Origin of the sequence: Planosporangium thailandense (assembly GCF_011947195.1) — a bacterium.
In the GTDB taxonomy this organism is placed as follows: Bacteria; Actinomycetota; Actinomycetes; order Mycobacteriales; family Micromonosporaceae; genus Planosporangium; species Planosporangium thailandense.
Genome location: NZ_JAATVY010000008.1, coordinates 1 through 57,671, shown reverse-complemented (window position 1 = coordinate 57,671; position 57,671 = coordinate 1). Strand labels below are relative to the sequence as shown.

Genomic DNA, 57,671 nt, shown 5'->3' with positions numbered 1-57,671 from the left:
GGTGAGCACGAGAACCGAGATGACCAGGCCCTCGATCACCACCAGACCCATCGCGTCGGCCCAGGTCATCTGTGGTGCGATCTCGTACGCCACGATCGCGTTGATGCCCAGGCCGGGCGCGAGTGCCAGGGGGAAGCGGCCCAGCACGCCCATGAGGATCGTCGTGGCCCCTGCCACGAGCGCGGTCGCGGCCGCCAGCGCCCGCACCGCGAGCCTGCTGCCGCCGGCGTCTGCGGCCGAGCCCAGGATCAGCGGGTTGAGGACCACGATGTACGCCATCGTGAAGAACGTGGCGAGGCCGCCCCGCACCTCCCGCCCGATCGTCGAACCGCGCGCGCTGATCTCGAAGAACCGGTCGAAGCGGTTGGGAGGCGGGCTGGCCGGCCAGGGGCCGGGCTGCGAAACCCGCAGCATCGTTCCAGGCTAGCTGGCCGGTAACCACCATGATCCTGAAGGATTCTCCGGGTACCGGCACGGAAAATCCTTCAGGATCATGCAGGAGGCGTCAGAGCACCCCGGCGGCGGCGCGCAGCGCCAGCCCGAGACCGACGATCGTCACCAGACCCGCGGTCAGGGTGGATGTCGCCGCGGGCACCCGGGCCAGGAACGGCGACAGCCGCCGGACCAGTCGCGGCCAGCGGGCCGTGGCCGTGACGCGGCGCGAGACGAACAGCAGGAGCAGGCCGGCTCCGGTCAGCGCGGCGGCCATGCCCAGCCCGTACCCGACGACGAGCAGGATCCCGAAACCGGCGCGGCCCAGGCCGATCGCGCCGAGGAGGACGACGAGGGCCGACGGGCTCGGTACGAGGCCGCCGGCGAGCCCGATGCCCGCCAGCCCGAGCTTCCCCACGCGGGTCGAGCCGCCGTGGTCGTGGTCGTGATGCGAGTGGTCGCCATGCGAGTGGGGGTGGCCGTGAGGCGAGTGGTCGCCATGCGAGTGGGAGTGGCCGTGACCGTGATGCGAGTGGGAGTGGCCGTGATGGGAGTGGCCGTGACCACCCCGGCGGCGGAGCGCGCCCACCAGCATGCCGACGCCGACCGCGGTCACCAGGATGCCGCTGGCCAGGCCGAGGTAGCCGAGTAGGCGGTCGCCGGCCAGCGCGCTCGACGCGCTCAACAGCGCGCCGATCACCAGGACCGCGCCCGTGTGGGTCAGCGTGACGGTGGCGCCGACGACCATCGCGTCGCGTACGCGGCCGCGCTCTCCCGCCAGGTAGGCGGCCATCACCGTCTTGCCGTGCCCGGGCAGCGCCGCGTGGCCGGCCCCCAGCAGCACCGCCGCGAGGACCGCCAGGATCCCCACCACCGGCGTGATCCGCCGCCCGGCGGCCACCTGCTGCAGCCGCCGGTCCGCGGCGTTCATCCACCGGGTCACCGGGTCGGACCCGGCGACGGCGGCGGCCGGTCGGACCCCCGAGCCGCGGGCGTCCGCGCCGCTGCCCGCCGGCTGGGTCCGCAGCGAGGCGGTACGTACGTCCAGCCGCGAGGAGAGCAGATCGGCCGGGTACGACCGGAGCTGGTCGCTGACGCTGCGCGCCGGCAGCGGGGAGTCGACCAGTCGTACCCCGTCGCCGACGGCGGTCATCTCCCGCCAGCCGACCCGGTCGGTGCGCCACCGGTTGGTGACCGTGACGCCCGCCCCCGCGCCGAGCTTCGCCGGGCCGGTGAGCGTACAGGTCAGCCGGCTCGTCTGCAGACCGCCCGCGCCCGGCGCGTACTCGAACGCCGGCCCGGTCACCGTCCACTCCAGACGCTTGCCCGCCGCCTGGACCTCGAAGCCGCCGGCCAGCTCGCGGCAGGTCTTCGCCGCGTACGCGGCCCGTTCGGCCTCGTCGGCCTGGCCGTCGTGGTTGGCGTCGACGTCCGCGCGCTCCTGCAGCGTGGGGATCTCGGCGGTGTCGACGACCGCGGTGACCTCGATCCGGTCCGGTCGCAGGGTCAGCCCCTCGTACTGGTTGACCGAGAAGTTGCCGAGCGGGTGGGCGTCGGCACGGCCCGACGGGAAGGCGAGAACGCCGAACACACCTGCCAGCAGGACGAGCACGAGGCGCTTCACGGCGTCGCCCCCAGGTCGGCGAGTGCCTTGCGCGCCGCGGGCGCGTCGACCGGCGAGAAGTTCGGGTTGGTCCGCAGCGCCCGGGTCAGGTCGGCGCGGGCCGCGTCCCGCTGGCCGAGGGCCAGCTCGATCATGCCGAGGTGGTAGGCGTACCCGGCGGCGCGCGCCCCCGTCGCGGCGACCCGCTGCGCGTACACCGACGCTTCGGCGTCCTTGCCCGCGATGTGCAGCGCCCAGGCGAGGGTGTCGGCGACGTCCACGTGCTGGCGGCGCGCCCACTCGTCGCGGGCGGCGGCGACCGCGTCGGTCGGCCGGCCGGTCGCCAGGGCGATCGCTGCCGTGGCCAGCCCGTCGACGCCCCCGTTGGCGGTGAACAGGCTCTGCGCGGCGTCGGCGAGGCGTACCTGCTCGTCGGCCTGGGAGCCACGGCCGTTGGCGCGCAGCAGGTCCGCGTACTCGAGCAGGTCCGCCGGTGTCGGGGTGCGCCGGGTGAGTTCGGCGTAGTCGGCGAGCGCGCCGTCGGTACGGCCGGTCGCCGCCTCGGTCCGGGCCCGGCCCCGCCGCGCGGTGACCGACTCCGGGTCGGCGGCCAGCGCCGCCGCGTACTCGCGCGCGGCCCGGGCCACGTCGCCGACCTGCCAGGCGAGGTCGCCGAGTTGGCTGTGGCAGAACGCCAGGTCGTACGGGTCGACCGCGTCGTCGGCGGCCCGCTGCATCAGGTCGGCCGCGTCGTCGGTGCGGCCCCGCAGCTCCAGGTCGTACGAGGCGCGCGTGTAGGCCGCGAGGCCGGGGCGCAGGTCGAGCATGTGCTGTACCGCGTCGGTGGCTCCGGTCGCGTCGCCGAGCTGGGTGAGCGCGTCGGTGAGCACCCCGTACGCGTCGGAGCTGGCGGGGTTGACCGCGAGGGCGGCACGCGCCTGGTCGCGGGCCGTTGCGAAGTCGTGGCGGGCGTTGGCGAGCGCGCCGAGCGCGATGAGGGCGTCGGCGTTGTCGTCCGGGTGGCGGGCCAGCGACTCGCGGGCCGCCCCTTCGGCCTTGGGGTAGTACGTGGGGTCGGCGCTCACCCGGGCCTTCTCCAGGTACGCGGCGCTGAGCGCGGCCCAGGCGTGCCAGTCGCCGGGGACGGCGCGCAGCCGCTGCTGCTGTCGGGTGATGGTCGTGGCGAGGAGGTCGGCCGGCCGGGCCACGGTCGCGTCGTGCCCGGTCTGGGCGGCGCCGTGACCGGACCCGGCTTTCGGGCCGAAGACGACGCCCCCGGCGAGGATCAGCGCCAGCGCCATCAGTCCGACCAGTGCGACGGAGCCCGCCAGCGGCATGGACCGGGCCAGGGCGAGAGACGCCGCCAGCGGCCGGCGGGCCAGGGTGAGGGACACCGCCAGCCGCCGGCGGGCCAGGGCCGCCAGCGGCCGGCGGGTCAGGGCGAGAGACGCCGCCAGCCGCTGGCGGATCAGCGGTCGTCGCATGTCACCGGGTGTCGGACCGTGGGATGTCCGGGGGTGGCGCACCCGTGGGTGGAGCGCCGGTGGCGGTGACCGCGACGGCCGCGGGCTCGTTGCGGCGGCGCCGGACCGACACGCGGTACCGGTTGGCCATGAAGCCGGCGAGCGCCACGAAGGCCGCCAGCGCGCCGACGGTCAGCGGAGCGGCGCCGCCGTACCCGCTGGTGAGGCTGCTGAAGAAGCTCTTCTTCTCCGGGTTGACCGAGGCGCCGTGGCTGTTGACCGAGACGGTGTTCGGCTGGGCGATGTACGGGAACGCGTGCTCGAAGCCGCGGTCGTTGGCGTTGACCTTGTCGCCGTCCTTGAGCGCGTCGACGAGCTTGCCGCTCTGCGCCGCGCCCTCCATCGCCTGGAGGGCGATGTCGATGACGTCGTCGGTCAGCCGGCGGCCGTTGGGGAAGCCCTGGAGGTCACCGCCGAGCACGCCGAGCCGGTTGGGGCTCTTGGCCGGTGCGACCGACATGTTGAGCCGCAGCTCCTCCGAGGCGACGAACTTGTTGGCGTTGACGTCGGTGTTGTTGAGCTGGGAGTTGAGGTCGGCCTTGATCGGGCCGCCGGCCTTGGTGGTGATGCCGGTCAGGAAGATCTCGGCCAGGTCCTGGCGCGGCCCCGGCGGCGCCGGGATCTTGTAGATGCCCTGGATGAGCTTGGGGATCTCGGGGTAGAGGACGCGGTCGATGACCTCCTTGATCTTCGCGTCCTTGTCCGGGGACAGCGAGTTGAAGGCGTCCTTCAGGCCGGCCGGCATGACGACCTCGTTGACCAGCGGGTTGCCCAGCCGCGAGACCTGGACCTGGTCGTTGTCGCGGTTGGCGCGGTAGCCGTCGGCGCCCTTGTCGCGGTTGGCGTTCTTGTCCTGGTAGCGGCTGCCGGCGTCGTACCGGTTCGGGTTGTTGTTGTCCTTGCCGCCGGGCTGCCAGCCCCGGTCGGCCGCGCCGTTGCCGGCGGCCGGGCTGTTGTTACCGGCGAAGCCGTTGATGCTCACCCGGGAGCGCTCGGCGGTCGCCCACGCCCCGATGATCGGGTTGCGGGCGGCGTCGCCCTTGAGCGCGAGGCTGCTGCGGGGTACCTGCAGCGCGATCGTGTTCACGTTGTAGCCGGCGAGGGTGTCCTGCCCGACCTCGCTGAGGTTTCCGCCGTAGAGCAGGTCGAACACCCGCAGGTCGGCGAAGAACGGGTCGTCGGCCTGGCCGGCGAAGGCCTTCACACCGGCGCTGAGCGAGATCGCCGCCTGGTCACGCAGCTTCTTGTAGTCGGGCATGGACGCCTGTCCCACCCGCGACGGGGCGACCGGCGCGTCCTTGACCAGGGTCTTCCAGGAGCCGCCGTAGCTCCACTTCTCGAGCGTGTACACCTGCCGGAACAGCAGGTTCTTGTCGTCGATCGAGCTGACCACGCCGTCGTTGTAGAGGAACGTGTTGTTGCCGCGCTTGTCGATGTTCTTGAAGGTCCAGCGGAACTTCACGTCCGCGACCGCGTCGCCGTCGTTGTCGACGTTCACGATGTACGACGCGTCCGTGGCGAAGGGGTAGAAGTTCGGGCCGCCGTTGGGCTCCTGGAACGGTATCCAGTTCGAGATGAACGTCACGGTGTCCGGCTTGTCCGGGCTGACGAAGGCGTAGAAGTCCGTGTTGTCGATCGCGGGGTCCGCGGCCGTCAGGGGCGCCTCCCGGTGGCTGGACGCGGCGGCGGACCCTGGTCCGAGTCCGTACAAGGATGCCGCGCAGAGCAGGCCGACAACCGCCGCGGCGGCACGTCGTCGTCGGGTCCACCGGCCGCGTTCGGCGGCTGCCGGGGTGGCTGGGATGGGTTTCATCGCTGTCCCTTCCGATCAAGCTGTCGATATCCGCGAGACCACCCACTGGTACGGCGGATCCGCGCGTGCGGTTCGATCGATGGCTGTCGCGATGTGGCGGGACGGCTCCGGCGGTGAGGTTTGCCGGTTGTCACGAACGGCCCCTGCCGAGTCGAGCCGCGTGACAAAGGGTGCGAGCATGAGCGATGTGTCAGTATCGGATCGTCTGCGGGTGTCCCGCTATCTCGGGCTGTTCGGCGCGGTGGTGCTGGCGGTCGCCGCCTATCTCGGGGGCGCGCTGCCCGACAGCGATCTGCGCACCAACATCCCGCGGATACTGGCTCGGCCACTCGGCCCGTACAGCCTGGCGGCGTGGCTGGTCGGCACCGCGCTGATGGTCGCCGCCTGGCTGCTGGCCGGCCGGGCCGGCCACCTCACCCCCCGCTGGGTGTTCACCACCGCCGCGATCTGGGCGCTGCCGTTCGCGCTGGCGCCCCCGATGGGCAGCCGTGACGTGTACGCGTACGCCTGCCAGGGCGCGGTGTACGACGGTGGGCTCGACCCGTACCAGTTCGGCGCGTCGGCGCTGCCCTGCCCCTGGCTCAACACGATGTCGTACGTCTGGCGCAGCACACCCGCGCCGTACGGCCCGGCGTCGCTGGCGATCACCGGCGGGGCGGTACGGGTGGCGGCCGGCAACCTCTGGGTTGCGATCCTGCTGCTGCGGCTCGCCGCTATCGCCGGGGTATGTCTGACCGCCGTGTTCGTGCGCCGCCTGGCCGCGGCGTGCGGCGTGGACGAGGGCCGGGCGACCTGGCTCGCGCTGGCCAGCCCGATCATCGGGGTCAACCTGGTCTCGGCCGCCCACAACGACGGCCTGATGGTCGGGCTCTGCCTGGCCGGGCTGTTCTTCGCGGTCCGCCGGCGGCCGCTGGCCAGCGGCGTGCTGCTCGGCCTCGCGGTGGCGGTCAAGGCCACCGCCGGCGTCGCACTGCCGTTCGCCGTGCTCGCGGTGGTGCGCCCGGACCGGTCGCTGCGCCGGCTGCTCCCCGCGACGGCGTGGGTCGTGGCCGGTGGCGCCGTCGCCTACGGCGCCGCCTCGCTCGCCACCGGCCTGGGCTTCGGCTGGATCTCGGCGCTCAAGTACAGCAGCCAGACCGTGCAGTGGACCTCGCTGCCCACCGGGGTCGGCATGGCGGTCGGGTACATCGGTCAACTGTTCGGCGCCACCGCGCACCTCACGCACCAGACGGTCGGCGCCGCCCGCAACGTCGGCATGGCCGTCCTGGCGGTGGCGCTCGTCGCGATCTGGTGGCGGGCGCGTGGCCACGACGCCCGGCGGACCGTCGGGTACGCGGGCGTGGCGCTGGTCGCCGTCACGGCGCTGTCGCCCGTCTTCTTCCCCTGGTACTGGATGCTTCCCATCGCGGTGCTCGCGGCGGCCGGGTTCCCGGGGCGCTGGCCGATCGCCGTCACCGCCGTGGCGGCGTTCCTGGTGCTGCCCGACGGCTACAGCATCGCGCGGCCCACGGCTGCGCCCGGCTCGCTGGCCGTGCTCGCGGCCACGATCGGCGCGCTCGGGTGGGCGGCGTGGCGGTACCTGCCCCACCGGGCGCCCGTACCGGCCGGCGCGCCGACCTCCGGCGCCCCGTTCGGCGCGGACCTGCCCCAGGGTGATCTGGAGCCCACGGACGGCCGGTAGGGGCGGGCGTCGCCGGCCTCGGGGTCGTCGCCGGCCCGGCGGGCGTCAGTCGCGCCCGCCGGGCCGGTGTCCGGTTGTCCCGCACCCACCTCCGCTGCGTCAGTCCTGTCGCAGTAGGTCCTCCCGCAGCCGGTCGAGGGTCCGGCTGAGCAGGCGCGACACGTGCATCTGGGAGATACCCAGATCACGGGCGATCTCAGCCTGGGTCATGTTGCCGTAGAAACGCAGGCTGAGGATCTTCTGCTCGCGGTGCGGCAGCTTGGCCAGCAGCGGGTGCAGCGCTTCGCGGAACTCGACCGCGTCCAGCCCGTCGTCCTCCTGCCCCAGCCAGTCGGCCGGGGTCATCGCGTCCTCGCCGGGGTGCGTCGGCGCGTACAGCGAACTGGCCCGGTACCCACTGGCCGCGACCATCGCCTCCACCACCGGCTCCTCGTCGATGTCGAGGTGGTCGGCGACGTCCCGGACGGTGGGCGAGCGGCCCAGCCGCTGGGTCAGCGACTCGCGCGCCTGGTTGATCTCCAGCCGCAGCTCCTGCAGCCGGCGCGGCACCCGTACGCTCCAGCCACGGTCGCGGAAGTGCCGCTTGAGCTCACCCACGATCGTCGGGGTCGCGTAGCTGGCGAAATCCGTCGTGTGGCTCGGGTCGAACCGGTCGACCGCCTTGAGTAGCCCGACCGCCGCGACCTGGTTGAGGTCGGCGGCCGACTCGCCCAGGCCGTGGAAGCGCCGGGCGAGCCGCTCGGCATAGGGCAGGCAGGCCTCCACCACGCGCTGTCGCAGCTCGCGGCGGTGCGGGTCGTCAGCCGGAAGTTGGCTGATCGTCCACAGCAGGGTGTTGATCTCGTCACCCCACAGGCCCTGCCACTGGTGCCGGTCGGTCCCCAGATGCTCGACGTTGTCGGCGCGCTCGGCCGACAGCGGCAGTTCGAGCGGGGGATCGTACGCGGCCAGCGCCTTGGCTGAGCCGGTGATCTCCAGTACCTCGAGCGCGAGCCCCTGCGCGCCCTGTACGCGCAGCGTGCCGCCGCGCTCCTGGAGCTGTTCCTGTACACGCAGCATCACACCGACTGCGCTGGCGTCGATCAACCGAACTCCAGCAAGGTCGACGACGACCTGGTCGGCGCCGGCATCAAGCTGCTCGAACAACACCAGCCTCAGGCGCACCGAGGCGGCGAAGTCGAGCACGCCGGTGATCTTGACTAGATGTATCGAGTCGAAACGCCAGACTTCGACGTGTGCGGTTTCGGCCATGAGCGGCCCCCATCGTCGCGGAGAGACCCCACGTCCTTTCCAAGTCTATGGCGGCTGAAACCTAACTTGGTCCACAACATTTTCCCTGGTTGTGGCCCGTTACCGTCGGTTGCTGCCCGGTAACTGTAGGGTGGCCCAGACCACCTTGCCATTTTCGGTCGGCGTGCTTCCCCAGCCCGCCGCGAGCGCCTCCACGATCTTCAGACCGCGCCCGTCCGTCCCCAGATCGTCGTCGGAGCCGCCCAGCCGGGGCGCCGCACGGCAGTCGTCGCGTACCGACAGATGCAGGTAGCGCTGGCGCAGCGAGACCGTGAGCTCCATCTGCGTGCCGGCGTGCCGCAGGGCGTTGGCCACGAGCTCGGTCGTCACGATCTGGGCCCGGTCCGTGACGGTGTCCACCTTCCAACCCGCGCACGCGCGCCTGACCAGGGTGCGCGCCTTGCCCAGCGACCGCGGCACCGGCTTGAGGACCTGGCTGGCCCGCCGGCGCGGCAGACCGCCGGCCCGGCTGGCGAGCGCCTGCTCGACCGTGGGGTAGATCGGAACCGAGCGGCAGACGGCCATCCGCTCCAGCGCGGCCGACAACTGCGGCCCCGGAGCGCCGAGTACGAGCGACGCGCCGGGCCACGCCGCGGCGTGGCTCGCCATGGACGGCAGAACAGAAAGTACGATGTCGTCATCGGTGTCCAGCGTCGACACGTCAACCACGATCAGCTCGGGCTGGCTGGCCAGGCACTGGAGCAGCGTCGCGCGGACGGCGGGGGCGGTCTCGACCGTCAGCGTTCCGGCGAGGCGCACCAGTGCGACGGGAGACTGCCGCTCGACGCGGCAGGACAGGTCCGGGCCGGGCCCGCCGGCCTCCTTCCGCCTCGTCCGAAACGTTCGCGGTAGCACGGTCTCTCCTTATGGCCGCGGATCTTTCGCGAGCTCTATCGGCAGCGCGACTACCCCGTCCGCGCTTCGGTAACCATCGTCGTTGCGTGTGTGCGCATATCCGGGTCGACGCCGGGTAGCGGGACCAGCCGTAAGTGCACGGAAGGCAGCCCGATGGGACACATCACGAGGCGCGGCGTGCTGGTCGGTGGCGTCACGCTCGGCGGGCTGGCCGTCGGCGGGTGCGCCACCGAGCGCCTTCCCTTCGGCCAGGACCCGGACGGCCCGGAGCAGGGACCCCGCACGGCCGCACCGGGACAGGGCGGGGAGGGCATCGTCGCCACCGTCGACCAGGTACCCGTCGGTGGGGGTCAGGTTCTGGACAACCACGAGATCGTGGTGACCCAGCCGACCGCCGGCAATTTCAAGTGCTTCCGCGCGGTCTGCACCCACCAGGGCTGCCTGGTCAACAGGGTGGCCGACGGCAGGATCGACTGCCCCTGCCACGGCAGCCAGTTCTCCATCGCCAACGGCTCGGTCCTGCGCGGCCCGGCCACCAGGCCGCTGGAGCCGAGGGCGATCACGATCCAGAACGACCAGGTCAGGCTGTTGGATTGAGAGCCCGCGCGTGACGACGACAGGTGCCCAGGCCGCGCCGGCCGCCGGTGCGCCGGGCGGTTCGTCGGCGTGGGCGCCGCTGCGGCACACGTGGTTCCGCCGGTTGTGGCTGGCCCAGCTGGCGTCGAGCATGGGCGGCTGGATGCAGACGGTCGCCGCCCAGTGGCTGATGCTCACCCTGACCAGGGCCGCGCTGCCCGTCGCGCTGGTGCAGACGGCGCTGAGCCTGCCGGTGGTTATCTTCGGCCTGCCGGCCGGCGCGCTGGGCGACGTCATGGACCGCCGCCGGCTGCTGGTCACCGCGCAGGCCGTCATGCTGGTGGTCGCGGCGGGACTGGCGGCACTCACCTTCATCGGACTGATGTCGCCCTGGCTGCTGCTGGCGTTCACGTTCCTCATCGGCGCCGGTGGGGCGCTCATGGCGCCCACCTGGATGGCCATCCAGCCCGGGCTGGTCGCGCGCGAGGAGATCCCGCAGGCGACCGCGGTGAACGCGGTCAACATCAACCTCTCCCGGGCGGTCGGCCCGGCGATCGGCGGCGTGGTGGTGGCCGGAGCGGGTCCGGCGGCGGCGTTCGGCGTCAACGCCGCGTCGTTCCTCGGCGTCCTGTTCACCCTCATCCGCTGGCCGCACCGGCCCGAACCGCGGGTGCTCGGCGCCGAGCCGTTCCTGGCGGCGATGCGCACCGGGATGAACTACGTCCGCTACTCGCCGCCGGTGCAGGCCGTGCTCGTCCGGGTCTCGGCGTTCCTGGTCTTCGCGGTGGCGCTGTGGGCGCTGCTGCCGATCGTCGCGGCCCGTCAGCTGCACCTCGGCTCCGCCGGGTACGGGATGCTGCTCGGGCTGATCGGGGTTGGCGCGGTGATCGGCACCGCGTTCCTGACCGAGGCACGGGACCGGTTCGGGCTGGAGGCGGTAGTCCGGGCCTGCACCGTCACGTTCGGCCTCGGCACCGGGGTCGTGGCGGCCAGCCGTCTGCTGTGGCCGGTCGTGGTCGTGCTTCCGTTCGTGGGCGCGGCCTGGGTCGGCGGCATGTCGTCGATGAGCGCGGCCGCGCAGACGTCGCTGCCGAGCTGGGTGCGGGCCCGTGCGATGGCCGTGTACCTGCTGGTCTTCCAGGGCACCCAGGCGCTGGGCAGCGTGCTGTGGGGCGCGTTCGCGCAGCACTACGGGGTGGCGCTCGCGTTGGGCATCGCCGCCCTGGGCGTCGTGCTCGGCCCGCTCGCCGGGGTGAGCTACCAGCTGCGGCTCGGCGCCCACTACGAGCGGGACATCGTCGATGTCTGGCCCGAGCCGATCATGGCCCCGCGCGAGGGCCACGACAGCGGCCCGGTGCTGGTGATCCGGGAGTACAAGGTCGAGCCACCGGACGTCGAGAAGTTCGAGGACGCCATGCGGATGGTACGGGACAGCCGGCGCCGGTTCGGCGCGCACCGCTGGAACCTCTACCACGACGCGGCCGACCCCACCAGGTACGTCGAGACGTTCACCACGGACAACTGGCAGGAGCACCTGCGCATGCACGGCGAGCGCATGACCAAGGCCGATCAGTTGATCGAGGACCAGGCGCTGCGGTACGTCCACGGCGAGCCCCGGACCATGCACTTCATCTCGGCCGAGTAGTTAGGCCGAGTAGGTAGGAACCGCACCGCGGAGGAGAAAGGACAGCTATGACGTGGATCGGGGCGGCGGCGCCTTACGGCCAGCGCCGGCTGGCCGGCCTGGACCGGCACCTGACCGAGGCGGCGGGCGATCTGTTCGCCCACGACGACCGGCTGCGCGGGATCGCCGTCGACGTGCGGTTCGACGGCGGCGTCGCGCACCTGACCGGAGACGTGTCCGACAACAAGGACCTGCTGCTGGTACGCCGGCTCATCGGCCGCCTCGACGGCGTACTCGCCGTCTGGTCGCGGGTACGGGTCGGCGGGCGGGATCCGGTCGTGCTGGACATCGGCTGCGGCGGCGTCAAGCAGTACCCCGGGAACGTCGGCGTCGACCTGCTGCCGGCGTCCGGAGTGGACGTCCTGGCGGATCTCGCGTACGGGCTGCCGTTCGCCGACCGGTCCGTCGACGTCATCTTCGCGGTCCACGTGCTCGAGCACCTGATCGACTTCCTGGCGCTGATCGACGAGTGTCACCGGGTGCTGCGCCCGGACGGCGTGCTGCACGTGCTCAGCCCGTGGTGGCGGCATGTGAACGCGGTCGCCGACCCGACGCACGTACGGCTGCTCGACCTCCAGACGATCAAAGGGATCTGCCGGCGTCCCGGGAGCCCGCTGCGCTGGTACCCGCTGCACGCCGGCTGTGACGGCGCCAGCGTCTTCGCCGACCTGACCCCGCTGGGCGAGCACGACCACGGCCCGGACGACGCTCACCTCGCGCGCTTCTTCGACTGATCGCCCTCCCGCTCCGGGGCCGGACTGTCGGGGTCTCCGGTCTCGCCGTACCACGCGGCCAGCCGGCCGGCCCGGGCCACCGCCCGCAGCCGGCGTTCGGCCGCCGCCCGCTTCGCGGTCGTCGCGACCACGAGGAGCTGGTCACCGGTGACCAGCCGGGTGGTCGGCTGCGGTACGAAGGCGTTGCCGTCACGTACCACCAGGGTGACCGCGCAGGGCTCCGGCAGGCGCAGCTCGAAGATCTCCACCCCGTGCAGGCGCGAGCCGGGATCGATGGTCAGCTCGATCAGCTCGGCGTCGATCATGTCCAGCGGCGCGGCCGAGACGCGCAGCTCCCGTCCCGCGACGGCCGGCACCAGCCGCAGTCGCCGCGCGAGCGCGGGCAGGGCCGGCGCCTGCAGCACGATGAAGACGACGACCACGACGAAGACCAGGTTGAGCAGCGGCCGGCCACCCGGTACGCGGGCGACGATCGGGATGGTCGCCAGCACGATCGGCACCGCTCCGCGCAGGCCCGCCAGCGACAGGAACGCCTGCTCGCGCAGCGGCACCCGGAACGGCGTCAGGCACAGCAGTACCGCGAGCGGGCGCGCGACCAGCACCAGGACGATCCCGACGACGAGCGCGGGCAGCACGCTCGCTCTCAGCTCGTGCGGGGTGGCGAGCAGGCCGAGCATGATGAACAGACTGATCTGGGCGATCCAGCCCAGCCCCTCGGCCACCGCCCGGGTGGTCCGCCGGTGCGGCAGCCCGGCGTTGCCGAGGATCAGCGAGGCGACGTACGCGGCGAGGAAGCCGCTGGCGTGCGCCACCCCGGCCGTCGCGAACCCCAGGATTCCGGTGGCCACCATCGCCAGCGAGTGCAGTCCCGCGGTGACCAGCGACAACCGGCGCAGCAGCCACACCCCGGCGGTGCCGACGGCCAGCCCGATCAGAGTGCCCGCCGCCAGTTCGTACACCAGGTCGCCCAGCAGCCGGGGCGCGGAATCGAGACGCAGGGTCGCGGTGCTCAGCGCGACGACGAGGATCACCGACGGCGCGTCGTTGAGGCCGGACTCGGCCTCCAACAGGCCGGTCAGGCGCCGGGGAAGCGGCAGCGCGCGCAACACCGAGAACACCGCCGCCGCGTCGGTGGACGACACGATCGCGCCGAGCAGCAGCGCCAACCGCCACGGCGCGTGCAGCACGACGTGCGCGGCCACGGCCACCACGGCCACGCTGATCAGCACGCCGACGGTCGCCAGGATCGCGGCCGGCACGAGTACCGGCCGGATGACCGGCAGCTCGGTGCTCAGCCCGCCTTCCACCAGGATCACGGCGAGCGCCGCGGTGCCGAGCGCCTCGGCCGCGCCGGCGTTGTCGAAGCGCAGGCCCAGCCCGTCCGCGCCGAGCAGCAGGCCCACGCCCAGGAACGCCAGCAGCACCGGCAGGCCGACCCGGTAGGCCAGCCGCGCGGCGGCGACGCTCACCAGCAGGACAACGGCTCCGGCGAACAGCAGGACGTACACCTGGTGCAGGTTCATCGTCCGCAATCCTCGCCCGGATCGCGGCTTCAGAAGGGCGCCGACACCAGCTTCTCGTCGTCGAATGTCACGACCTCGACCGCGGTGACGTCCTCGGCGGCGACCAGAGCCGCCCCGTCGAGCGAGGTGCCGCCCGGAGCCGACGCCAGCCAGCTGCCGGCGACGACCGGACCGCCGGCGCGCGCCACGACCACCAACCGGCAGCGCGTTCCGGGCGCGACGCCGTCGACGACCGCGTGGACGCGCACCCAGCCGGCCGCCGGGGTCACGGCCGCGTTGATCGTCGCGCCGCTCTTCGCGTCTGTGGTGGCGGCGACCCGTACACCGGAGGCGGGCGGCCTGGTACCCGGCGCCGCCTCCCCGGGCGCCGTGCTTCCCTGCGCCGGCTCCGTCCCTCCCGGCGCCCAGGCCCGGCCGGCCACGAGCCCGGCGCCGGCCGCCAGCGTCACCACGAGCACGAGACCGGCCGCGGCGAGCACTGTGCGCTGCCGCTGGCCCCGCGTACGGGCGGCGCGCACGATCCACAAGGTACGCCGCAGCAGCAGCTCCCCGCCGTCCGGCGGGCCCTCCAGGAAGGCCTCCGTGGGCACCTCGGCCAGCCGGCCCGTCGTTGCCGTCAGGGCGGCCAGTTCGCGGCGGCACCCGGCGCACGACGCGAGGTGGGCGTCGAGCGTGCGCGCCTCGCTCTGGTCGAGCCGGCCCAGCGCGTACGCGCCGAGCAGGTCGTGCGGGTGCGGATCGGGAGGGCTCACCGGTCCTCCACCTCCCCGCCTGCGGCGTCGAGTACGGAGCGCATGGCCCGCAGGGCGTAGTAGGTGCGCGACTTGACGGTGCCCGGCGGAACTCCGAGCACCTGGGCGGCTTCCGACACCGACCGGCCCCGGTAGTACAGCTCCACCAGCACCTGCCGGTGGTCCGCCGACAGCTGCTGCAGCGCGTCCAGGACGACCATGGAGTCGACGATCGCGTCGGCGTGGTCGCCGGCGACCGGTCCGGTCGTGGGCGACTCGGCGACCTCGGTCGGTCGGGCGGCCCTGGCGCGGGCCCGGTCGGTGACGATGTTGCGGGCGACCGTGAGCAGCCAGCCGCGTACCGACCCCTTCTGGTTGACGATGGTCGCGGAGTGCTTCCAGGCCCGCAGCAGCGTCTCCTGCATGACGTCCTCGGCGCTCGCCCGGTCGCCGGTGAGCCGGGTGGCGTACGCCAGCAGGCTGCGCCCGTGCTCCTCGTAGAGCGTCCGGACGAGGGCCTCGCCGCTGGCTTTCGAGCCGTCCACCGGTACCGGCGGCGGCGCCGTCCGTTGTGAAGGAATCGGCGCCACGGCCGGGAGTGGCGCGGCGGGCGGGGGAGGCGTCTCCGGCGCGGTCGGCCGGGCAAGCTCGTCAAGTGCTGCTTTCATCGCGTCATCCACCCGGCGTCGCTCAGTACCCGGTCCCGCCGGTGTCGCCGGCGGCACCGGTATCAGCCGACCCGCCGCCGTCAGCGGGGGCGCTACCGCCCGGCGCGGGGGCGCTACCGCCCGGCGCGGGCGCCGTCCCGGCGGCCTTCTTGCCCTGTGGAGTGGCCGCGTACCAGGTGTTGCCCACGCCCTGGCCCTTGGCGTCTCCCGCGGCGGCGTCCTTGGCGTACCGGTAGAGCGGCCAGCCGCCGAGCGTGAGCTGGACCGAGCCGTCCTTACGGGCGATCGTGCCGACCAGGGTCTGGTCGACGCCTTCGAGGTGGATCCGGGTCTCGGTGGTGGTCAGCGGCGGCCAGGTCTGCGCGCACTGTCCGTCGCAGTTGGAGGTCGGCGGGTTGGACGAGTCCTTGTCGAACCGGTACAGGGTCATCCCGTCGCGGTCGGTGACGACGCTGCCCAGCCCGTCGACGTTCTTCGCGATCAGGCTGAGGGCGGGCGCCTGCCCGGAGGTGGTCGACCGGGTCCGGGCCGACGACGTGGTCGACAGCCCGAGGCGGGCGCAGCCGGAGGTGAGGGCGAGGATCAGGGCCGAGGTGGTCAGCAGCGCGCCGCCACGGGTACGGAGGCGGATCATCGTGAACCTCCCGGATGAGCGGCGGGCCGTCTGCCCGACCGTCGACATCCGATGACACGGGTACCTTCCGGTACCGGTTCACCCGGCTCCGAGATCCGCCCCGGCTCGGCTCAGCCGCGCGCGGCGGTGACGACGTTGCGCAGCAGCAGCGCCGTCGTCACCGGACCCACGCCGCCCGGCACCGGCGTGATCGAGCCGGCTACCGGCTCGACGGCCGCGGTGTCCACGTCGCCGACGAGGCCACCGTCCTCGGTCGGGTTGGTGCCGACGTCGATGACGACCGCGCCGGGCTTGACGTGGTCGGCGCCGAGCATGTGGGCCCGTCCCACCGCCGCGACGAGGACGTCCGCCCGACGGGTGTGCGCGGCCAGGTCCCGCGTACGCGAGTGGCACACCGTGACCGTCGCGTTCTCGGCCAGCAGCAGCAGCGCGGCGGGCTTTCCGACGACGTTGCTGCGCCCGACGACGACCAGGTCCACGCCGGACAGCGGCGTCCGCTCCCGCTGCAGGATCTCCACGACCGCCTGCGCGGTCGCGGGAGCGAACGCGGGGAGCCCTGCGGCGAGCCGACCCAGGCTCTCCGGGTTGGCGCCGTCGACGTCCTTGGCCGGCGCGATGTGCTGACCGACCTGGTCGAGGGTGACGCCCTTCGGCAGCGGCGTCTGGCAGATGATGCCGTGCACGCCCGGGTCGGACGACAGGGAGGCGAGCTCGGCGACGAGTTCGTCGGCGGTGATGCCGTGCCGGTCGATCTGGCGCGCCTCGACGCCGACCTTGGTGGCCGTACGCACGATCGACCGCACGTACCAGGCGGTCGCCTCGTCGTCGGTCGGCACCACGATCGCCAGCGTCGGCGTGGTGCCGGCGTCGCGCAGCGCCGCCACGTCGGCCGACACGGTGTCCAGGATCGCCTGGGAGATCGCGCGTCCGTCGATGAGCGTCACCGCTGCAGCCCCTTCCGTACCGATGCCACCACCGCGCTCGCGCGCTCGAGGTCCCGCTCGATGGACGCGACCGCGTCGCCGAGTCGGGCGCGCTCGTCCTCGTCCTTGATCGCGGTCCGGTTGACCTCGATGTTGACGATCGCGGACTCCAGCCCGGCGCGGGCGCTGGAGGCTGCGACCGCGACGTCGGAGAGCACGTTGACGTTTGCGCCGGGAAGGATCTGCTCGGCGAGGTCGAGCACCGTGGCGGCGGCCTGCGCGGTGCGCCAGGGGACGTCCGCCGCGCCGAGTAGCGCCTGCTGGATGCGCGCCGACCGGGTGGCCTTCTCCTCGTCGGTACCCTTGGGCAGCTTGTAGGCGTCGGTCACGGCGGTGAAGGCGCGGGCGTCGTCGTCGGCCAGCTGGAGCGCGCGGCGGCGCTGCTCGTCCGCCTGCGCGCGGGCCTCGATCATCGTCTGCTCGTGCTCGGCGTACCGGGGGTTGCCGATGGTCAGGTTGGTGACCATCTCCACCAGGCCGGCCGCCATGGCGACCTGCATCGCGGCGACGGCTCCGCCGCCGGGCGCGGGCGCCTCCGAGGCGAGGTCGTCCAGCCAGGCGCCGATCTCCTGGTGCTGCACGGTGAACTCCCGTCTCAAGTCGGGTGTCTCTCGGTCAAGAGTTAAGCAGATACGCGGTCGCCGCTCGTCGGCCGGGGACCGTGCCGATCACGGCCGAGCGTTGGGCTATCGACGTTACGACTGACCTGTAACGTCGATAGCCCAACGCTGGCCCAGGTGGCGTTGACACCGTTCCGGGCATGTCGTTACGGTCCATACCGACCGGTTGGTATGTGGGAGGCGCAATGGTGTCGGCTGACGTGTCGGAAGGCAGCCCGCCCGGGCTCGACCTGGAGCGCGCGGCGGCGATTCTCGCATCGGGTGCCGGGTTGACCGGCCCGCTTTCCGGCTCCGTCATCAGCGGTGGCCGCTCGAACCTCACCTACCTCGTCAGCGACGGGACGAAACGCGTCGTGGTGCGGCGCCCGCCCCTCGGACACGTTCTGCCGTCCGCCCACGACATGGGCCGCGAGTACCGGGTGATCAGCGCCCTGTCGGCCATCGGCTTCCCGGTGCCGGGACCGCTGCTGCTGTGCACCGACGCCGACGTGATCGGCGCGCAGTTCTACGTCATGGAGTACGTCGACGGGGTCGTTCTGCGCGGCACGGTCGGGGTCGCGCCGGACCGGGCGCGCGCGTGCGGGGAGGCTCTGATCGACCTGCTGGTCCGGCTGCACGGCGTCGACCACGAGGCCGTCGGGCTGGCCGACTTCGGCCGGCCGGAGGGCTACCTGGAGCGGCAGGTGCGCCGGTGGCACCAGCAGTGGGAGCGGTCGAAGACCCGTGAGCTACCGCTGCTCGAAGAGGTCACCAGGCGGCTCGCGGAGGAGGTGCCGGCCTCTTCCCGGGCGGGGATCGTGCACGGCGACTACCGACTCGACAACGTCATGTTCTCCCACGACCTGAGCACCATCCTCGCCGTCATGGACTGGGAGATGGCCACGATCGGCGATCCGCTCGCCGATGTGGGGCTGCTCGTCGTGTACACGGATCTGGCGCAGAGCAGGCTCATCCCACCCGTGCCGGACGGGTTCCCGACCGGCGCGGAGCTCGCGGCGCGCTACGCGGCGGCAACCGGCATCGACGTCGCGCGGCTGAACTGGTACGTCGCGTTCGGCAACTACAAGCTCGCCGTCATCAGCGAGGGCATCCACGCCCGATACCTGCAGGGCAAGACCGTCGGCGCGGGATTCGAGACGTTCGGACCGGCCGTGCCCCGGCTCATCGAGCGGGCACGCGAGATTCTGGGGGAGTAACGGTGGATTTTGCTTTCAGTGACCGCGCCAAGGAGCTGCTGGAGACCGCCGACCAGTTCATGCGTGACTGCGTCTACCCGGCGGAAGAGACGTTCGAGGAGCAGGTTGCCGCGCGCCCCGACGTGTGGGACGCCCCGCCGGTCATGGAGGAGCTGAAGCGGGAGGCGCGCAAGCGCGGACTGTGGAACCTGTTCCTGCCGCACTCCGAGTTCGGCGCCGGACTGTCCAACCTGGAGTACGCGCCGATCGCGGAGCTGACCGGCCGCAGCCCGCTGATCGCGCCGGAGGCCATGAACTGCGCCGCGCCGGACACCGGCAACATGGAGCTGCTGGCGATGTTCGGCACGCCGGCACAGCAGGAGCGGTGGCTGCGCCCGCTGCTCGACGGCGAGATCCGGTCGTGCTTCTCGATGACCGAGCCGGAGGTGGCCAGCTCCGACGCCACCAACATCGCCACGCGTATCGAGCGCGACGGCGACTCCTACGTCGTCAACGGTCGCAAGTGGTGGTCCTCCGGCGCGATGAACCCGCGCTGCAAGGTTTCGATCGTCATGGGCGTCAGCGACCCGGACGGGCCGCGGCACCGTCGGCACAGCATGATCCTCGTGCCGCTGGACACGCCCGGGGTGACGATCGTGCGCCCCACGCACGTCTTCGGCTACACCGACGCGCCGCACGGCGGGCACGCCGAGATCATCTTCGACAACGTCCGGGTGCCCGCGGAGAACATCCTGGGCGGGGAGAACGAGGGCTTCGCGCTCGCCCAGGCCCGCCTCGGCCCGGGCCGCATCCACCACTGCATGCGGCTGATCGGCATGGGCGAGCGCGCGCTCGACCTGATGTGCCAGCGGGTGCTCGCCCGGCAGACGTTCGGTGTCGCCATCGCTCAGCACGGCGTGGTGCAGGAGTGGATCGCGGAGGCGCGGATCCGGCTGGAGCAGGCCCGATTGCTGACCCTCAAGACCGCCTGGCTGATGGACACGGTCGGCAACAAGGGCGCGGCCATGGAGATCTCGGCGATCAAGGTGGTCGCCCCGGAGACCGCGCGGTGGGTCATCGACAAGGCCATCCAGGCCCACGGCGGCGCGGGCGTCAGCCAGGACACGCCGCTGGCGAACCTGTACGCGCAGGCGCGTACCCTCCAGCTCGCCGACGGGCCGGACGAGGTGCACCGCCGCTCGGTGGCGCGTCGGGAGCTGGCCAGATGGCGCTGAGTGCCGTTCAGACCCGCTTGCTCGATGCGGCCGTCGAGCTGTTCGCGGAGAAGGGGTTCGACGGCACCTCGGTACAGGAGATCGTCGAACGGGCCGCGGTCACCAAGGGCGCGATGTACCACTACTTCAGGTCCAAAGACGACCTGCTTTACGAGATCTACCACGGGCTGATCAGCCAGCAGCTGGCCGACCTGGACCGGATCCTCGCCGCCGGCGGCCTGCCCGGCGAGGTGATCCGTGCGGTCATCGTCGATCTCATCGAGACCACCACCGCCCGGCTGGCCGAGGCGGCGGTGTTCGCCCGGGAGATGCACAAGCTCGCGGCCGGACCGATGGCGGCGCTGCGGGCGCAGCGGCGCAGGTACCACGAGACGTTCCGGGACCTGGTCGCGCGGGGGCAGGCCGACGGCGCGTTCGCGGCGGTCGCCTCGGCGGACACGGTCACGCTGATCGTCTTCGGCATCGTCAACCAGTTGCCGCAGTGGTACCAGCCCGACGGCCCGAAGTCGCCCCGGCAGCTCGCCGACGAGGTCGCGGACTTCGTACTTGCCGGCCTGTCACCGGCGGCGTAGCGCCGTGGGCCTTGTCATCCGGTTGGCGTGGTTGATCGTCCGACCGTCCGGATCGGCGTGATCGACGATCTCTCACCGCTTGTCCGGCAAGATCTCAAACTCGTACTGTGACCATCTCGACACGTCTCGTGAACAACGGTCGATCCGCCCGACGTGCGATCGCCCTGCCCGTCGTGGCGGCCTCCGTACTGGCCGGCATCGCCGTTGCCGAACAGCCGGCCGCGGCGGCTACCGCCTTCACCCCCACCACCACCCGGGTGAGCGTCTCGACCAGCAAGGTGCAGGGCAACAAGTCCGCCGGTGTTTCGGCGATCTCGGCGAACGGCCGGTACGTCGCGTTCTACTCGCAGGCGTCGAATCTGGTGGCCGGAGACACCAACGGAACCGGCGACATCTTCGTACGGGACCGGGTCGCCGGTACCACCACCCGGGTCAGCGTCGCCACCGGTGGCCGCCAGGCCAACGGGACGAGCCGCGGGGTGTCGATCTCGGCGGACGGTCGGTACGTCGCGTTCATGTCTGATGCGTCCAACCTGGTGGCCGGGGACACCAACAAGACCGACGACGTGTTCGTGCGGGACCGGGTCGCGGGCACCACAACCCGGGTCAGCGTCGCCAACGGCGGCGGACAGGCCAACGGCCAGAGCTACTATCCGAAGATTTCGGCGGACGGCCGGTACGTCGCCTTCGCCTCCTTCGCGTCGAACCTGGTCACCGGGGACACCAACAAGACGTCCGACGTGTTCGTGCGGGACCGCGTCGCCGGCACCACCACCCGGGTCAGCGTCTCCAGCAAGGGCGTGCAGGCCAACGCTTGGAGCGCTGGGGGCGACGTGGACGGCGATGAAACCGCGATAAGTGCGAACGGTCGCTACGTGGTGTTCAACTCCTTCGCGTCCAATCTGGTCACCGGGGACACCAATGGCCGGGAAGACGTATTCGTGCGGGACCGGGTCGCCGGCACCACCACGCGGGTGAGCGTTGGCGCCGGCGGACGGCAGGCCGACCTGCCCAGCTTCGAACCGTCGATCTCCTCCGACGGCCGGTACGTCGCGTTCATGTCCGCCGCCACGAATCTGGTGTCCGGGGACAGCAACGGAGACTGGGACGTGTTCGTGCGGGACCGGGTCGCGGGCACCACCACCCGGGTCAGCGTCGCCACCAAGGGTGGGCAGAGCAACGGCTTCAGCGACTGGCCGTCGATCTCGGCGGACGGCCGGTACGTAGCGTTCGAATCCGATGCGTCGAACCTCGTGTCCGGGGACACCAACAAGGTTTCGGACGTGTTCGTGCGGGACCGGGTCGCTGGCACCACCACCCGGGTCAGCGTCGCCACGAGCGGCGGGCAGAGCAACGGCTACTGGGGCAGCTTTGTTCCGGTCTTCTCGGCGGACGGTCGGTTCGTCCTGTTCGTATCCGACGCGACGAACCTCGTCGCCGGCGACACCAACAAGGTCTCGGACGTGTTCGTCCGGCAACTGAAGCCGTAAGCCTCGCGGCTCGCGATAGAAAAAACTCGATCCGATGCCCGGTCGCCTCTCGTCAGGCGGCCGGGCATCTAGTTAACTGGCCGGTAACCACGGACCACACGGATCGAGTGAGGACTGGCACATGGCTGACCAGACGCGCACCGCCTACACGACGTGTCCGTTGTGCGAGGCCACCTGCGGCCTGGAGCTGAGCGTCTCCGGAGACCGGATCATGCGGGTCCGTGGGGACGCCGACGACGTGCTCAGCCACGGCTTCATCTGCCCCAAGGGCGCCTCGCTCGGCGAACTCGACGCCGACCGCGACCGGCTGCGTACGCCCCGGATCCGGCGCGACGGGAAGCTGGTGCCGGCGACCTGGGACGAGGCGTTCGACGCCGTCGAAGCCGGGCTGACCGGCGTCATCGACGCGCACGGCCGGGACGCCGTCGCGCTCTACCTCGGCAACCCCAACGTGCACACCCTCGCCGGCAACCTGTACGCCGGGCTGCTGCGCAAGGTGCTCGGTTCGCGTAACGTCTACACCGCCTCGACGCTCGACCAGATGCCCAAGCACGTCTCGTGCGGCTACCTGTTCGGCGGCCCGTTCGCGATTCCGGTACCCGACATCGACCGTACCGAATTCCTGCTGATCCTCGGGGCCGACCCGTACTCGTCGAACGGCAGCCTGTGGACGGTGCCCGACGCCCCCGGGCGGCTCAAGGCGCTCCAGGCGCGCGGTGGCCGGTTCGTCGTGGTCGACCCACGGCGCAGCCGCACCGCCCGGGCCGCCGACCGGTACGTGCCGATCCGGCCCGGCACCGACGTGTTCCTGCTGCTGGGCATGGTGCACGAGCTCTTCGCGGCGGATCTCGCGAAACCCGGCCGGCTGGCGGAACATCTCACCGGCCTCGACGAGGTGCGTGCGCTGGTCACGCCGTTCACCCCGGAGGCGATGGCCGTGCGCTGCGGCGTGGACGCGGCCACCATCCGCGAACTGGCCCGGGCACTGGCCACCGCCGGCCGCGCCGCCGTGTACGGCCGGATCGGCACCACCACCGTCGCGTACGGCACGGTCACGAGCTGGCTGATCGACGTGCTGAACATCCTCACCGGCAACCTCGACCGTGCGGGCGGGGCGATGTTCCCGCTGCCGGCACACACCCGGCGGGGGAAGGGGAGCGGGCCGGGGTTCACGACCGGCCGCTGGCGCAGCCGGGTACGCGGCCTGCCCGAGGTCCTCGGCGAGCTGCCGGCGGTCACGCTGGTCGACGAGATCGCCACCCCGGGCGAGGGACAGGTACGGGCCCTGGTCACGGTAGCCGGTAACCCGGCGTCGTCGGTCCCCAACGCCGACCGGCTCGCCCGCGCGCTTGCGACGCTCGACTTCATGGTGAGCGTCGACCCGTACGTCAACGAGACCTCGCGGCACGCGGACGTGATCCTGCCGCCACCGCCGCCGAGCCGCAGCGCCCACTACGACCTGGCGTTCTACGGCTTCGCCGTGCGCAACGTCGCCAACTTCTCGCCGCCGCCGCTGCCGCTTCCGGCCGACCTGCGCGACGAGTGCGAGATCCTGCTGCGGCTGGCCGCCGTCTTCGCCGGACTCGGCTGGCGCGCCGACGTCGAGGCGTGGCAGGACGGCGAGCTGCGCAAGGCCTGCGAGCAGATCGGCGCCGACCCCGCCCTGTTGACCGGCGACACCGCCGCCGAGCGGGCCCTCGATCTGCGGCTGCGCACGGGCGCTTACGGCGACGGCTTCGGACGGGTACCCGACGGGCTGTCGCTTGCGAAGCTGCGCGCCAACCCGCACGGCGTCGACCTCGGCCCGCTGACCCCGCGCCTCCCGGAGATCCTGCGCACGCCGTCCGGTCGCATCGAGCTGTGCCCGCAGCCGATCGCCGACGCGGTTGGCGCGCTCGCCGACGCGCCCGTACCGGCAGCGGACGAGTTCGTCGTGGTTGGACGCCGGCATCTTCGCTCCAACAACTCGTGGATGCACAACGTGCCGGCGCTGGTGAAGGGCCGCGAACTGTGCACTGTCGTGGTCAGCCGGACTGACGCGGAGCGCCTCGGCCTCGTCGACGGCGGGACGGCGCGGGTGACCTCGCGGGTCGGCCGGGTCGAGCTGACCGTCGAGGTGAGCGACGACATCGCCCCCGGCGTGGTGAGCATCCCGCACGGCTGGGGGCACGACCTTCCCGGAGTCGAGCTGTCCGTCGCCTCGCGTACCGCCGGCGCCAACGTCAACCGGCTGCACGACGACCTGCGACTGGACCCGCTGTCGGGTACGGCGGTGCTCAACGGGACCCCGGTGACGATCGAGGTGGCGGAGCCGGTCTGACCCCGCCGCCTCGTAACCGGTGTTCGGCGTGGTGCTGCGTTTCGCGCATTCTCGACGAGACGGGAAGCTCGGCGGGCATGGGGATGGTGGGAATGGAACCTGATCAGGTCGGCAAGATTTTCGATTTGTGATCGCTCTATTACACCAAGAGTGACAGATCGTTTACTGAGAATCAGCAGTGACGATCCACGGGTCACGAGATGTCGAAATCAGGGAGATGACCCTTAGGAAATCCTGTCCGTCCATGGCAGACTTCCATTGATCACGAGGTGCTCGTGTTCCGTTGTCGTCGCCATCCATAATCCTCCCCTACGGATGGCGGCTGATCGTTCACCTCCATGGAGGACCCCACCGTGGCTGGCTACACCATCACCATTACGCCCAATGACGATGAGGCCGGAGCGCTTACCACCATCAAGGTGGATACGACATCCGGCAATGCTCGTGTCACCGAATTGACCGTACGGGCGCCCGAGGGCGGTGCGATCTTCCCGCAGCAACTGCCGGCGATCAATCTCGATCAGCTCATCGCCGCGCTCGCACCGCCGACGACCACCGCGATCGAGGCGACGCCGACCCCGTCCGAGCACTCGGATGCTCCCGCGCAGACGGAGGCGTCGGCACCGGTTTCCGCCGACCTTCCGGCGTCCGAAGCGGACGGTTCCGCGCCGCAGGCTTCGAGCGCGCCGCAGCCGATCGTTCCGTCACCCCGGGCCGGCCGGCCGTCCCAGGCGAAGAAGCCGGCACGCACCGCGCCGGCGAAGAAGGCACTGTCGCGGTCCCGCCAGTCCAAGGCGGAACGGGCGGCCGTGCCGGCGCAGTCGGCGACCGGCCGCCGCGCGTACCGGCGGATGCCCGAGCCGGCCGAGGTACTTGCGGCGTACCGGGAAGTCGGCGGCACGACGGCGCTCGCGCGGCACTACGGCGTACCTCGTCACACCGCGACGGGGTGGCTGCGCCGCCTGCGCAACCAGGGCATGCTCGACTGACGCAAAAAATCACGCCGGTCCCCGCTGTGTCTGATGTGGATACAGCGGGGACCGTCATTGTGAGAGGAGATGCCATGAGCATTCCGCAGCCGGAATACGCCGGCACCGCGCACCCCGGGTCGGCGATCGCGCTCACCACCAAGTTCCTACCCCTGGCGTTCTTCTATTTCTTCGTGAAGCCGAAGATCGCCATCGACGGTTACCCGGTGGCGGCGGAATGGGGGCGGATCGTCGTTCCGGTCCCGCCCGGCGACCACCGTGTCGACGTCTACACGCCGTACCTGCTGCCGCCGCGCGTGGGGCCGGCCGACCTCACCGTCAGCGTCGCGCCGGGGCAGACGGTCGAACTGGAGTACCGTTCGCCGGTCGTCGCGTTCTCACGTGGCTCGCTGGGAGCGCCGCCGCAGAAGTACAACGGCGTGCCGGTTCTGATCGCGCTGCTGTCCGTCGTGCTGGTGCTCGGCCTGTGTTCGTGCGTGGGCACGCTGCTGGGCGCGTTGAACTCCCAGTAGCGCCCTGCCCGGAACTGACTAGATGCCGTGCTCGGCGAGTGGGCCGATGCGCAACTGCCTGGCGCGGATGCCGTCGATCAGCTCCGGCAGCGCCCCGAGCGTGCGCCGCCAGGAGTCCGGCGCCGAGGTGCAGTCGGAGTCGTGCAGCAGAACCGTCCCGCCGCCGTGCAGCCTGCCGGTGACGGTCGACAGCACGGACGCGGGCGTGGCGCGCGACTCCCAGTCGCGCCCCCAGGCGGTCCACAGCATCGGGGTGAGGTCGAGCCGCCGCGCGGCGCGCAGTCCGGCGGCGGTCAGGACGCCGTAGGGCGGCCGGTACCACCGGGGTTGCCGGCCGGTGACGGTGGCGATCAGGTCGCGGGCGCGGGCGATGTCGTCGTAGGTGGCGCGCGGCCCGCGTACGAGCAGGCAGCGGTGGTGCCAGCCGTGGACCGCCACCTCGTGACCGGCCGCGACCAGTTCGGCGCCGAGCTGCGGGGCGCGGCTGAGCATGTCGCCGAGAAGGAAGAACGTCGCCCGGATGCCCTTGTCGCGCAGCAGGTCGAGGAACGCCGGCGTGGACCGGGGATCGGGCCCGTCGTCGAATGTCAGCGCCACGTGGTCGGACTGCCCCGCTCCGGACAGGCCGGGCATCAGCCGACGGCGCAGCGGCGCGATCGACGAGATGGCGGGCGCCGCGTTGGCGGCGGAGGCCGCGAGCACGGCACCGGCCGCGAGCAGGCCGAACCGGGTGACGCGGGCGGTACCGGGGGGCGCGGTGCGGGAGGCGGGCGAGCCGGAGCGCTTCACGCCAGCACTCTACTTACCGCCATACGTCGGTGACGGGACTGGTGCGCGCGGAGTCGCCCAGCGGCGCGAGCCCGTACAGGGACTGGAGGGTACGCAGTACGCGGTAGTGGTCGACCGGCTCGGTGTAGCTGCCCGGCTGTACGCCCGCGCCCGCGATGAACGTGACGATCTGGTTGTGCGGGCTGCCGTCGTTCTCGTCGAACGTCACGATGAGCAGGCTGTTGTGCTGCTCCGCCCAGCGCAGGTAGGTGTCGAGGTGGGACCGGGCCCACGCGTCACCGGTGGCGACGCCGCAGTCGTGCATGTCGTGGCACAGGTTGGGGATCACGAACGACACCGTCGGCAGCGTGTGGAAGTCGGTGGGGAAGGCGGTGTACGGCTGGTTGGCGCTCGCGGGCACGTTGTCGAAGTCCGCCCAGGGGTTGTGCTTGGCCGCGTAGCCGGCGTGCGAACAACCGGAGAATCCGGCTCGGGGAAGGTCTTCGGAGTAGCCGGTGAAGGTCAGGCCCGCGTCGAGCAACTGGCGGGCGAGATTGGGCGCGCCGTTGAGCCGGACGGGGCAGTGGTCGTCGGTGACGCCGTGCGTGGAGCCCGAGAACAGGGCGAGGTAGTTGGGTTGGCTCGGATGGGTGACGCCGTGGGCGTTGGTGAAGAGAGCGGCCCGTTTCATCACCGCGTTGAGGTACGGGGCGCGGCGGTCGCCCGCCACGGTGCCGTACGTCTTGTTTTCGAAGACGGCGACCACGACGTGGTCGGGCCGGGGGAGGGTAGCCGGGCTTCTGCCTGCCGCCGGCGGTCCGGCGGGGTCGGTGGCCGTCGAGCCCGGCGAGCCGGCCGGTGCTGACCGGTGCAGCGGGACCCGCCCGCAGGACACCAGGATGGCTAGGGTCGCCACGACCGCCACGACGGCGGTGCGCAGCAGGGTCCATTTCACGCCGTACCCCTGGGCTTACCGAACCTCGGGCCCGTCCTCGCCGAGCGCCGCGCGAAGGGCCTGTTCGTCGTCGGGGCTGAGCGAGGTGACGAAGCGCTGCAGGATCTCGGCGCGGTCCCGGCCGCCCTCCAGGACGGTGCGCATGCGGTCGGCGGCGTCCTGCGCGGCGTCCTTGGCCGGCCGGTACGCGCTGCGGCCGCCCTCGCGGATCCGGACGACCATGCCTTTGTCCTGCAGCCGGCTCAGGATCGTGTGGATGGTGTTGTAGGCCAACCCGGTGCCCAGGGTGGTCTGTAGCTGGGCCGGGGTGAGTGGCGTGTCGGCGGCCCAGAGCGCCCCGAGCACCTCGCCCTCCAGCGCGCCGGCCGCCCGCCGACCGTGTGCCGGTCGCTTGATCACCGAACCTCCCTCGTCATGGCCCCCGTGTGAGCCGTGATCCATCGAAGTCGATCGTACGCTCGACCCGCTGCTCCTACAGTTTGTAGGAATAAAGGTATCGCTCGGGGGTGGCGCGGTCGGCCCCGGGCGACGGGCTCCACGGTCACGAGGACCGCGACCGTCTCCACGGCGCCGTAGGCGACGGCCGCGGTGAAATGTCCGGCGCTGTCCCGCTCGGTCGTGGTTGCCGGGCCGGGAAATATCCGCCAGGTGTCCCAGGTGGAGCTTTTCACGCGCGTACGGTCGCGCCTCCCCGCGACGAGTGCCTATAGTGGCCGGGGTCACATAGACCTGTGGTATTGAGCTTGCAGACTCATTGAGCTAAAGACTCCTCGCCGGCTTCCGTCACCGGCGAAGAAGGTCGGGCCACGGCGAACCCGTCCACCAGCTCGCATTGTTGCGGGAAGGACGAATCGGTGAACCCTGGCCAAGGTTCGTGGGATGTTGGCGCGACCGCCTGGTTGCTGGGCAGCACGGCCCTTGTACTGGTGATGGCGCCCGGCGTGGCTTTCTTCTACGGCGGCATGGTCCGCCAGAAGAACGTCCTCGCAACGATCATGCAGGGCTTCGCGGCGATCGCCGTCGTCAGCATCCTCTGGGCTGCGGTCGGCTTCTCCCTCGCGTTCGGCCCCGGCCGGCTGGTGGGTGGTTTCGGGCTCGCCGGGCTGACCGGAGCCGACGCGTACCTGCCCGGCGGGCGACTGCCCGGCCTGGCCCACCTTCAGGTGCCGGTGCTGGCCTTCGCCGCGTTCCAGATGATGATCGCCGCCCTCACCCCCGTCGTGCTGACCGGAGCCACGGCCGAGCGCTGGCGGTTCGAGGCGTACGTCGTCTTCGTCGCGCTGTGGACGCTCGTGGTGTACGCGCCGGTGACGCACTGGATCTTCTCGCCGGAGGGCTGGCTGCACCGGCTCGGCGTGCTCGACTTCGCGGGCGGCGCCGTCGTACACGCCAACGCCGGCGCCGCGGCGCTCGCGATGGCCTGGGCGCTCGGCCGACGCCGTGGCTGGCCGCAGGAGCAGCACCGCCCGCACAACGTGCCGCTCGTCATGATCGGTACCGCCCTGCTGTGGTTCGGTTGGTTCGGGCTGAACGGCGGCGCCGCGCTCGCCGCGAACGGAGTCGCCGCCACCGCCGTCGTCAACACCCAGCTCGGTGCCTGCGCCGCGCTCCTGGTGTGGGTGGGCGTCGAGCGGGTGCGCTTCGGCAAGGGCACGACCATCGGGGCGGCGTCGGGCGTCATCACCGGGCTGGTCGCGGTGACGCCCGCGGCCGGGTACGTGACGCCGCTCGGCGCGATCGCCATCGGCCTGCTCGCCGGTGCGGTCTGCCAGCTCGCGGTCGGCCTGAAGTCGTGGTTCGACCTCGACGACTCGCTCGACGTGGTCACCGTCCACCTCGGCGGCGGCGTGGTCGGGTCGCTCGCCGTGGGTCTGTTCGCCACCAGGTCGGTCAACCCCGACGGCGCCGACGGCCTGTTCTACGGCGGCGGGTACCGGCTGCTCGGCGTCCAGCTGGTCGCCGTGTTCGTGGTCGTGGCGTACTCGCTCGTCGCGACGGGCCTGTTGGGCAGCCTCACCAACCGGCTGCTCGGAAACCGCGTACACCCGCGCGAGGAAGCTGTCGGGCTCGACCTGTCCCAGCACGGCGAAGCCGCCTACGAGATCGTGCCTCCGCGTACCCGTGCGTGCGCGCCCGTTCCGGTGTCCAGCGTCGGGTCGCCGCGCAGCCGGCGCCGCTGAGGCGGCTGGACCGCCGCGTCCGCCTCGACCCGCTGCGTCCGACTCGACCGCCGCGTCCGCCTCGACCGCTGGCGCCTGATGAGCCGGGTCGGCCGGGAGACAGGGACCGGCGATCCGCCCGCCGCGGCGTGGTGACCGTGACGACAAGAAGCAACAGCAGGAAGTGCCAGCCGGTCAGGAAGGGGAAACCACCATGCCCAACCGGGTTCAAGCCGCCATGACGAGGCCCTGGGGCTCGCACGTGCTGGTGCGACTCACCGTCCTGCTCGCGGCCGGCGCGCTCTTCGTCCTCGTGACCGCGCAGTCGTGGAGCGCGACCGGCCAGGCCCAGGCGGCCGTCCAGGCCGAGCGGCACGGCGTGGCGTACATCCAGCCCCTCGTGCAGTTCGTCGCTGAGCTGACCGACGCGCAGTCCGCCGCCGTCCGCGGCGCCCAGCCCGACGCCAACCAGATGGACGCCGCGATCACTGCGGTCGACGCCGTCGACGACACCCACGGCGATCCGCTCGGCACCCACCGGCGCTGGTCCGAACTGCGCGGCCGGATCGCCACCGTCATGGGCCAGCACCTGGTGGGCGAGCCGGCGTACACGGCGTACTCGGCGGTGGTCGCCCTCGCCGTCGACCTGGCGCGCAAGATCGGCGACGCGTCGAAGCTCCTACCCGACCCGCAGCTGGACGCGTACTACCTGGCCGATGCCGCCCTGCTGCGGGTGACCGACGTGCTGGTCTCGGCGGGGCGGGCCGCGGACCTGGCGATGCTCGCCGGGCGCAACGTGTCGGACGCCGCGCAGACCCGGATCTCGGTGGCCCGCTACCAGGTGGCCGCGGCCAGCGAGCAGATGAGCCTCAGCCTGCACAAGGCGCTGGACAGCAAGGCCGAGGACGGGATGGGCAACCCGGTGCTCGGCCCCAACCTGGCCGGCCAGCTCGACGCGTTCACGTCGGCGGTGGACGCGTTCGTTCCCCCGACGATCTGGCTGCAGACGTTCAACCGCACCGATGTGGCGGCCATCGCGAGCGGCGCCGACCGGGTACGCCTGCAGGTCCGCCCGCTCGCTGGCGCGATCCTCGGCGAGCTCGACTCCCTGCTGCGCGAACGCTCCGACCGGCTGTCGGTCCGGCAGACCTGGACGATGATCGCCGCCGGTGCGGCCGTGCTGCTCCTCGGCATCCTGCTGTCGATGCTGCTGCCCGCCTCGCCGCGGCCGGCGCGCACGGCGGCCGGCGTGGACGATCGCGAGGAGGCGGCCGATCCCCGTGACCGGGCTTCCGGACAGGCCGAGCGGGTCCGCGCGGGGGCCGCACCGCCAGGGTCCGCCCCGGCCGGCCCGTCCTCGCTCGTCGGCTCCCCGCTCGTCGGCTCCTCACCCGTCGGCTCCTCGCCCGTCGATCTGAGCCCGTTCGACCCGGGTGACGGCGAGCCGGACGACGTCGATCCCCGCGACGCCGCTCCCGGCGACCGGGAGCCGGCCGAGGAACTGCTGCACGTGGGCCGGGCGGTACGGCCCCAGCGGCGGGAAGGGGCGGGCGATGTTAGCTAGATTGAGCGTCCAGCAGAAGCTGAGCGTGCTGCTGACGCTGCCGCTCGCCGCGCTCGTGCTCACCGGAGTGCCGTTCGCGGTCGCCCGCCTCGACTCGACGATCGCCGCCGCGGTGGCCGTCGACGCCGCGCACGACGCCCGTGACGTCGCCGAACTGGTCGAGGGGCTGCAATCCGAGCGGCTGCTCGCGCTCGCGTCGCTGGCCAGCCCCGAGGTGGACCGCAGCGGCTATGCGGCGCTCGGTGCGACCAGCGCCGACCGGGCGGAAGAGGCGGCCGAGCACGGCACCCCGGCCGTCCGCCGGGCGGTCGGCCAGCTCGGGTCGCTGGATGCGGTCCGGCGCCAGGTCCTCGACGGTACGGCGGCGCCGGCCGAGGTACAGGGCGCCTACCACGCCCGGATCATCGCCCTGATCGACGCGTTGGAGCTGACCCGGCAACCACGCGTCGACATCACCGGACTGCGGCAACTGAGCGCCCTGGACGCCCTGCTGCGCGCGAACGAGGAGGCCTACCGGATCGGCGGAGCGCTGCTCATCGCGGCCACCGACAAGCGGGCCGGCGCCGACCTCGCCATCGAGGCCAGATCGCTGCACCGGATCGACATCGACCGGTTCCGCCAGCAGGCCGAGGGCCCGGCGGTGTCGATGCTCGACGCGGTCGAGCGCGGCGACAACGCGCGCCGGTTGGACGAGCTTTCGAGCCAGGTCAGCGCCGGCAACGGGCTGCCGGCGCCGCTACCGGAGATCGTCGCGAACGTCCGCTCCGCCGCCACCCAGGGGGGCGCGCTGCAGGAGCGGGTGGTGCACGCGACGGTCGTACGGGCACAGGACCGGGCCGCCGCGGCCGGCACCGCCGCGGTCACGCTCATCGGCCTCGCGGTCGCGCTGCTGGTGTTCGTGATCTGGATGAGCTTCCGGGTCAGCCGCTCGGTCGCGGTACCGCTGCGGCAGCTCACGTCCGCGGCCCGGCGGGTCGCCGACCTGGCCAGCGACGAGCTGGTACGCGTCGCCGACACCGACGCGTACCACCGGCGCCCACCGAACCTCGCGACCGTCGAGGTGGGCGGCAGTGACGAGATAGGCGAGCTCGCGGCCGCGTTCAACCGGGTGCAGACCACGGCGGCGCTGCTGATGGAGCGGCAGGTCGCGAGCCGCCGCAACGTGGCGGTCATGTTCGCCACCGTCGGCCGGCGCACCCGCAGCCTGGTCGCCCGGCAGCTCGCGTTCATCGACGAGTTCGAGCGCAACGAGCAGGACGAGCGGATGCTGGTCAAGCTGTACCGGCTCGACCACCTGACGACCAGGCTGCGCCGCAGCGCCGACAGCCTGCTGGTGGTGTCCGGCATCCGCGAGGACGAGCCGATCTCCGCGGCGGCGTCGCTGCACGAGGTGGTGCGCTCGGCCATCGCCGAGATCGAGGGGTACCAGGCGGTGCGGATCGCCGCCCTCTGCGAGGTCACGATCATGCCTCAGCTGGTACCCGACCTCCGGCTGCTGCTGGCCGAACTGCTGGAGAACGCCACCGCCTTCTCGCCGCCGGGCAGCCCCGTCGAGGTGTACGCCCGGCTCGGGTCCTGCTGCGAGATCGTGGTCGTCGACCACGGCATCGGCATGTCCGACGAGCGACTGGCGGAGGAGAACCGCCGGCTGGTCGAGCGCGAACGGCTCGACATCGCGCCGACCAGCGTCCTGGGACTGTTCGTGGTGGGCCGGATAGCCCGGCGGCACGGCCTGCGGGTGCGGCTTCGCCACAGCCCGGGAAACGGGGTGAGCGCGGAGGTGCAGGTGCCGACGACGCTGTTCACCACCGACCGGGTACTGCCGATCAACGCCGCGCCGGCGCCCCGGATCATCGCCCGCCGGGCCGTCCCACCGGCGTCGCGCGCGTACGCGCCCGGCCGCGACCGGACCCGCGAGTTGGCGCAGCTCACGGACTGGGCGTCGGGGCAGTACGACGTCTCCTTCGCCTGGTTCCAGCCGCAGGAGATCAGCGGCACGGTGGTGGACGCCACGGTGGTGGACACGACCGCCACCGGGGCCTCGGTCACGGACGCGACCACGGTCGGCCCCGATGTGGTCGACGTCTCCGTGATCGACGAGGACGCCCCGGCCGGCCCGACCGCCCTGCCGGCGACGCCGGCCGGGCCGCACCCCGAGCCGGCGCCGGCCCGGCATACCCCCGAGCCGGCGTCCTCGACCACGCCTGCGTCGACCCGCAGCGGGCTCACCCGTCGCCAGCCGGGTGGGCACCTGCCCGCTTTCGGGATGGACCTGTCGGGTACGGAGCAGCCCCGGGCCGACGCGGCAGCCGCGTCCGAGCGGGCGCCCGCGGCGCGCGGCTCGCTGACCCGACGGGTGCCCGGCACCCACCTCGACCGGTCCCTTCGCGGCGACGGCACCTCGGACCGTTCGGCGCCGGGCGCGCAGCCGCGCGACCCCGATGCCGAGCGGGCGGAGCTGGACAGCTTCGTGGCAGGCGTGGCTCGCGCCGCGGGGGCTTCGAGGGGTGTGGGCGCCAACCAGTGACCCGCGACGCCGGTGGCGGACGGCGCCCGTTATGCGACAACGAAGTGGAGTGGCGGTAATGCAGACAACGCAGAGCGTCAATTCAGATGTACAGCGCTTCAACTGGCTGCTGCGGCGGTTCGCGGCCGGCACCGCCGGGGTGATCGAGGCGATCGCGGTGTCCTCCGACGGCCTGCTCATCGCCATGTCGGCCACCCTCGAGCGGGCGGACGCCGACCGGTTGGCCGCCATCACCTCGGCGATCAACAGTCTCGCGTTCGGCGCTTCCCGGGTCTACGACCTGGGCGCGGCCAACAAGGTCATCATCGACCTGGAGCGGGGCTACCTCATGGTGTGCACCCTCGGCACCGGTTCCTCGTTGGGCGTGCTCGCCATGAAGGAGGCCAACCTCGGCGTACTGGCCTACGAGATGGCGATGTTCGCCAACCGTGCCGGCGACTTCCTGACGCCGCAGCTCGTCGAGGAACTGAAGATCAGCGTCGGGTCCTGACAGCGATGGTCCTGAGTTCGACACCAGGTGACGACGAGCGGCGGCCGCTGCCGGATCCGGGACTGATCCGGCCCTATGTCGACGAGCCGGGCGGGGTGGACGACCGCCCGGACGAACGGCCGTCGGGGTCGAACGGCGCCCCGCCGTACCCCGAGCCCTCCGGGGTGCGCCCCTACCTGCTCACGGGCGGCAGAGTGCGCCCCGTCGACGCCAGCCTGGAGATCGAGGCTCAGGTGAAGACCACCTCCGCCGGCCGGGCCGATGCCGTCCGGCTGGCTTACGAGTACCGCGACATCGTCCTGCTGTGTGCGCAGCCGATCGCCATCGCGGAGGTCGCCGCCCGGCTGGGGCTGCACCTCGGCGTCGCCCGGGTGCTCACGAGCGACCTGATCGAAGCGGGCTACCTGGCCGTGCGCCGGCCGGACGCCGGGCTCCACCAGAACAAGAAGATCATTGAAAGGGTCATCCGTGGACTCCAAGCCATCCGTTGATGCGGGGAACCCGAAGCTCCAGCCCCCGTACCCACAGCTCCTCGACCCTCGGTCGGAGCGCGGCCCGGGGGAGTCGGGCGACCGTTCCGGCCAGCCGCCGCTGCCGGTGAAGATCGTCGTCGCCGGTGGCTTCGGCGTGGGCAAGACGACCACGGTGTCGGTCATCTCGGAGATTCCACTGCTCACCACCGAAGCCGCGATGACGGAGGTGGCCGCGCACATCGACCGCACCGGTCACGTACCCGAGAAGACGACCACGACGGTGGCGCTCGACTTCGGGTGCATCACCATCGACGAGGAGATCAAGCTGTACCTGTTCGGCACGCCCGGCCAGGACCGCTTCGGCTTCATGTGGCACGACCTGACCCAGGGTGCGCTGGGCGCGCTGGTCATCGTCGACACCCGTCGGCTGGAGGACTGCTACGCGGCGGTCGACTACTTCGAACACCACGACATCCCGTTCGTGGTGGCCGCCAACCGGTTCGACGGCCGGCTCGAACATCACCTCGAGGACGTGCGCTGGGCCCTCGCCGTCTCCGACGAGACGCCGCTGATCAGCTTCGACGCGCGGCAGCGCCGGTCGGTGCGCGACGCCCTGCTCTCGGTGCTGCACATGAGCCTGGCGCGGGCCGAGTACAGCAGCGTCGTCGGCTGACCGCCGCGCCGCTCCCGACCGGTTCAGACCGGCAGTTGGAACGCCGCAGCCGCGGTGTGGAGCTTGCCCGCCGTCTCACGGAGATCCGCCGCCAGCTCCCGGGTACGGGCGGCGCCGTGCGTCGCACGCTCGGCCGATTCGGAGATCTGCGCGATGCCGGTGGAGAGGTTGTCGAAGCCGCCGGCGACGTCGATCACGCCTCGGCCGATCTCGGAGGTGGTGGCCGACTGCTCCTCCACGGCGGTCGCGATGGTGGTCTGCAGCTCGTTGACCTTGACGATGATGCCGCTGATCCGTTCGATCGCGGCCACCGCGTCCTGACTGTCCTGCTGGATGGCGGTGATGCGGCGGCCGATGTCCTCGGTCGCCGTCGCGGTCTGCGCGGCCAGCTCCTTGACCTCGCCGGCGACGACGGCGAAGCCCTTGCCCGCCTCACCCGCCCGCGCGGCCTCGATGGTGGCGTTGAGGGCGAGCAGGTTGGTCTGCTCCGCGATCGCGGTGATCGCCCGGATCACCTCGGCGATCGCGCCGGAGCTCTCGCCGAGGCGGGCCACCGTGCTGTTGGTCTGGGCGGCGACGTCGACACCGTCGGAGGACACCTGGGCCGCGGTGGAGGCGCTCAGCGCGATCTCGCTGACGCTGGCGCTCAGCTCCTCGACGGCGGCCGACACCGACTGCACCTCCTCGTGCGCGTGCCCGGACGTCGCGTTCATGGCCGCGCTGCTGCCCACCACCCGCTGGGCGTCGCCGTCCAGGTCGGAGCTGAGCTGAGCCAGCTCGCCCGAGGACCGGCCCAGCGCTTCGGCGAGCGCGTTCATCCCGGCGATCTGGTCGGCCAGCGTCGCGTTCATCTGGTTGACCGCGTCGGCGATCTGGGCCAGCTCGTCGCGTCCGGCGATGTCGACCCGGCCCCGCAGGTCGCCGCCGGCCACGGCACGGACGAACGCGAGCAGGTCGCGCATCGGCCGGGCCATGTTGCTCGCGGCTGACCAGACGATGAGGGTGATGAGGGCGACGCTCACCAGGCCGGTCAGCGCGATGTCACGGATGAAGGCACCACGTTGGTTGGCGGTCACCGAATGGGGCAGCGCGACGACCGCCGCGACCCCGACCGCGGCGGCGACGGTGCCGCCGAGCACGACGGCGAGCGTGAGGTTCTGCGCCGTGACGCTGGGGAACCTGCGCCAGATGTTCATCCGAGAAGGCATGCCTGGCCTTCGGCAGAAGCTGCACCGAATGAAAGGTTTTCCGGGCGCGAGCTGTCATCCGGACGGACAGAGTCCGCGCCCCGGTCGTCCGCCGGAGGCCGGCCGGTCGCGAGGTCAGGCGTCCTCGGTACCGGACATCCGCCGGTACGCGGGGCGCAACCGGTCGACCAGGGGCGGCCCGCCGAGCGCTGGCCCGGGTGGTGGCAGCTGGCGCAGCAACAGATCGGGCTCGACGTCCAGGGTGGGCGGGCGCTGGGGGAGGGGTACCGGTGGGACCCAGAACCGGTCGAGTGTGGAGTCCAGCGGCGGCGCGGCCACGTCGGCGAGGGCGGTGGCCGCGCCGAGCGGTGCGGCCGGCGCGGCGGGCGCGGGCAGCAGGGCGGGCTCGTCGACTCCGCTGCGCAGCCCCCGCAGGTGTGAAAGCAGCGTCTCCCGGTCGCGGCCCCGCCAGTACAGGATCTGGAACGGATCGGTGTCGAACGCCTCGGCCAGCAGGTAGAACGTGGCGGCCAGATGCTTGCAGGGCACGCTCCAGTCCGGGCACGAGCACTTCAGCCGCAGGTCGGCCATGGACGAAGGGAACAGTGGCGCCCCGGCGCCGGCGAACACCTCCTCGATCTCGTGCGGCATCTCCCCGGCGAGCAGCTGGGCGCCGAACAGCGCCTGCGCGGCGAGCGCCTCCTCGACGCGGGTCCACACGTCCTCGGGGAACGGCTCCAAACCGACGGTCACGTCGTACGGCGCCGGCCGGGAACCCTGCACCGACGCGGTGATCGAGCCGGGTGCCACGGTCAGCGACAGCACCTGCCCGGCGCGGGCGTACGAACGGCCGCGGGTGAGCCGGGTGCCGAGCGCGAAGGACTCCAGGACGGCGAGGAAGCGCCGCGACCACCACGATTCCCCGATTGCGCCGCGCGTGCTGCGCGCCTTGATTCCGCCCTCCACCTTGCGGGGGCGCCCGTAGTCGGAGAACCTCATTCCACGACCGCCCCGGCCTCGAGCGCGAACAGGTCACGCAGCTCCGCAGTGGACAGTTCGGTGAGCCACTGTTCGCCGGTGCCGACGATGCGCGCGGCCAGCCCCCGCTTGTCCCGGATCATCGCGGAGATCTTCTCTTCGACGGTGCCGGCGCAGACGAACTTGCGGACCTGCACCGAGCGCTGCTGCCCGATGCGGAACGCCCGGTCGGTGGCCTGGTCCTCCACGGCCGGGTTCCACCACCGGTCGACGTGTACGACGTGGTTGGCGGCGGTCAGCGTCAAACCGGTGCCGCCGGCCTTGAGCGACAGCACGAACAGCGACGGGCCGCCGGGTTCCTGGAACCGGGCGACCATCTCGTCCCGCGCCGCCTTGCCGACGCCGCCGTGCAGGTACGCCACCTCGCGGGAGCACCGGGCGGACAGGTGTGCGCGCAGCATGGCGCCGAACTCCGCGTACTGCGTGAACAGCAGCGCCTTCTCGCCGGCCGCGAGGACTTCGTCGAGGATCTCCTCCAGCCGGTCCAGCTTGCCGGACCGGCCGGCCAGCCGCGAACCGTCGTGCAGGAACTGCGCCGGATGGTTGCACACCTGCTTCAGCTTGGTCATCGTCGCCAGCACCAGGCCGCGCCGCTCCATGCCGTCACTGGTCTCGATGCGGTGCATCATGTCCTCGACGACCGCCTGGTAGAGCGAGGCCTGCTCGGCGGTCAGGTTGCACAGCACCTCCATCTCCAACTTCTCCGGCAGATCCGTGATGATCGTCTTGTCGGTCTTGACCCGCCGCAGGATGAACGGGCCGGTCAGCCGGCGCAGCCGGGCCGCCGCGTCGGCGTCACCGTGCCGCTCGACCGGCTCCGCGTACCGTTTCTTGAAGCCGGCCGCGGTGTCGAGCAGGCCGGGATTGGCGAACTCCATCAGCGACCACAGGTCGGCGAGCCGGTTCTCCACCGGGGTGCCCGTGACGGCGACCCGGTGCCGGGCCGGCAGCGACCGGACGGCCACGGCCTGCCGGGTGGCAGCGTTCTTGATCGCCTGCGCCTCGTCGACCACGATCCGGTGCCAGTCGATCTCGGCGAGCGCGGCGGCGTCCCGCGCCGCGAGCGAGTACGTGGTGACGACCAGGTCCGCGTCGCGGACGGCGGCGGTGAACGCGCGGCCGCGGGCGCGCTCGGCGCCGTGATGGACGTGTACCCGCAGGTCCGGCGCGAACTTCGCGGCTTCCCGCTGCCAGTTGCCGACCAGCGACATCGGGCACACCAGCAGGGTCGGGCCGGCTTCCGGCGGGTCGGATGCCGTCAGTGCGAGCAGCTGGATCGTCTTGCCCAGGCCCATGTCGTCGGCGAGGATGCCGCCGAGCCCCAGCGACTCCAGGAACGCCAGCCACGCGACCCCGCGCTCCTGGTACGGACGGAGTGTCCCGGCGAAGCCGGGAGGCGCCGCCACCGGGGCGAGGTGGCGCTCGGCCTGCCCGGACAGCAGTTCGCCGAGCCAGCCGTCCGCGCGCACCCCGACGACCGGCAGCCCGCCGGGGCCCGCGTCCGGCGCGGCGGCGGTACGCAGCAGCTCGATGACGCTGCCCTGCCCGTGGCCGTTGGCGCGCAGGAGCTTCACGCCGTTGGCGAGGCGCTTGGGGTCCACCTGCACCCACTGGCCGCGTAGCCGCACGAGCGGGGCGTTGAGCGTCGTGAGCGCCTCCAACTCCTCGGCGGTGAGCTCCTCGTCGCCCAGTGCCAGCTCCCAGCGGTAGGAGACGATGGCGTCCTGCCCGAGCGCGCTCCTGCCGGCCACGGTGCCCGGCGCGGTCGGCGAGTGCGCGGCCAGCCGTACGCCCAGCCGCGCCGAGGGCCGGCCCCACCAGGAGGGCAGCAGCACTCCGAAGCCGGCGGCGGCGAGCATCGGCGCGCCCTCGGTGAGGAACGCGTGCGCGCCGTCGGTGTCCAGGGCCAGGGCGGACGGCCGGGCTTCGCGCAAGGCCGCGCGGATCGGCGGGTGCAGCCGGGTGGCCCGGCCCAGCTCGGCCAGCAGCGTCTCCTGCGGCGATTCGAGCCGGCGGGAGAGCCCCTTGAGGGGTCCCCGGGCGTGCCAGACCTGTGCGGCGTCCACGACAAGGCTCGGCCGGTCGGTCGCCTGGAGGGCGAACTGGAGCTGCCAGTCGTCGGTCTCCTCGTCGGGCTCGACCAGGCGGAAGCAGGCGCGTACCGGGCCGCCGACCGCGTCGCGCTGCCACGCGGCCAGCCCGTCGGTCAGCCGGGCCAGGTCGCCCGCGTGGGCTTCGAAGCGGCGCTCGCGCCCGGTCAGCGCCCGGAGCCAGGCCTCGGCGGCCGTGCGTGGCCGGTCGCCGCCGATCGGGTACCCGTCGAGCGCGGCCCGGGCGGCCGCGTCGACGAGCGCGTCGAGCGCGCCGGCGAGGACGTCGCGTGCCTCGGCGCTGCCGGCGGCCTCGGCGGTGTCGGCGGCCTCGGCGGTGCCGGCGGTCTCGGTGGCCTCGGTGGCCTCCGTCCGCAGCTCCGCCCGTCCGGCGGGCGGCAGGGCCAGGACGAGCGCCTGCGCCCAGGCGGCGTCCGGGCCGGCGAGCACGGGTCGCCACACCGCTGTCGGCCCGTGCTGCGCCGTCGGCAGGAGCCGTCCCCGCGTGACCAGGTCGGCGGCGAATCCGGCGACCGCGTTCAGGTGGGCGATCGTCGCGCCGCAGGTGAACCCGGCGGCCCGCGCCGACTCGGCGAGCGCGGCCAGCACGGCGAGGGCGTCGTCGGGCTCGTACTCCAGCGTCGGCACCAGCCACCCGCCGGCCGTGACCGGCCGGGCGGGCTGTCGGGGCGGCGGGTCGCGCACGAGCTCGGGCGATGACATCGGGGCGCCGCCGGCCGTGGGGAGCGCCAGCGCGACGGTGCCGGGTATGGGCTTCGGCACCTCGGGGAGCACCCCGCCGAGCGCCTCGGCGAGCGCGTCGGGCGCCGCCGCGAACGGGTGGCGCGGGTGCCGGCCGGGTGCTCGGGCGCGTCGCCGCGTGGGCAGCGCCGGATCCTCGCCCCACAGGGCGAGCCGGCCGGCGGCCAGCCAGAGCCCGTGGACCACCAGCACCCGAAGCCTCCCCCTGAACGGACCCGGACAAGCATAGGGCGGCAGCCTTCGGCTCCCAGCCGGTCGTCATGATCGTGGAGGATTTTCCGTGTTCTGGCACGGAAAATCCTCCACGATCATGGGTAGATCCGATTCATGGCACGCTTTTCAGTGGCCGCGTCCGGACAGTGGATCGACGAGGACGGCGTACGCCAACCGGCCGGGGAGGTGCACGGCTGGGTTCCGGGTACCAACCAGACGGCGTGCGGGCTGCCGCTGAGCCGGTCGCGGCTGATCCGGTTCCCGCACGTGCCGTGGGAGTACGGGCCGACCGACGTGCTGACCGAAGCCGACCGGGTGGGCGCGATCTGTCCGCGCTGCCTGGCCGCCGCCGGTGGACGCCGGCCGGGTCAGCGGCGCTGGACCCGGGTCAATCCCCGTCCTTAACCGCGCCGGGTGTGACGCCAGCGGCCGCTGGAACGCTGGTTATGAGTGGCGGCGCGTGGGTCGGGCGGGATTCGGCTACCAGGCGACCACTCTGCGTACCGGGCCGGTGGGCGAAGCGGATCGAAATGGGCGGCGACCATCCAACGAGGACCGTCACTGACCATATCGACATCTGTTGTCGGCCATGTGGCTGGTCGCCGATCCCGGCCGAGCGGATATGTTCTGCGCCGGGAACAGCGCCGACGACGTCCGCGCGGGGAGGGACATGACAACGGAGCCCACCACGGGCCCGTCCGACGACGCGGTCGCCCGTCACCGGCGGGGCGTGTCGTTGCGCGAGCGGATGCGCAGCCGTCGCTTGGGAATCGGGGTCGCCACCGTGCTGGCCGTGGCCGCGGGCGCGACCGGGCTCGTCGCGCTGGTGATCCCGACCGCGATCGGCGGGAGAGGGCCGGTCCCGCGCCCCGGCGTGTCCGTCAGTGATGTCGCGGCTCCGTGGTTGCTGCCGCCCACCGACGCGTTCGGTGCGTCGCCCCCGCCCGGGGCGTCGAGGCCGGCTTCGCCGCCGGCCTCCGCCACCGCCGCGCCGAGCAGCGCCGCCGCGACGCCCTCGGCCGCGCCGTCGACAACCGGGCCGCGCGCCACCCCCACCCCCACCCCGACCCGGACCCCCACTCCCGGGCCGGTCGCCGGCGCGTTTCCGGCCTCGTACGAGGCGGAGGGGCCGGGCGGCGTCCGAAGCGCGGGGACGCGACTGCGGCGCGTGCGCGGCGCGTCCGGCGGCTACGTGGTGGGCGACCTGGGAAGAGGGGAGACGGTGACGTTCACCGTCACCGCCCCGACCGGGGGCCGGCGCCTGCTGACGATCTACTACATCTCGGCTGACCGACGTACCTTGACCGGGCGCGTCAACGGCGGGCGCGCGATCTCGGGACCGGTTCCGACGACCCCCGACTGGTACACGGTCGGGTCGGTGACGATCCCCGTCGACCTGGCCGCCGGCCGCAACACGATCGAACTGGGCGGCTCGCGCGGCTACGCGCCCGACATCGATCGCATCGTGGTGCGTTGAGAGTCGACTGTGGACGTCACGCCCGGCGGCGCGCGCCCGGACCGGGCTGCGGCAGCACGTCCCGGGGCGACTCGACCTCGTGCCCCGCGGCGCACCGCAGCGGCGCCTGCACCTGCGCGCCGCAGTCGCGGTGGACCAGTTCGATCGGGGACCCTTGCGGGTCCGCGAGGTACCGGTTTCCCCACGCCAGCACGGCGGTCAGCACGGGGTACAGGTCCAGGCCCTTGTCGGTGAGCCGGTACTCGGTGCGGGTTCGGAGGCCCTCTTCGCGGTACGGCTGGCGGTGCAGCAGGCCCTCGGCGACGAGCCGGTCCAGGCGGTTGGCGAGCACCTGCCGGGGGATGCCGGTGCGGACCCGCATCTGGTCGAACCGGTGGATGCCGCAGAAGATCTCCCGCAGCACGACGAACGTCCACTTGTCGCCGATGACCGCCATGGCGCGCGCGACGGTGCAGTTGTCCGCCGACCACATCAGCGCGGCTGGGAACGTGGCTGCCGGCGCTGCCGCCGTTGGAGATTCCATGTGACCCAGGCTAAGTCTCGTTGACAGACCCAGCAAGCGGTGACACGCTCCGTCCATGACCGAGACTCAGCGGGCTGTCAGAACGCGCACCTACACGTGGGAAGACCCGACGATCAGCGTGGCGGCCGCGGCTGGCCGTACGGGACTCGAGATTCTCCAGGCCATCGGGACCGGTGAGCTCCCGCAGCCACCGGTGATGCGCACGCTCGGCATGACCCCGGTCGAGGTCGAGCCCGGCCGCATCGTCTTCGGGCTGGAGCCGCAGGAGTTCCACTACAACCCGATCGGCACGATGCACGGCGGTGTGCTGGCGACCCTGCTCGACTCCGCCGCCGCGTGCGCGGTGCAGTCCACGCTGCCGGTCGGCGTCGCGTACACCTCGCTGGACCTGACGACGAAGTTCCTGCGGCCGGTCACCCTGAACTCCGGACCGCTGCGCTGCGAGGGGACCGTGCTGTCCCGCGGCCAGCGCACCGCGCTGGCCCAGGCGCAGGTGTTCGACGACGCCGGCCGGCTGATCGCGCACGCGACGTCCTCCTGCATGATCTTCCCCGCGTAGGCCGACGGCCCAGCGGTAGAAGAATGCGGAGGCACCCGCTCAGGGTGCCCCCGCATCCGGTGTGCGTCACTGTCAGTCGTCGAGCCTGCTCAGGTCGTACGACCAGATGCCGCGCCCGTGGGTGGCGGCGTACAGCTTCCCGAACGGGCCGGTCTTGATCTGCATGACCGCCGTGGTCGGGAAGTTGCGGCCGAGCACCGTCCACCTGCCGTGGCTCGACGCCCGGTAGAGCACGCCGAGGTCGGTGGCGAGGACGAGGCCGCCGCCCCGCAGCATCTTCACCGAGTCGGCCGGCACGTCCGGCAGGTCGTCACCGGAGATGTCGGTCCAGGTCGCCCCGGCGTCGCGGGACTCGAAGACGTGACCGATCCCGGCGCCCGGACCCTCGGTCCAGCGACGGCTGAAGCCGTTGATCGCCACGACCACGTGGTTGGCGTTGGCCGGGTCGACGTCGAAGCCGGAGATGTACCGGTTGGGTAGCTGACCCTCGACCGGGAGGTTGAGCTGGTGCCAGCTGGCCGGGTCGTTGACGTTGCCGACGGCGATTCCTCGGGTGAAGCCCTGGTTGTTGCACGGGCCGCACCAGCCGACGTACGCCGTGCCGCCGGAGACCGACACGGCGGTCGCCACGTGGCCGTCGCCGAGGTCGAACACGTTGGTCCAGTCGTCACCGGACTGGATGTTCCAGCCCTTGTGCTGCACCCACACGTGCTGCCCGCCCGCGACCCAGGTCTTGGTGTCCTTGGGGTCGTAGGTGAACGGCGCGATGAACCGGGCCAAGCTGTCCTTGGAGTCCGGCGGCGCGATCTGGCGGGTGGTCGCCTTGGCCGGATCGGTGGTCCACGAGCCGTCGTTGACCGCGCAGTTGTTGGTCACCGACATGGCGAGGTAGACGTACTCCTCGGCGATGTTGCAGCCGTTGGCCGGGTCGACGATCGTGTCGCCGCCGTCACCGCCGAAGTTGGAGCCCATCACCTTGTCGCCGGGGCGCTTGACGGACTGGCCGTTGTCCTGGAGACCGCCGCTGATGGCGATGCCCGCCTTCTTGTTGTTGCGGTCCAGGCCGACACCGACCGAGTAGTACTGCAGCACGTCCATCGTGCCGTCGCCCAGCGACGTCCAGTCGGTGGCGTGCCCGCTCGCGTCCGCCTGGCCGCGCACCGGACGCCGGTAGGCGCCGCCGTCGTCGCCGACGATGACGTACGACCTGCCCTTGTACGTTCCGATCGTCACCGCGTGCTGGTCGGCGTGGATCGTCTGGTGGCAGTCACCGGTCTGCCTGCCCGGATCGATGTTCCAGCAGGGGAAGCCGAAGTTCCAGTACGGCCCGGGTGTGGTCCAGGTGGCGCCGGCGTCCTTGGTCTCGAAGACCTCCTCCAGACCCATGTACACGTGGTTCGGGTCGGTCGGGTCCACCTGCAGGAACTGGTTGTACCAGGACTGGATGCCCGGCATGTAGCCGGCGCCGGTCAGCGCCGAGCCGGACGCGGCGAGCTTTTTGTAGTCGGCGACCAGGTGCCACGGGCCGAACGGGGAGCCGTCGGCCTCGTAGATGCCCATCAGCCCGCTGTCCGGGTTGGCGGCCATCACCTTCGGCGACTGCTCGATCGCGTAGAACTTCGAGCCGTCCGCGGCGGCCGCGAAGGTTACCGCGCCGACGTTGGCCGCGTCGCTGGCGATGTCACCGCCGAGCGTGACGCGCTGCCAGGCGCCGTTCTGCTTGGTGTAGAAGCCGTTGTACGCGTCGCCGCTGCGCCAGCCGACCGCGAGGATCACCTTCGACGGGTCCTTGGGGTCGGCGATGACGTCGTTGGTGATGTTCTTGTACGGCGCGTTCGGGTCCGCGGCGAGCGGGCCGGTTGGCAGGTAGTCCGGGTTCGGAATGAACTCCGCTGTCCATGGTCCGGACAGATTGATCGTGGAGTGGCTCCACACGCCGCGGTTGGTGGCGGCCCAGACCCGGTCGCCGATGAAGCGCAGCTTGCTGATGATGGTGCTCTCGAGCTCGGTGCCGCCGACGCGGTTGCCCGGCTGGAACTGGCCGTGGCGCGGGTCGGCGAGCACGTACACGCCGGAGCCGATGAACGCGGTCGAGCTGGTGTTGGCCTCGCCGGTGGCATACCAGAGCCGGCCCTTGCCGTCCAGGCGCAGGTCACCGGTGGCCGGCGAGGGGAGCTTGTCGGAGATCGGCTCCCACTTGCCGCCGCCGGTACGCGAGCGCCACACGCCGCCGTTGGCCGCGCCGGCGTACACGTAACCGGAGTCGTCGGCCGCGAGCCCGGTGATCCGGCCGGTCACCTGGCCGGCACCGCCGGACGAGTTGGAGTTGACGTCCCGGTAGCGCGGGTCGTCCGAGTTGTACGGCAGCGCGGTCTCGTCGGTCCAGTTGCCGCCGGTCTTGCGCAGCGACTGCAGCTGCGCCCAGGCGGCCGAGTACGCGCCGGGCGCGACCACGCCGGGGGAGGTGCGCGCTTCGGCGTACTGGTCGGCGCCTTCCTGGATCTCGTTGGCGCCCTCGCCGCCGTCGGCGTCACCGCCTCCGGGCGCGGCGAGCGCCTTCATCGTGCCGGACGAGGTGGTGGCGCTCTTGTGGTGCGCCGTGCTGGCCAGCAAGCCCACCTGGTGCGGGCGGGGCTGCGGTTTGGCCGCCGCCGCGGGAGCGGCGCTCAGGCCGAGGGCGACGACGGACAACGCACTGATGACGGCGACTTTTCGATGCCGCGTGGGCAGTAGTTCAGGCGACAATGCCTCTCCCAATCCACAAGGGACGCGCCGGTGGGGTGCCCGGCGCCTACCTGCGGCATCGTTCAGGACCGCTGAACGGGATGGGAGAGGGAAGGGTAAAGACTAGGGTAAATAGAGGGGAGCATAAGGACGGAGCGGACTCGAAGTGGCGCGACCGCCGGCTGCGGCGGCCGCGCCGACACGCGCTCCAGGTGACCTACGTTGCGTGGGCCGGGCCGCCCCTGTCCAGGGTCCGGCGGTCGGTCCTCGCTACTTCTCGTCTGCCTTGCGGCCCTTCTCCCGGGAAACACCTGCCGCGGCAGGCTCCTTGACGGCCGGCTTCCCGGGTGCGTAGTGCTCCAGGGCCTTCATGATCTCGGGTGCCAGCGTCTCCGCCAGTGCGGGCGCGAGCGCGTCGGCCAGGCTGGAAGCGAGGACCTGGGCGAGGAGGAGCCGTTCGAACATCGACGGGCGGGCCGTCGTACGCGACGACGCCGCGATCGCGTCGATCAGGCCGCCCAGCGGCCCTCTGCCCCGTGCCGTGGCCCCGCCGGGCTGGCCCGCCTCGCTCAGTATGTCGTGGATGAGGTCGTCGATTAATGCCTCGACCGGATCCTGTCCTGCTGCTCTGCCAGATTCAGGTGTCATCAGATTCCTTTCGTGGATACCCCCGCTTTCAAGCGGGGGAGGAAACGGATCTCCTGCGTCAGCAGGGCAAGGAAAGCCGGTTCGCCGCCAAGGCGGACCGGTGTGGCTATCCGTGGCGCGTGGGCGAACAGGTGTGCAATTTTCTGTGCGCCTGGCCGGCGACAACCAAGCCGGTCGGGCCTACCGCCGGGCTGGCGGGAAGTAACGTCTGTGGAGACTGGGTAAGACCGATGGGCGGTACACCGTCCCTCGCCGTTGGTTCGGGTCGGCTGTGGTCGGCGAAGTAGAAAGCTCAACCTGCGAGGGTTGAATCCCCCTGCTTCAGTTGGGGGAGATGTCAAGTTGATTCCCCCGGTTCCTGTTGTGGTGACCCGCCCTCCAGTCGGACGTCTCCGTGACGGACCGGAGGGCGGCGCCCGCGCGGGCGAAGATTCCGTATCGGCTCAGGGGACGCTTCGCCCACCTGCGAAAGGCGGAGTACGGCCCCGCCGCCCGGCGTCTACTGGCGCTCCAGCGCCGCGAGCATCAGCGGGTTGTCGATCATCGACTCGACGCGGTCACGCCGGCTCATCATGGCGGCGAGCAGCAGCGGGTGCTCGATCATTTGTTCTTCGCGCTCGCGCCGGCCCATCATGGTCATCATGGCGGCGAGCATCAGCGGGTGCTCGATGATGGATGTGCCGCGCTCGCGCCGGCCCATCATCATCGCCAGCAGCAGCGGGTGCTCGATCATCGATTCTCCGCGGTCGCGTCGGCCCATCATCATCGCCAGCAGCAGCGGGTGCTCGATCATCGATTCCCCGCGGTCGCGTCGGCCCATCATCATCGCCAGCAGCAGCGGATGTTCGATCATCGATTCCCCGCGCTCGCGCCGGCTCATCATCGCCGCGAACAGCAGCGGATGTTCGATGATGGATTCGCCGCGTTCGCGCCGGCCCATCAGGGCCGCCCACAGCAGCGGATGCTCCATCAGACCTTCACCCTCACGCGTGGGGGCCTGAGCGTCGCGAGCGCGCTGGGTCTCCGCAGTAGTCATGACGTTCCCCTTCGACGGTCGTCTTATCGAGGTGGGCCTGTTGCGGATTACACGAGCGGTGCCCTGCTTACCGAGTCGGGCACAACCAAACCTGCACGCCCCGCCGCGTTTCGTCTTCACCCGCGCCGGGTGAAGGGTTCGACGCGGCGGTGCCGGTGTTCCGGAGTGGACCGCGACCGCGCAGTGGATCTCGAGGGAGTCGGGTCGGCGGAGGAGCCACCGGGGCCGCCGGAGAGCCGCCGTTGACCGGGGTAGGGGGTGCTGTCAGGGGAGGCGCGCGCGGGTTGGTATGCCTGTGGGGTGTCGGAACGGGCGGATACGGAGCACACCGCGGCCGGCGGCGAGGGCGCGACAGCGGAGCAAGCCGGTACGACGTCCCCGGTGTCGCCGCCGGGCCGTCTGCCGGCGCGTGGCGCCGCCGGATTCGCGCTGCTCCTGGGCGCGTTGGGTGTCGTGTACGGCGACATCGGCACCAGCCCGCTGTACTCGATGCAGACGGTCTTCTCGATCGACGGCGGTGTGGTACGTCCGAACGCCCACGACGTGTTCGGCGTGATCTCGCTGGTCTTCTGGTCGATCACTCTTGTCGTGTCGGTCAAGTACGTGATCTTCATCCTGCGGGCGGACAACGACGGCGAGGGCGGGGTGATGGCCTTGGCCGCCCTCGCCCGGCGGGCGCTGAGCGGCGCCAGCGGCAGGTGCTGCGCAGCGGTGATGACGCTCGGGGTGCTCGGCGCCGCCCTGTTCTACGGAGACAGCGTCATCACCCCGGCGATTTCGGTGCTGTCGGCGGTGGAAGGGCTGGAGGTCACCTCGCCGGAGTGGGCGGTGTTCGTGCTGCCGGCGGCGGCGGTGATCCTGACGCTGCTGTTCGCCGGCCAGCGCTGGGGCACCGATCGGGTCGGGGCCGTATTCGGACCGGTCATGTTGGTGTGGTTCGCCTGCCTCGGCCTCGCCGGCGCGGCGGAGGTGCTGCGCCGGCCGGGCATCGTGGCCGGGCTGTCGCCGACCTACGCGGTGCTGTTCGCGGTGGACCACCCGTTCATCGCGTTCGTGGCGATGGGAGCGGTGGTGCTGGCGATCACCGGCGCCGAGGCGCTCTACGCCGACATGGGTCACTTCGGCCGTGCCCCTATCCGCCGGGCCTGGTTCGCGATCGTGTTTCCCGCGCTGACGCTGAACTACCTCGGTCAGGGCGCGTTGATCCTGACGTCCCCGGCCAACCGGGCCAATCCGTTCTTCCTGCTGATACCGCACTGGGCGCGGCTGCCGATGGTGGTGCTGGCCACCGCCGCCACCGTGATCGCGTCGCAGGCGGTGATCTCCGGGGCGTTCTCGGTCTCGCGGGAGGCCATGCGGCTGGGCTTCCTGCCGCACCTGCGGATCCGGCAGACCTCACGCCGCGAGTACGGACAGATCTACGCGCCCGCGGTGAACTGGGGCCTGTTCGCCGCGGTCCTGCTGGTGGTGTTCGCGTTCCGCTCCTCGGCGCGGCTGGCGACCGCCTACGGCGTCGCGGTCACCGGCACGTTCTTGATCACCACGACGTTGTTCCTGGTCGTCGCGCGGGGGCTGTGGGGCTGGGCCGCCTGGCGGGTCGTGCTGCTCGGGTTCGTCTTCGGCACGATCGAACTGACCTTCTTCACCGCGAACCTGACCAAGGTCACCCACGGTGGTTGGCTGACGCTGCTCATTGCGGCCATCGTGTTCACGATCATGGTGACCTGGCAGCGTGGGCGGGAACTCGTCACCGCCCGCCGGGTCGAACGGGAGGGTCCGCTGCCGGACTTCATCGACAAGCTGCACGCGATGGACATCCCGTGGGTGCCGGGTACCGCGGTGTTCCCGCACCCGAACAAGGAGACGACGCCGCTCGCGCTGCGCGCGAACGTCGCGCACAACCACGTCCGGCACAACAAGATCGTGATCATCTCCGGTCGGACCGCGAACGTCCCGCACGTCCCCTGGGAGGAGCGCCTGACCATCGACAACCTCGGGAACCCGGACGACGGCATCATCCACGTCGACGCCGTGTTCGGCTTCCAGGACCCCACCGACTTCCCCGAGGTCCTCCGCCGCGCCGCCGCCCACCCTGTCGCCGAGGGGCTCACCCTCGACGAGGTCTCGTACTTCGTCTCGAAGATCACGCTGCGACGCACCGACCGCCCGGGCCTGGCCGCCTGGCGCAAACGCCTGTTCATCGTCCTGGCCCACAACGCCGCGAGCCAGGCCGAGTTCCTTCACCTGCCGGACGAGCGCACGATCATCTTGAGCGCCGAGGTCCCCGTCTGAGCCCGGTTCGTCGCCGGCTCAGACGGCGTCGAGGATGTGGTCCAGGACGAGCTGGGCGGCGCCGAGTACACCCGCGTCGACACCGGTCGCGCAGCGCTCGATGGTCAGCGCCTGGCTGGCGAAAGGCAGCGACCGTTCGTACAGCGAGGCGCGCATGCTCGCCAGCAGCGGCTCGCACTCGGCCAGCACGCCGCCGATGACGACGGCCTGTGGATTGAAGAAGTTGACCACGACCGCCAGGATCTCGCCGATGGCGCGGCCGGCGGCCCGGGTGATGGAGGTCGCGGCGGCGTCGCCGTCCTGTGCCAGCCGGGTGACGTCGCGGGGGTGCGACACGTCGAGGCCGCGGGCGCGCAGCGCGTCCACGAGGGCGGCGCCGCTCGCCACCGCCTCCAGGCATCCGGTGTTGCCGCAGCTGCACTGCGCCGTCGGGTCCGTGGTCACGCGGCAGTGGCTGATGTCGCCGGCCGATCCCTGGGCGCCGCGGTGCAGGCGGCCGGCGGCGATGACGCCCGACCCGATCCCGGTGCCCGCCTTGACGTAGATCGCGTGCTCCAGGTCGGGGTGGGTCCACCGGTGCTCGCCCAGCGCCATGAGGTTGGCGTCGTTGTCGACGGCCACCGGCACGCCGGCCTGCGCGACGCAGAATCCGTGGACGTCGAATCCGTTCCACCCCGGCACGGGGCCGTCGCCGATCTCGACGTCGACTTCGCGGGCGGTGATGAGCTGGCCCGACAGGTCGTGAGCGGCGATGCGGGCGTGATGGGCGCCCAGATCGAGGGCCGCGACGATCGCGGCGTCGGTGGGCACCTCGAGCTGTCGGGGCCGGCGCCCGCCGCGGGACTTCCCGGCGCCCGCCTCCCGCAGCAGGTCCTGTGCGATGAGCGCCTCGACGCGCTGGGAGACGGTCGACGGCGACAGGCCGCTGAGCCGTGCGAGGTCGGCGCGGCTGTCGGCCGCGCCCGTGGCCACGAGGCGCAGCGGCGTCGTCATCTGCGCGCTGACCCCCGAGGGCGACGTCGACCTCGCCACCGCCCGGCGGCTGATCGCCGCGGCGGGGGACGCCAGCGTGACGTTCCACCGCGCGTTCGACATGGCCCGCGATCCGTTCACCGCCCTGGAGCAGCTCGTCGACCTCGGCGTACACCGGGTCCTGACCTCGGGGCAGGAGAGCAGCGTCCTCGAGGGCGCGCCGCTGATCGCCGAGCTGGTCGACAAGGCCGCCGGACGTCTGATCGTCATGCCCGGCGGCGGGATCACCGAACGCAACATCGCGCGCATCGCGGCGATGACCGGTGCCGACGAGTTCCACTTCGCCGCGCTGGTCAGCAGCGACAGCCCGGCCGTCCACCGCAATCCCGCCCCGATCATGGGCGGGGTGCTGCACCGGCCCGAGTACGAGCGGTCCACGACGTCGCAGGATCTCGTGTCGCGGGTGATCGCCGCGGCGGCGTGAGCATCGTGCGAGAGCGGCCCGTGTGACCGGGGATCCCCGGTCACACGGGCCTCGTCGTGCACCGGCTCCCCGCCGGTCGCTGTACCGTCTGCGGGATCGCGCGATCGGAAGGTGGTGCACGGTGACGTTCGGGTTGGTGGTCCGGTTCGACATCCGCGACGAGCAGGCGGCGGAGCAGTTCGACGCGTTGGCGGCCGAGGCGGTCGCGCAGATCGCAGCCAAGGAGCCCGGCACGCTGGTCTACGCCACCCATACCGTCGAGGGCGAGCCGCTGGCGCGCGTGTTCTACGAGGTGTACGCCGACCGGGACGCGTTCCAGGCGCATGAGGACGCCGACCACGTCAAGGAGTTCCACGCCCGCAAGAACCCGCTGCTGGTGGGCGAGCACCGGGTGGAGTTCCTCACCCCGGGTCCGGCCAAGGGACTGCCGGAGGCGTGGTGACAACTGACGCGCCGGCCCGCGCGCTCTGTCGCCGAGATCGAGAGCAGCCCTTGACCGGGGCATCCCTGGTCAAGGGCTTCGTCGTGCTGGCCGTTGGGTGGTGCCCCCGGCGCGGCACCGTCGTCGCCGACCTCCGGGCCACCGGCTCCGTGCGCTACCGGCGGGCGCCGCAATGGCAGATGTCCTTCGACCTGGATCTGTCCACCGGACTGGGACACCCCCGACTTCGCCGCGCGGTCCCTGCTGCGCTTCGGCGACCGGGTGCTCGTCGAGCACCCGTGCTTCCGACTGGATATCTCGGCGCTCTGACCCGTTGCGGGCCCCGCGTCATGCCGGGGCCCGCAACCGATCGGATCACGCGCTGCTTCGGTCGCGCAAGTGGTGGCCGTAGCGCACGGCCACGGCGCCGACCAGCAGCAGGCCGAGAGCGAGCAGTACCAACTCGCCGATCCCGACACCTGTCTTAGCCAGCATGCCGCCGTCCGACGCCGCGGGCGACGTGCTGCCCGTCGCCGCCGTCACGGTAAAGACCACGACCTTGTGGGCGCTGGCACCGCTCAGGACCAACTTGTGGACGCCCGGTTCAAGATTGGCCGGGACTGTGAAGGCGTACGAGACGCTGCCGTCGGCGCCGGCGGTCGTCGCAGGCAGAGACCGCGGGGTGGAGAAGACTGTGGCACTGACCGTCTCCCCGGCCCGGAACCCCGAGGCACTGATTCCCACCCGGGCTCCGGTGGAGAGGACCGGAGTGGCCGCGAGCGGTTGACCGTTGCTGTCGACGACTGTCACGCCGGCGCTGGTAGTCGTCTCGGTCGGCGAAGGCACCGAACCGGCCGGGCTGGATGCGCTCGCTGTTGGCGTAGCGGTGGGGCTGGCCGAGGCGGTCGCGCTCGCCGTGGGGCGGGTGGTTTCGGTCGGGCTTGCGGTGGGGGTCTCGCTCGGTGTGGTGGTTTCGGTCGGGCTCGGGGTGGGGGTCGCGCTCGGTGTGGTGGTTTCGGTCGGGCTTGCGGTGGGGGTCTCGCTCGGCGAGGCGCTCTCACTCGGGCTGGTGCTGACGCTCGGCGAGGTGCTGGCGCTGGGCGAGGCACTGGGGCTCGGCGACGTGCTAGGGCTGGGCGAGGCGCTCTCGCTCGGGCCCGGCGACGGCTGGCTGGGAATGAGCGCACCGATACTTGCGGCGATGTCACCGCCCAGTCTGAACGCGGTCTGCACGCCAGGCACGTCGCTGGCCAGGTTGTTGATTGTGTCCATGTTCGGTTTCAATCCGAGGCCGACGGCAAGGACCGTGACTCCGGCCTTCTTGACATCCGCGGCTACACCGGCGTACGTGTTGAATTCTCCCTCGTTCCCGGCGGTCAGCACGACGATGAACCGGTGGGCGCCCGCGGTGCCGGCTGCGTTGAACTGGATCTGGGCGATTCGGATCGCGCAGCCGATGCAGGTGCCACCGCCCTCGCGCGCGTTGAGCTTCTGGATCGCGGTCTCGGTGCTCAGCAGGTCGCTCGTCAGGGGTACCGCAATGCGCGCATCGCTCTTGAACGTCACGACCGAGACCCTGCTGTTGCTGGTCCAGCGGGGCTGGTTGCCCAGGTCGTGGATCGTCTTCATGGCCGCCCCCGCCGCCATAAGGAACACCGTGTTGTCGCGGCTGCCCTCCTCCAGGGCGAACGCCACCTCGGTCGGAACCGGCGTGGACGTCGCGGCCAGCGAGGTGCGACCCAGTACGCGGGTCGCACCCATGGCGCCCGCGAGGGCCGTCGCTGCCGTCAGGGTCAGCGCCGTCGCGAGGAACAGCAATCTGCCCCGGCGGGCCTTTCTGCCCGGACCGTTCTCCGCGGACGACACCATCCAGCTGCTCCTTTATCTTGTTCGACCCCCTATCCCGGGCAGGGCGCGACCGTTGTCGCCGGCGCGACCGCCGAGCGCGGCTGTTCGCGCTCCCCGGCACGGCCATTCCTCGGCAGGTGACCTGCCGGAACTGCGGAAGTGAGGGGTGGCCACATCGGCCCCGGCGAACCTGTCACGCTGCACAAAGAGGAGCAATGGGCCTTTTGTACTTATACGTCAGCTATGTCGGTAAGCTGGAGTCCGACCACGATCCAGTGGTGGCCGACGGTGGTACCGGTGATATCCGTCGATCATCCGCGGCTCGCGGACAAAGTTGATCACCGATCAACCGAAAGATCAACAACGACGGTGCCGGTCCATCACTCGTTCGAGTGGCTGACCGGCCAGCGGTCCGCGCGACGCGGCGAGTGGTTGTGGGCCCTCGACGGCCGTGACAACGCAGCAGATGACCCGGGCGGTCGTTGTGGACCCGGTGACCGGCCGCGCAGTCTCGCTGCCAGATTGCGTCGGTTCACTGGTGTCCCGGCTGCGACCAGCTGGTCCCGGACCACGCGTGCGGCGGCCTCGAACGCAGCCAGGCTGGTCCCGCCCGTCGACGCAGCGAGACACGAACCGGTCCCCGGCGGCCCCGGCGAACCCGATCACCGTCGTCTCGGCCGCGCCGACGATCACCCGATTCGTGGCGTTCACCGGGCATCGCCCGACCGGCGTCGACCAGCGGCCTCACGAGTGACAGAACGCGAAACGGCCGCCTCGATCACCAACGTTCGTGATCTCGACGACCGTGCCCGTTTGCCGGTGAGCCGCTGGGCCTCAATGCTGTTCGCCGATCGCGGCCGGGCGGGGATGCGTTTGGCCGCCGACGTGTCGGCGTTTGCGCTTTCGCTCGTAGAGGCGCCGGTCGGCGGCCCGAAGCAGCGAGTCGAGGTTGTCGCCGTCGTACGGCGCGCAGGCCCAGCCGATGCTGACGTCCGTACGCTCCCGAAGCATCCGACCGACCCGGCTGGCGAGTTCCGCCGTTGTGGACGGGTCAGTGTCGACGAGGACTACCACGAACTCGTCACCACCGGTGCGCGCGATGACGTCGGCCGAACGCACCGCGCTGCGAGTAGTCGCCACCACCCATTGCAACAACTCGTCTCCGGCGGCGTGCCCAAGGCTGTCGTTGACAGCCTTGAAGTCGTCGAGGTCCATGCAGAACACAGAGTGGCCAGCGAAGCCCTCGCCCGGAAACAGATGCTCGCCGAGTGCGCTCAGGCCACGTCGGTTCAGCGCGCCGGTGAGCGGGTCCAGCTCTGCGAGGGCTCGCAGCTGGGTACGTTGCCGTGCCAGGGCTCTTGCCTGAGTGGCGCACACCCCGATCACGCCCAGCATGCTCCCGACAAGGAGGAAGACGAAGCCAGGCGGCGCCGGCTGCCCGGTAGCGACGACGGAGAGATACGCCCCGATGATGACCGTCTCCAGTCCCACCATCAGGCCGAGGCGCGCCGTGGAGCTGGCGACGAACAATATGGGGAGCAGGAATCCCAGGGTGAGCGGTGAGCGTGCGCCGCTGTCCCAGTGTGCGCCCAGCGTCATGATGACGATGGCGCTGCCAAGCATCGCGAACGCGAAGCCGTGCCCGGTGGCTTTCGCGGGTCCCCGCGTCGCCGCCCATATGCCGACGACGCCGATCGCCATTCCGAAGCTGTAGCCGGCGAGCATGATCTGACGGTTCGCCCCCGACCACGTCATCAGGCAATAGGCGACCGCGAAGCAGTCGCCGAGTACGGTCAGCGCCGCGCCGGTCAGCATTTTCCGTCGCCGCACCGCCACCCGGTCGAAAGCGCCACCCATGACGCGTCCATCGGCAGCGTCATTTCCCAATCAAGCGAATCGGCTGGTAGAGGTCAAACTGGCGGCTGCCCGCAGGCAGGGGCTTCGGCACGTATTCGAGGGAACGGCCGGTGATCGTCGGCTACAGCCGGGTGCAACCGGACAGATGAGAGAAGCCCGTGCCCGGGTCTCGCCTGGTCACGGGCTTCGTCGTGCGGGAAATTCGTCTCGCTGGCCTGTGGTGGTGCCCCCGGCGGGGTCAAAGCGTCATATGCACGAATTGTCGGCTCGTTGGCGCCGGCGATGGCCTGGTTGAGCAGGCCGACGGTGTCATCGCTGCGGACGAGGCGGAATCGGGCCTGGTCGGGGCGCTCGTAGCGGATCGTGGGCTGAAGGGCGCATGGTGGCCGGAGCGCTCGGCTTCCGCCAGGCGGCCGGACCGTTGGCTCGCGCCGAAGGTCGGCCGCCGCGCGGGCGGTCGCGAGGAAGCCGTCTCGCGTACCGGTCATCTCCCGCACACTCCTCGTAACGGCCGACCGGGTACCGCTCGAATTTTCCCACGTCACTGGAGATGTGGGTCCGCCGTCAGAGATGTAGGCGCACGAGCGAGTGTGCCTGCCGACGTCATCCCGGCGATGTACTCGTACTCCATCCGAAGGCTGACGATCTTTCGTACCAGCCGACCTAGTGTCCGAGCCGGGACCGGATCGTGCGCCAGACGGGACGGGTGTCCCTTGTCGTCGGGACGCGGTGATCGTGAACCTCGTGTCACGTCTCGAAGGCGAAATCCTCATTGGGCAGGAGGCACCGTGCGTTACAAGCGGGTGCACGGGGTGGGTGTCGCGGCGGCCGCGACCGTGGCCGTCGCGTCGACGTCGGCCACGGCTGAAGGTGCCCCCTGTTCGTCGTTACGGAGCACCAAGGGTGGTCGCATGCAGTATCTGTTAGCCATGCCCCGTCGCGGGTTCAAAGCGTTGGTCAGGCTGATTGTCGTCGGCCTGGTCACGGCAGTAGCCGGGGTCACGACGGTGGCGATGTCGTCCGCTCCCGCCTGGGCGTCCCACTTCCGGGCCGCCGAACTGTCGTGGAGCCGGTCGAGCGCCAACGACCGGATGGTCGTCTTCTCGATGACCGAGAGCTTCCGGCGGGACTTCAACGGCTGGTTGGCCTATACCCCTTCGGGCGGCGGAACAGCGCGCAATCCGAACGTCGGAGACGTCGTCCGAGACCAGAACACCGTGGTGTACTTCGGCGACGGCGCTGTGGCCAACCCGTACCTGCTGGTGACAACCGTGGACGCGGCGAACAACACGCTGACCGTCGAGGCGTTGAACGGCACCTCGCCGACATCGGGTCACCTGCAGCACCTGTATCCGAGCGCCAGCGGTAGTTGGACCGCGTACGTGAGCGGCTGCTGCCGGCTCGGCTCTCCGACGGACAACCCGCCGGCCGGCCACCTGAACAACCCGGACAAGTCGACGCGGATCAACAGTCTCGTGAACCTGGGTTCGGGCGGCCTGTCCAGCGTGTCGAGCAGCCTGCCGCCGATCGTGGACTGCCCGCGCAACTCCCCGTGCAACTTCACCATCCCGGCGAGCCTGCCCGCCGGCACGACCGCGTCGTACCGGCTGTCAAGCCCGACAGAGGCCTCCGACACGGCCAACTGGCCGCCGTCGCAGTACGGCGGGTCGGCGTTCACCCAGCCGTCCGGGGCGGCCGTCAGCGCGAGCGGGCTGTTCACCTGGAACACCACTGGCCAGAGACTGGCCTCGGCGCCGCTGGACACGTACTACTCCGCGCAGGTGACCGTGACCGCGTTGACCGAGCAGGGTACGTCCGCCTCGTCGGTCGCCGTCGACTTCTTCCTGCGCATCACCAACCAGACCAACAACCCGCCCACCTGGGTGGCGCCGACCGTCGCGGACGGCTCGGTCATCGACGCCACGCCCGGCACCCCGGTCACCGTCAGTGTGGCGGCGTCGGACCCCGACAGTGGGAGCACGGTGACGCTGGGCGTGCTCAACAAGCCGGCGGACGCGACGTTCACGACCTCCGGCACCAACCCGGCCACCGGTACGTTCACCTGGACGCCGACCGCGGTCGGGGACACCGTGCTCAACTTCACCGCCGCGGACCAGTTCGGCCTGCAGGCCATCCAGCGGTCGATCACGATCAACGCGAACAAGAAGGCCCCCACGCTGGTGTGGCCGGCGCCGGCGAGCGTCGTGTACGGGACCGCGCTGGACGACACGCAGCTGAACGCGGGCCTGTCGACGGCCGACGGCACGCTCACCCCGCCGCACGCGGGT

Annotated in this window: 49 protein-coding genes (1 of these 49 running past the window's edge); 24 read left to right on the top strand and 25 right to left on the bottom strand. The window is 71.6% G+C overall.

Going from position 1 to position 57,671, the window contains the following annotated elements:
- The 4 genes from HC031_RS13835 to HC031_RS33085 form a co-directional block, all read right to left on the bottom strand.
- On the bottom strand, positions 1–414 hold the 5' end (the start) of the coding sequence (locus tag HC031_RS13835; RefSeq protein ID WP_167925693.1) for an NCS2 family permease. The gene continues 1,050 nt to the left of window position 1, outside the view; only the first 414 of its 1,464 coding nucleotides appear in the window; it begins with the start codon at positions 412–414; its stop codon lies beyond the left edge, outside the window.
- Between the two features lie 91 nt (positions 415–505).
- On the bottom strand, positions 506–2,056 hold the full coding sequence (locus HC031_RS13830) for a hypothetical protein (RefSeq protein WP_205862715.1): 1,551 nt from the start codon (positions 2,054–2,056) through the stop codon (positions 506–508).
- Positions 2,053–3,519, bottom strand: a complete 1,467-nt coding sequence (locus HC031_RS13825; protein ID WP_167925692.1) for a tetratricopeptide repeat protein — start codon at positions 3,517–3,519, stop codon at positions 2,053–2,055. Before HC031_RS13825 ends, HC031_RS13830 begins: the two co-directional genes overlap by 4 nt.
- Position 3,520: 1 nt before the next feature.
- Positions 3,521–5,371, bottom strand: coding sequence for a DUF4331 domain-containing protein (locus HC031_RS33085; RefSeq protein WP_240942483.1), 1,851 nt, complete (start codon positions 5,369–5,371; stop codon positions 3,521–3,523).
- 178 nt (positions 5,372–5,549) lie between these two features.
- Between HC031_RS33085 and mptB the strand changes: the two genes are divergently transcribed.
- Positions 5,550–7,052, top strand: a complete 1,503-nt coding sequence (gene mptB / locus HC031_RS13815) for a polyprenol phosphomannose-dependent alpha 1,6 mannosyltransferase MptB (RefSeq protein WP_167925691.1) — start codon at positions 5,550–5,552, stop codon at positions 7,050–7,052.
- 99 nt (positions 7,053–7,151) lie between these two features.
- On the opposite strand, the gene HC031_RS13810 is transcribed toward mptB, so the two are convergent.
- Both HC031_RS13810 and HC031_RS13805 read right to left on the bottom strand, forming a co-directional pair.
- Complete coding sequence (locus HC031_RS13810; protein ID WP_240942482.1) at positions 7,152–8,303, bottom strand: SigB/SigF/SigG family RNA polymerase sigma factor; 1,152 nt, start codon at positions 8,301–8,303, stop codon at positions 7,152–7,154.
- 99 nt (positions 8,304–8,402) lie between these two features.
- Positions 8,403–9,197, bottom strand: coding sequence for an STAS domain-containing protein (locus HC031_RS13805; protein WP_167925690.1), 795 nt, complete (start codon positions 9,195–9,197; stop codon positions 8,403–8,405).
- 153 nt (positions 9,198–9,350) lie between these two features.
- Between HC031_RS13805 and HC031_RS13800 the strand changes: the two genes are divergently transcribed.
- From HC031_RS13800 to HC031_RS13790, 3 genes are read left to right on the top strand one after another with little or no spacing between them, the layout of a single operon-like run.
- Positions 9,351–9,794 (top strand): Rieske (2Fe-2S) protein, encoded by a 444-nt coding sequence (locus HC031_RS13800; RefSeq protein WP_167925689.1) that lies wholly within the window; start codon positions 9,351–9,353, stop codon positions 9,792–9,794.
- A 10-nt stretch (positions 9,795–9,804) separates the two neighbouring features.
- Positions 9,805–11,418, top strand: a complete 1,614-nt coding sequence (locus tag HC031_RS13795; protein WP_167925688.1) for an MFS transporter — start codon at positions 9,805–9,807, stop codon at positions 11,416–11,418.
- A gap of 47 nt (positions 11,419–11,465) precedes the next feature.
- A complete protein-coding gene (locus HC031_RS13790; protein ID WP_167925687.1) occupies positions 11,466–12,191 on the top strand; it encodes a methyltransferase domain-containing protein in 726 nt (241 codons plus the stop codon).
- On the opposite strand, the gene HC031_RS13785 is transcribed toward HC031_RS13790, so the two are convergent.
- From HC031_RS13785 to HC031_RS13760, 6 genes are all read right to left on the bottom strand, one after another.
- The gene (locus HC031_RS13785) at positions 12,167–13,714 is read right to left on the bottom strand and encodes a potassium/proton antiporter (protein ID WP_167925686.1); all 1,548 of its coding nucleotides are present in this window, start codon (positions 13,712–13,714) and stop codon (positions 12,167–12,169) included. The genes HC031_RS13790 and HC031_RS13785 overlap by 25 nt on opposite strands.
- A gap of 29 nt (positions 13,715–13,743) precedes the next feature.
- Positions 13,744–14,466: a zf-HC2 domain-containing protein gene (locus HC031_RS13780; protein ID WP_205862714.1), complete on the bottom strand. Its 723-nt coding sequence runs from the start codon at positions 14,464–14,466 to the stop codon at positions 13,744–13,746.
- Positions 14,463–15,113 carry a sigma-70 family RNA polymerase sigma factor gene (locus tag HC031_RS13775; protein WP_167925685.1) on the bottom strand — a complete coding sequence of 217 codons (651 nt, stop codon included), beginning with the start codon at positions 15,111–15,113 and terminating at the stop codon, positions 14,463–14,465. Before HC031_RS13775 ends, HC031_RS13780 begins: the two co-directional genes overlap by 4 nt.
- Before the next feature lie 22 nt (positions 15,114–15,135).
- Positions 15,136–15,747: a hypothetical protein gene (locus tag HC031_RS13770; protein WP_167925684.1), complete on the bottom strand. Its 612-nt coding sequence runs from the start codon at positions 15,745–15,747 to the stop codon at positions 15,136–15,138.
- A 110-nt stretch (positions 15,748–15,857) separates the two neighbouring features.
- On the bottom strand, positions 15,858–16,691 hold the full coding sequence (locus tag HC031_RS34375) for a tetrahydrofolate dehydrogenase/cyclohydrolase catalytic domain-containing protein (protein WP_167925683.1): 834 nt from the start codon (positions 16,689–16,691) through the stop codon (positions 15,858–15,860).
- The gene (locus HC031_RS13760) at positions 16,688–17,311 is read right to left on the bottom strand and encodes a cyclodeaminase/cyclohydrolase family protein (protein WP_167925682.1); all 624 of its coding nucleotides are present in this window, start codon (positions 17,309–17,311) and stop codon (positions 16,688–16,690) included. The genes HC031_RS34375 and HC031_RS13760 overlap by 4 nt, the downstream gene beginning before the upstream one ends.
- A 224-nt stretch (positions 17,312–17,535) precedes the next feature.
- Here HC031_RS13760 and HC031_RS13755 point away from each other — a divergent pair, with 224 nt between their 5' ends.
- From HC031_RS13755 to HC031_RS13725, 7 genes are all read left to right on the top strand, one after another.
- A complete protein-coding gene (locus HC031_RS13755; protein WP_167925681.1) occupies positions 17,536–18,546 on the top strand; it encodes a phosphotransferase family protein in 1,011 nt (336 codons plus the stop codon).
- A 35-nt stretch (positions 18,547–18,581) separates the two neighbouring features.
- Positions 18,582–19,760, top strand: coding sequence for an acyl-CoA dehydrogenase family protein (locus HC031_RS13750; protein ID WP_338090659.1), 1,179 nt, complete (start codon positions 18,582–18,584; stop codon positions 19,758–19,760).
- On the top strand, positions 19,751–20,332 hold the full coding sequence (locus tag HC031_RS13745) for a TetR/AcrR family transcriptional regulator (RefSeq protein ID WP_167925679.1): 582 nt from the start codon (positions 19,751–19,753) through the stop codon (positions 20,330–20,332). Before HC031_RS13750 ends, HC031_RS13745 begins: the two co-directional genes overlap by 10 nt.
- A gap of 107 nt (positions 20,333–20,439) precedes the next feature.
- On the top strand, positions 20,440–21,822 hold the full coding sequence (locus tag HC031_RS13740; RefSeq protein ID WP_205862713.1) for a TolB-like translocation protein: 1,383 nt from the start codon (positions 20,440–20,442) through the stop codon (positions 21,820–21,822).
- A 121-nt stretch (positions 21,823–21,943) separates the two neighbouring features.
- Positions 21,944–24,142: a molybdopterin-dependent oxidoreductase gene (locus HC031_RS13735; protein ID WP_167925678.1), complete on the top strand. Its 2,199-nt coding sequence runs from the start codon at positions 21,944–21,946 to the stop codon at positions 24,140–24,142.
- A 419-nt stretch (positions 24,143–24,561) separates the two neighbouring features.
- Entirely contained in the window at positions 24,562–25,131 is a 570-nt protein-coding gene (locus HC031_RS13730) for a hypothetical protein (RefSeq protein ID WP_167925677.1), read from the top strand.
- Positions 25,132–25,205: 74 nt separating this feature from the next.
- Positions 25,206–25,643 (top strand): hypothetical protein, encoded by a 438-nt coding sequence (locus HC031_RS13725; protein WP_167925676.1) that lies wholly within the window; start codon positions 25,206–25,208, stop codon positions 25,641–25,643.
- 18 nt (positions 25,644–25,661) lie between these two features.
- Here the strand turns inward: HC031_RS13725 and HC031_RS13720 are convergent, their stop codons facing one another.
- The 3 genes from HC031_RS13720 to HC031_RS13710 are packed head-to-tail and all read right to left on the bottom strand — an operon-like array spanning position 25,662 to position 27,765.
- Positions 25,662–26,432, bottom strand: a complete 771-nt coding sequence (locus HC031_RS13720; protein WP_338090645.1) for a polysaccharide deacetylase family protein — start codon at positions 26,430–26,432, stop codon at positions 25,662–25,664.
- A gap of 13 nt (positions 26,433–26,445) precedes the next feature.
- A complete protein-coding gene (locus HC031_RS13715; RefSeq protein WP_205862712.1) occupies positions 26,446–27,366 on the bottom strand; it encodes an alkaline phosphatase family protein in 921 nt (306 codons plus the stop codon).
- 15 nt (positions 27,367–27,381) lie between these two features.
- Entirely contained in the window at positions 27,382–27,765 is a 384-nt protein-coding gene (locus tag HC031_RS13710; protein WP_338090644.1) for a BlaI/MecI/CopY family transcriptional regulator, read from the bottom strand.
- Positions 27,766–28,220: 455 nt separating this feature from the next.
- Here HC031_RS13710 and HC031_RS13705 point away from each other — a divergent pair, with 455 nt between their 5' ends.
- The 6 genes from HC031_RS13705 (at position 28,221) to HC031_RS13680 (ending at position 35,252) form a co-directional block, all read left to right on the top strand.
- On the top strand, positions 28,221–29,546 hold the full coding sequence (locus HC031_RS13705) for an ammonium transporter (RefSeq protein ID WP_205862711.1): 1,326 nt from the start codon (positions 28,221–28,223) through the stop codon (positions 29,544–29,546).
- A 193-nt stretch (positions 29,547–29,739) separates the two neighbouring features.
- Positions 29,740–31,089 (top strand): hypothetical protein, encoded by a 1,350-nt coding sequence (locus HC031_RS13700; protein ID WP_167925674.1) that lies wholly within the window; start codon positions 29,740–29,742, stop codon positions 31,087–31,089.
- Entirely contained in the window at positions 31,079–33,616 is a 2,538-nt protein-coding gene (locus HC031_RS13695) for a sensor histidine kinase (protein WP_167925673.1), read from the top strand. The genes HC031_RS13700 and HC031_RS13695 overlap by 11 nt, the downstream gene beginning before the upstream one ends.
- A 58-nt stretch (positions 33,617–33,674) precedes the next feature.
- Positions 33,675–34,106 carry a roadblock/LC7 domain-containing protein gene (locus HC031_RS13690; protein WP_167925672.1) on the top strand — a complete coding sequence of 144 codons (432 nt, stop codon included), beginning with the start codon at positions 33,675–33,677 and terminating at the stop codon, positions 34,104–34,106.
- Between the two features lie 5 nt (positions 34,107–34,111).
- Positions 34,112–34,597, top strand: coding sequence for a DUF742 domain-containing protein (locus HC031_RS13685; RefSeq protein WP_167925671.1), 486 nt, complete (start codon positions 34,112–34,114; stop codon positions 34,595–34,597).
- A gap of 100 nt (positions 34,598–34,697) precedes the next feature.
- Positions 34,698–35,252: a GTP-binding protein gene (locus tag HC031_RS13680; protein ID WP_240942493.1), complete on the top strand. Its 555-nt coding sequence runs from the start codon at positions 34,698–34,700 to the stop codon at positions 35,250–35,252.
- 23 nt (positions 35,253–35,275) lie between these two features.
- Here the strand turns inward: HC031_RS13680 and HC031_RS13675 are convergent, their stop codons facing one another.
- The 3 genes from HC031_RS13675 to HC031_RS13665 all read right to left on the bottom strand — a co-directional run bounded on the left by HC031_RS13675 (position 35,276) and on the right by HC031_RS13665 (position 40,521).
- Positions 35,276–36,448 (bottom strand): methyl-accepting chemotaxis protein, encoded by a 1,173-nt coding sequence (locus tag HC031_RS13675; RefSeq protein ID WP_167925669.1) that lies wholly within the window; start codon positions 36,446–36,448, stop codon positions 35,276–35,278.
- 126 nt (positions 36,449–36,574) lie between these two features.
- On the bottom strand, positions 36,575–37,438 hold the full coding sequence (locus tag HC031_RS13670) for an SWIM zinc finger family protein (protein WP_167925668.1): 864 nt from the start codon (positions 37,436–37,438) through the stop codon (positions 36,575–36,577).
- The gene (locus HC031_RS13665) at positions 37,435–40,521 is read right to left on the bottom strand and encodes an SNF2-related protein (RefSeq protein ID WP_167925667.1); all 3,087 of its coding nucleotides are present in this window, start codon (positions 40,519–40,521) and stop codon (positions 37,435–37,437) included. The genes HC031_RS13670 and HC031_RS13665 overlap by 4 nt, the downstream gene beginning before the upstream one ends.
- Positions 40,522–40,656: 135 nt before the next feature.
- On the opposite strand from HC031_RS13665, the gene HC031_RS13660 reads away from it, so the two are divergent.
- Together HC031_RS13660 and HC031_RS13655 are read left to right on the top strand one after the other, a co-directional pair.
- Complete coding sequence (locus tag HC031_RS13660) at positions 40,657–40,947, top strand: hypothetical protein (protein ID WP_167925666.1); 291 nt, start codon at positions 40,657–40,659, stop codon at positions 40,945–40,947.
- 265 nt (positions 40,948–41,212) lie between these two features.
- A complete protein-coding gene (locus HC031_RS13655) occupies positions 41,213–42,019 on the top strand; it encodes a carbohydrate-binding protein (RefSeq protein ID WP_167925665.1) in 807 nt (268 codons plus the stop codon).
- A gap of 16 nt (positions 42,020–42,035) precedes the next feature.
- Here HC031_RS13655 and HC031_RS13650 read toward each other — a convergent pair whose 3' ends face one another.
- Positions 42,036–42,542 (bottom strand): winged helix-turn-helix transcriptional regulator, encoded by a 507-nt coding sequence (locus tag HC031_RS13650; protein WP_167925664.1) that lies wholly within the window; start codon positions 42,540–42,542, stop codon positions 42,036–42,038.
- Positions 42,543–42,597: 55 nt separating this feature from the next.
- Here HC031_RS13650 and HC031_RS13645 point away from each other — a divergent pair, with 55 nt between their 5' ends.
- Entirely contained in the window at positions 42,598–43,101 is a 504-nt protein-coding gene (locus HC031_RS13645; protein ID WP_167925663.1) for a PaaI family thioesterase, read from the top strand.
- 72 nt (positions 43,102–43,173) lie between these two features.
- Here HC031_RS13645 and HC031_RS13640 read toward each other — a convergent pair whose 3' ends face one another.
- The 3 genes from HC031_RS13640 to HC031_RS13630 all read right to left on the bottom strand — a co-directional run bounded on the left by HC031_RS13640 (position 43,174) and on the right by HC031_RS13630 (position 47,443).
- Complete coding sequence (locus HC031_RS13640; protein WP_240942480.1) at positions 43,174–45,792, bottom strand: beta propeller repeat protein; 2,619 nt, start codon at positions 45,790–45,792, stop codon at positions 43,174–43,176.
- A 303-nt stretch (positions 45,793–46,095) separates the two neighbouring features.
- Positions 46,096–46,473, bottom strand: coding sequence for a hypothetical protein (locus tag HC031_RS13635; protein WP_167925662.1), 378 nt, complete (start codon positions 46,471–46,473; stop codon positions 46,096–46,098).
- A gap of 499 nt (positions 46,474–46,972) precedes the next feature.
- Positions 46,973–47,443, bottom strand: coding sequence for a hypothetical protein (locus HC031_RS13630; protein ID WP_167925661.1), 471 nt, complete (start codon positions 47,441–47,443; stop codon positions 46,973–46,975).
- Between the two features lie 366 nt (positions 47,444–47,809).
- Between HC031_RS13630 and HC031_RS13625 the strand changes: the two genes are divergently transcribed.
- Complete coding sequence (locus HC031_RS13625; RefSeq protein ID WP_338090643.1) at positions 47,810–49,801, top strand: potassium transporter Kup; 1,992 nt, start codon at positions 47,810–47,812, stop codon at positions 49,799–49,801.
- A gap of 18 nt (positions 49,802–49,819) precedes the next feature.
- On the opposite strand, the gene HC031_RS13620 is transcribed toward HC031_RS13625, so the two are convergent.
- A complete protein-coding gene (locus tag HC031_RS13620) occupies positions 49,820–50,794 on the bottom strand; it encodes an ROK family transcriptional regulator (RefSeq protein ID WP_167925660.1) in 975 nt (324 codons plus the stop codon).
- On the opposite strand from HC031_RS13620, the gene HC031_RS13615 reads away from it, so the two are divergent.
- Positions 50,766–51,257, top strand: coding sequence for a copper homeostasis protein CutC (locus HC031_RS13615; RefSeq protein ID WP_205862709.1), 492 nt, complete (start codon positions 50,766–50,768; stop codon positions 51,255–51,257). The genes HC031_RS13620 and HC031_RS13615 overlap by 29 nt on opposite strands.
- Before the next feature lie 121 nt (positions 51,258–51,378).
- Complete coding sequence (locus HC031_RS13610; protein ID WP_167925658.1) at positions 51,379–51,699, top strand: antibiotic biosynthesis monooxygenase; 321 nt, start codon at positions 51,379–51,381, stop codon at positions 51,697–51,699.
- Positions 51,700–52,053: 354 nt separating this feature from the next.
- Here HC031_RS13610 and HC031_RS13605 read toward each other — a convergent pair whose 3' ends face one another.
- Together HC031_RS13605 and HC031_RS13600 are read right to left on the bottom strand one after the other, a co-directional pair.
- Positions 52,054–53,496: a vWA domain-containing protein gene (locus HC031_RS13605; RefSeq protein WP_167925657.1), complete on the bottom strand. Its 1,443-nt coding sequence runs from the start codon at positions 53,494–53,496 to the stop codon at positions 52,054–52,056.
- 864 nt (positions 53,497–54,360) lie between these two features.
- Positions 54,361–55,383 carry a GGDEF domain-containing protein gene (locus tag HC031_RS13600; RefSeq protein ID WP_167925656.1) on the bottom strand — a complete coding sequence of 341 codons (1,023 nt, stop codon included), beginning with the start codon at positions 55,381–55,383 and terminating at the stop codon, positions 54,361–54,363.
- A 911-nt stretch (positions 55,384–56,294) separates the two neighbouring features.
- On the opposite strand from HC031_RS13600, the gene HC031_RS13595 reads away from it, so the two are divergent.
- The coding region (locus HC031_RS13595) for a hypothetical protein (RefSeq protein WP_167925655.1) at positions 56,295–57,671 on the top strand (1,377 nt) is incomplete at its 3' end.

Bases quoted from the DNA above. Each gene is read 5' to 3' on its own strand.
- HC031_RS13825 (WP_167925692.1), bottom strand. From the start codon at position 3,519: ATGCGACGACCGCTGATCCGCCAGCGGCTGGCGGCGTCTCTCGCCCTG.
- HC031_RS33085 (WP_240942483.1), bottom strand. From the start codon at position 5,371: ATGAAACCCATCCCAGCCACCCCGGCAGCCGCCGAACGCGGCCGGTGG.
- mptB (WP_167925691.1), top strand. From the start codon at position 5,550: ATGAGCGATGTGTCAGTATCGGATCGTCTGCGGGTGTCCCGCTATCTC.
- HC031_RS13810 (WP_240942482.1), bottom strand. From the start codon at position 8,303: ATGGCCGAAACCGCACACGTCGAAGTCTGGCGTTTCGACTCGATACAT.
- HC031_RS13800 (WP_167925689.1), top strand. From the start codon at position 9,351: ATGGGACACATCACGAGGCGCGGCGTGCTGGTCGGTGGCGTCACGCTC.
- HC031_RS13790 (WP_167925687.1), top strand. From the start codon at position 11,466: ATGACGTGGATCGGGGCGGCGGCGCCTTACGGCCAGCGCCGGCTGGCC.
- HC031_RS13785 (WP_167925686.1), bottom strand. From the start codon at position 13,714: ATGAACCTGCACCAGGTGTACGTCCTGCTGTTCGCCGGAGCCGTTGTC.
- HC031_RS13775 (WP_167925685.1), bottom strand. From the start codon at position 15,113: ATGAAAGCAGCACTTGACGAGCTTGCCCGGCCGACCGCGCCGGAGACG.
- HC031_RS13770 (WP_167925684.1), bottom strand. From the start codon at position 15,747: ATGATCCGCCTCCGTACCCGTGGCGGCGCGCTGCTGACCACCTCGGCC.
- HC031_RS13755 (WP_167925681.1), top strand. From the start codon at position 17,536: ATGGTGTCGGCTGACGTGTCGGAAGGCAGCCCGCCCGGGCTCGACCTG.
- HC031_RS13745 (WP_167925679.1), top strand. From the start codon at position 19,751: ATGGCGCTGAGTGCCGTTCAGACCCGCTTGCTCGATGCGGCCGTCGAG.
- HC031_RS13735 (WP_167925678.1), top strand. From the start codon at position 21,944: ATGGCTGACCAGACGCGCACCGCCTACACGACGTGTCCGTTGTGCGAG.
- HC031_RS13725 (WP_167925676.1), top strand. From the start codon at position 25,206: ATGAGCATTCCGCAGCCGGAATACGCCGGCACCGCGCACCCCGGGTCG.
- HC031_RS13700 (WP_167925674.1), top strand. From the start codon at position 29,740: ATGCCCAACCGGGTTCAAGCCGCCATGACGAGGCCCTGGGGCTCGCAC.
- HC031_RS13695 (WP_167925673.1), top strand. From the start codon at position 31,079: ATGTTAGCTAGATTGAGCGTCCAGCAGAAGCTGAGCGTGCTGCTGACG.
- HC031_RS13690 (WP_167925672.1), top strand. From the start codon at position 33,675: ATGCAGACAACGCAGAGCGTCAATTCAGATGTACAGCGCTTCAACTGG.
- HC031_RS13685 (WP_167925671.1), top strand. From the start codon at position 34,112: ATGGTCCTGAGTTCGACACCAGGTGACGACGAGCGGCGGCCGCTGCCG.
- HC031_RS13675 (WP_167925669.1), bottom strand. From the start codon at position 36,448: ATGAACATCTGGCGCAGGTTCCCCAGCGTCACGGCGCAGAACCTCACG.
- HC031_RS13670 (WP_167925668.1), bottom strand. From the start codon at position 37,438: ATGAGGTTCTCCGACTACGGGCGCCCCCGCAAGGTGGAGGGCGGAATC.
- HC031_RS13660 (WP_167925666.1), top strand. From the start codon at position 40,657: ATGGCACGCTTTTCAGTGGCCGCGTCCGGACAGTGGATCGACGAGGAC.
- HC031_RS13655 (WP_167925665.1), top strand. From the start codon at position 41,213: ATGACAACGGAGCCCACCACGGGCCCGTCCGACGACGCGGTCGCCCGT.
- HC031_RS13650 (WP_167925664.1), bottom strand. From the start codon at position 42,542: ATGGAATCTCCAACGGCGGCAGCGCCGGCAGCCACGTTCCCAGCCGCG.
- HC031_RS13645 (WP_167925663.1), top strand. From the start codon at position 42,598: ATGACCGAGACTCAGCGGGCTGTCAGAACGCGCACCTACACGTGGGAA.
- HC031_RS13635 (WP_167925662.1), bottom strand. From the start codon at position 46,473: ATGACACCTGAATCTGGCAGAGCAGCAGGACAGGATCCGGTCGAGGCA.
- HC031_RS13630 (WP_167925661.1), bottom strand. From the start codon at position 47,443: ATGGAGCATCCGCTGCTGTGGGCGGCCCTGATGGGCCGGCGCGAACGC.
- HC031_RS13620 (WP_167925660.1), bottom strand. From the start codon at position 50,794: ATGACGACGCCGCTGCGCCTCGTGGCCACGGGCGCGGCCGACAGCCGC.
- HC031_RS13600 (WP_167925656.1), bottom strand. From the start codon at position 55,383: ATGGGTGGCGCTTTCGACCGGGTGGCGGTGCGGCGACGGAAAATGCTG.